Below are 54,307 nucleotides of genomic sequence, written 5' to 3'. Positions count from 1 at the left end.
TCAGGTCTGCACTGGTGGGCTACCTGGAATGGGGCTCCAGACTGGCGGTTATCAATTCCCAGCCAGGTGTCACCGTGGATGAAAACGCACCGATGCCCCAGTGGGGCTGGGGAGAAGTCAAGGGGCCGTACAAGGGCTGAGTTTTTGCGTAGCAGGGCCCGGCACTTCAGTCGTTCCTTGAATAAAGCACTGTATTCATATACAGTGCTTTATTCAATACGAAAGGCTAAAAATGCTACGAGGTAGTTGCTGCTGTGGAGCCATCCAGTTCACGTTGTCGAGTCCCCCCACCATGATGGGTACCTGCCACTGCACACGCTGCCGAAAAAGCGGTGCCAGTACATTTGTGTTCGTCAAGCGCGATGCATTCGAACTTCTTTCCGGTGCAGGCGCCATCACCACCTACCAACCAGACGCGCCCTACAAGTACCACCGTTGCTTCTGCTCACATTGCGGAACGTCACTGGGCGAAGTCACATCCAGCGCGGCATCTTTTCCGGTGGCGGCCAACTGTTTCGATGACGCCTTGGATATCAAAAATCAGTTTCATGAATTCGTCGCAGAGAAACCAGATTGGTATGGCATTTGTGATGAGGCCAAGCAGTTTGTAGGGCATCCCCACCAGTAATTGCATGGGCACGGGTGGCGTGGTCTTCAAGCCATCCGCCACCCCATCCACAAGGTCCACACCGCGGTCAGCACCAGCAACCCGCCCAGCCAATGGCTGAATGTGGTTTGGCTTTTCGAGCTTCCACGTAACCACACGCGCAACTGCGCAGCCGCCAGCGCCACGCCGCCATACACGGCAATTTGCGCCGCAGCGGTGATAGCGCCCAGGGCGGCGGACTGGGCTGCAACGTTGCCCAGCTGCGGTCGGATGAACTGCGGAAACACGGCCAACATGAAGATGTAGGCCTTGGGGTTCATGAGGCAGGTGAGGGTGGCGCGCAGGAAGGTGCTGTGCAAGGGCCGCGAGGGCTGGTCTTGCACGTCGGACAGTGCCTGTGTGTTGCGCAGCAGGCCGTAGCCCATCCACGCCACATACAGGCTGCCAGCCAGCAGCAGGGCATTAAACGCCATGGGGAAGTGCTGCAGCAGCAGGCCCACACCCAGCGCACCCATGGCCACATGCACCATGCCGCCCAGCACGATGCCCGCCACGGCCGCAGCGCCGGAGCGCCGGCCGTCCACCAGCGTGCTGGCCAGCACGAAGGCCATGTCCATGCCCGGCAGTACCACGATGCCTGCCACCAAAACTGCATAAAGCCAAAGGTGTTCCATCTCGATTCCTTGTTAATTGCTGAAGATGGGTGTGAGTGTGTGCGGCAATAGTTGCCACCGAATGTCAGCTTTTAGCGATACGATGCAGATATGCGTGCTAGTCGCCTTTTGACCATCCAGATGCTTTTGCAAACCCGTGGGCGCATGAGCGCGCAGGCGCTGGCCGAGGTGCTGGAGGTATCGGTGCGCACGCTGTACCGCGATGTGGACCAGCTCACGGCGGCGGGTGTGCCCATCTATGCGGAGCAGGGCCGCAACGGCGGCTTTCAGTTGGTGGAGGGGTGGAAGACCACGCTCACGGGCTTTACGGCGTCGGAGTCACAAGCCGTGTTCATGAGTGGGCTGGCCGGCCCCGCGGCCGAGCTGGGCCTGGGCCAGCAGGTGGTGGATGCGCAGCTCAAGCTCATGAGCGCGCTGCCCGCACACCAGCGCGACGATGCGCAGCGTGTGCAGTCCCGTTTTCACCTGGACCCGGCCGACTGGTACCGCGAGGCAGACCCCGTGCCGCATCTGGCCACGGTGGCCGCAGCCGTGTGGCAAGACCGGCAGCTAAGCCTGCGCTACGACAGCTGGAAGGCCGAGGTGCGGCGCACCGTGCACCCGCTGGGGCTGGTACTGAAGGCAGGCGTTTGGTACCTGGTGGCTACCAGTGACGCCAAGCCGCGCACCTACCGCATCTCCAATATCCTGGGCGCCGAGCTGCTGGACAAGGCCAGCACGTGGCCCAAGCGCTTTGATCTGCCAGCCTATTGGACCGAATCCATCCAGCGCTTTGAGGCCGAGCTGTACCAAGGCCACGCCGTGGTGCAGGCTACTGCCCAAGGCGTGAAGCAGTTGCGCCAGCTCAGCAGCGCGGTGGCCAAGGCCGTGGCGGCGCAGGCACCTTCCGCACAGTCCGGCAAGACGGTGCGCATCAAGATCCCGATAGAAACGATGGACAACGCCAGCTACCAACTGCTGCGCATGGCACCCGATGTGGAGGTAGTGTCGCCCGTGGCCCTGCGTCGGGCCATAGGGCTGCGCCTGAAAGCGATTCAAGCCTGCTATGCGGGCGATTGATAAGGAAATTGGCCTCTAGCCCCCGTAGATATTGCGCAAGCAGCTATCAGTTTGATAGTGAATAGGCGCAGCACAACCTCGCTTTGAGCGACTATGTTCGGTAACGCACTTACGTGCGGGGGAGGGAGGCGTAGGGTCGGTCCACTGTCTGTGCGCCAAACCACATACCCACGGGGCTTCCAACCGTGGGACCCGATCGGCGCAGCGAACGGACAACGCACCCCACCACGGAAGCATCCATGTCAGAACCATTCCCCCAGGCGCCCGACAGCGGTGCCTTGTCGGCTTTGAACCCGACCCACGAGTGGTTGCGGCAGGAGGCCTGGCTCAAGACCGGGGCCTTGCAGAGCGCCATCCTCACCAGCGCCAATTTCTCCATCATTGCGACCGACGAGAAGGGCATCATCCAGCTCTTCAACGTGGGGGCGGAGCGCAAGCTAGGCTACTTGGCGGCGGAGGTGGTCAACAAGATCAAGCCCAGCGATATCCAGGACCCGTTGGAGGTGATTGCCCGCGCGCAGGCGCTGAGCGCCGAACTGGGAACCACCATTGCCCCGGGCTTTGAGGCCCTGGCGTTCAAAGCCTCGCGTGGCATTGAGGATATCTACGAGCTGACCTTCATCTGCAAGGACCGCAGCAGCTTTCCGGCCATTGCGTCCATCACCGCGCTGCGCAATGAGTATGAAGACATCATTGGCTACCTGCTGATCGCCACCGACAACTCCGTCAGAAAGCAGGTGGAGGCGAACTTGAAGCTGGCGATGGCGGCCGCGGAGCAGGCCAATCTGGCCAAGTCGGATTTTTTGTCGGGCATGAGCCATGAGCTGCGCACCCCGCTGAGCGCGATTTTGGGGTTTGCGCAGCTCATCGAATCGGGGATGCCGCCGCCCACGGTGTCGCAGAAACGCAGCCTGGACCAGATCCTCAACGCGGGCTGGTACCTGCTCAAGCTGATCAACGAAATCCTGGACCTGGCGCTGATTGAGTCTGGGCGTTTGTCACTGTCACCCGAGCAGGTGGCCCTGCGCGAGGTGCTGCAGGAGTGCGAAACCATGTGCGAGCCGCAGGCGGCGAAGCGCAGCGTGCAGATGCACTTTCCGCTGGTCAGCACCCACTACTGTGTGCGCGCCGACCGCACCCGGGTCAAGCAGGTGGTGATCAACCTGTTGTCTAACGCTATCAAGTACAACCGCATCGGCGGCCGCGTGACGCTGACCTGTACTGCGCTGTCGACAGAGCGGATTCGCATCGCCATTGAGGACACCGGGGAGGGGCTGACGGGTGAGCAGCTGGCCAAGCTGTTCCAGCCCTTCAACCGCCTGGGCCAGGAGGCCAGCGCCGAGGAAGGGACCGGCATTGGCCTGGTGATGACCAAGCGCCTGGTGGAGTTGATGGGCGGCAGCATTGGCGTGGAAAGCACGGTGGGCCGGGGCAGGGTGTTCTGGTTCGAGCTGAACCTCACCAGTGAACGGTTGCTGGATGCCCACAGCCCCGAACTGGATAGCGTGGTGGTCCCGCCCCCGTCGGACCAGGTCAATGCCTATACCTTGCTGTATGTGGAGGACAACCCCGCCAACCTGCTGTTGGTGCAGGAGCTGATGGCACGGCGACCCGATATCCGCCTGCTCAGTGCCTCGGATGGTTTGCATGGCATTGCCATGGCGCGCGCGTCGCAGCCAGACCTCATCCTGATGGACATCAATCTGCCGGGCCTGAGCGGCATCAAGGCCATGAAGATTTTGGCGAACGACCCCGCCACGGCCCACATTCTGGTGATTGCGCTGAGCGCCAATGCCATCCCGCGCGACATTGAGCGCGGGTTGGAGGCCGGATTCTTCCGCTACCTCACCAAGCCGATCAAGGTCAATGAGTTCATGGACACTCTGGACATGTCGTTGAAAGTGGCAAAAACACGCATGGGAGCGAATAAGAACGAGAAACAGGAACAGACACCATGATCAGTACAGCAGAAATTTTGGCCGCACATATTTTGATAGTGGATGACCAGCAGCCCAATGTGGCACTGCTGGAGCAACTGTTGCAGAACGCGGGCTACACCCACGTGACCTCAACCTCCAACCCGCGCGAGGTGTGTGGCCTGCACCGCGACAACACGTACGACCTGATCCTGCTGGATTTGCAGATGCCAGGCATGGACGGCTTCCAGGTGATGGAGGGGCTCAAGGCCAACGTGGCCGACAGCTACCTGCCGGTGATTGTGCTGACCGCACAGCCGGGCCACAAACTGCGCGCGCTGCAGGCGGGGGCCAAGGACTTCATTAGCAAGCCCTTTGACCTGGTAGAGGTGAAGATACGCATCCACAACATGCTGGAAGTGCGGCTGCTCTACCAGCAACTGGGCGCGTTCAATACGGCGCTGGAATCCGCCGTCCAGCGCAGAACGCAGGAACTGCAGGAAAGCGAGGCGCGCTACCGCAGCCTGACGGAGCTGGCATCCGACTGGTACTGGGAGCAGGACGAGCATGGGGTGTTCACCAAAGTCTCTGGCCCAGTGCTGGACATGCTGGGCATCCAGGTGGACACCCTGCTGGGCGACTCGGTTGGTGCGCCCTCAGAGGGATGGGATGCGGGGGAGCGTGCCGCGCTGCAGGAGAAGATTGCCGCGCGCCAGCCTTTCTTGGACTTTCTGTTCCACCGTGTCCACCCCAATGGCCTGCGCCAGCAGTTCCGGGTGAGCGGGGAGCCGATGTTCGACCGCTCCTGCACGCTCATTGGGTACCGCGGTATCGGTGTTGAAGTGCGCTATGACGCCACAGCATGAGCCGCGCAACAACCAGCTTCTGGCCGCGTTGCCCGCGGCCGACTTTGCGCGCATTGCCGATGATTTGGAGCTGATTGCGCTGCGGCTGGGGGCCACGCTGTACGAGCCGGGCGGGCAGTTGCAGCACGCCTACTTCCCCACCACCGCCATCGCCTCCTTGCACTACGTGACCGAGTCGGGTGCCATGGCCGAAAGTGCCAGTGTGGGCAACGAGGGGGTGGTGGGGTTCTCGCTGTTCATGGGGGGCAACACCACCAACAGTTCTGCGGTGGTCATGACGCAGGGGCATGCCTACCGTCTCGCGGGTCATCTACTCAGGGCAGAGTTCCACCGCGCGGAGTCTTTGCAGCGCTTGCTGTTGCGCCACACCCAGGCGTTGATTACCCAGGTGGCACAAACCTCGGTGTGCAACCGCCACCACAGTGTGGAGCAGCAGCTGTGCCGCTGGCTTTTAATGACGCTGGACCGCCATCCCGGGCGTGAACTGGTCATGACGCAGGAGCTGGTCTCCAATATGCTGGGCGTGCGGCGGGAGAGCGTGACGGAGGCCGCGAGCCGCTTGCAGCAGGTGGGCTACATCCGCTACCGGCGTGGGCACATTGCGGTGCTGGACCGGCACGGGCTGGAGTCACGCGCGTGTGAATGCTATGCCGTGGTCAAAAACGAATTGACCCGCCTCTTGCCGGATATGCGCCGCAGTCCAAGCAACTAATAGCGTATTGGCTTAGCGCAGTCCACCACCTGCGGCCTGCTCCGCGCGTTGGATCAGCTCGATCTTGTAGCCATCGGGGTCGGTCACAAACGCAATCACCGTGGTGCCGCCCTTGACGGGGCCGGCTTCGCGCGTCACGTTGCCGCCAGCGGCCTTGATCTTCTCGCAGGCCGCATAGGCGTCAGGCACGCCCAATGCGATGTGGCCGTACGCGGTGCCCAGCTCGTAGCTTTCCACGCCCCAGTTGTAGGTCAGTTCGATCTCGGCCTGGCCGGGGTTGCCGCCCTCAAAGCCGAGGAAGGCGAGGCTGTATTTGTACTCGGGGTTTTCCGAGGTGCGCAGCACCTGCATGCCCAGCACGTGGGTGTAGAAATCGATGGAGCGTTGAAGGTTGCCAACGCGCAGCATGGTGTGGAGAAATCGCATGCCGGACATTGTGCCGCAGCCTGCGTTTACCCGGGGAGCTTGAGGTCAAACACCAGGCAGGTGGTGGTGGCATGGGCGTAGAGCGTGCCGTCGGGGCCATAGAGGCGAGCCTCGGCGGTGGCGAGCTGGCGGCCGCAGTGGATGACCTTACCTTCGGCGCGGATACGCTGCACCTTGGGGCCGATGGCCTTGACCAGGTTCACGCCCAGCTCGGCCGTGGTGTAGCCGCGCCCGGGCAACATCATGGTGTGCACGGCGCAGCCCAGCGCCGAATCCAGCAGCGTGGCGTACCAGCCACCGTGGATGCCGCCCATAGGGTTGAGGTGGGCCGGGCCGGGCGTGCCCTGGAACAACGCACGGCCTTCGGACACTTCCAGGATGGTGAAGTCCAGCGTCTTGGCAATGGCGGCGTAGGGCAGCTCGCCGCGCAGCATGGCCTGCATTTGCTGCAAGCCATTGAGCTGGGCAATCTGGTCCGGGCGGGCCACACCAGGGCCGGGGCCTGCGTTAAGGCGGACGACAACGGCTGCTTCTTCGGCCAGCCAGGCATCCAGGGCGGAGGGAGTGGTCATGGTGTTCATGGAAATCTCATCAATAGGGGGATTAACAATACATTGTTGCATATGCAACTGATGTAGATACAATAATTGACATGAAAACCCTTGTCAAGCCAACCGCTGTCGCAGATGTTCTCAAGCCGCAGGGCTGCACGAATCTGAAGCTGCGCCAGCTGATGCGCCGCGTGGCCCAGTACTACGACGTGGAGCTGGCCAAGACCGGCCTGAAGACCACGCAGTACTCCCTGCTCTCCCATGTGGTGAAGCTGGGGCCGATTCGCGCGGTGGACCTGGCAGGTGCCATGCGCATGAGCACCTCCACGCTGTCGCGCAACCTGCAGCCGCTCATTGCTGCCGGCTGGATTGAGGTGAACGCGGGCGACGACGCGCGCAGCCGCCTGATCACCGCTACTGATGCGGGGCAGACCAAACGCACCGAGGCGCAGCGCAAATGGCGCATTGCGCAAGAAGGCATCAACGCCACATTGGGCATAGCGCGCGTGCTGGCCATGCACACCCTGATTGACGAATCCCTGGAACTGTTATCCCCCTTGGAATCTGGAGACGACGATGTCTGATACCCCTACGACGACTTCCACGCCCCGCACGTTCGCCGTGTGGGTGGTACTGCTGGCTGCGGCCAGCGCCTTCGCCCTGACGATGGGCGTGCGCCAGACCATGGGCCTGTTCCTGAGTTCGCTCAACACGTCCACGGGTCTGGGCGTGGGCAGCATCAGCCTGGCGTTCGCGTTTGGCCAGCTGTGGTGGGGGCTGACGCAGCCGTTTGCCGGCGCCTTTGCCGACCGCGTGGGCGCGGGGCGCGTGCTGTTGCTGGGGGTGTCGCTGGTGGCGCTGGGCACGTTTATCACGCCCTTGATGACTACCACCGCTGGGTTGATCTTTGCCATTGGCGTGCTGGCCGCGGGCGGTGCCGGCATGGCGGGCCCCGCGGTGCTGATGGCCACCACCACGCGCCTGCTGCCCGCCAACAAGCGCGGCATGGCCACGGGCATTGTGAATGCGGGCGGATCCTTCGGCCAGTTCATCATGGCGCCCATTGCCGGTGCGCTCATGGTCAGCGTGGGCTGGGGCCATGCCATGCAGGTGATGGCGGGATTGGTGTTGATCGCGCTGCCCGCAGCCTTCTTCCTCAAGGGCAACAACGTGCAGGTGGCGGCACCTGGCGTCAAGTCCATGGGCACGGGTGACGCCGTGCGCCTGGCGCTGCGCACGCCCAGCTTTTTGCTGCTGGCTGCGGGCTTCTTTGTGTGTGGCTTCCACGTGGCGTTTCTGGCCACGCACTTGCCTGGCGTGGTGGCCGCGTGTGGACTCCCCACGCAGTGGGGCGCCTGGGCGCTGGGCATTCTGGGCTTGTTCAACATCGTGGGCAGCATCGCCATGGGCTGGGCCGTGGGCCGCTGGCGCATGAAGTCGTTGCTGTCGCTGGTCTACGGCGTGCGCGCCATCGCCGTGCTGGTGTTTTTGTTCGCCCCCAAGACAGGTCCTGTTGTGCTGGTGTTTGCCGCGGTCATGGGCGTGAGCTTTCTGTCCACCGTGCCACCCACGGCAGGCCTGGTGGCCAAGTTCTTTGGCACGGCCCACATGGCCACGTTGTTTGGCCTGGTGATGTTGACGCACCAGGTGGGCGGCTTCCTAGGCGCATTCCTGGGTGGCAAGATTTTTGATGCCACTGGCAGCTACAACTGGGTCTGGTACATCGACATCGTGCTGGCCGTGGGGGCTGCGCTGATCCACTTCCCGATCAAGGAAGCCAAGCTGGTGCGCCAGCCCGCGTAAACTCCGGCCGCATGAGCACCTTCACCAAAGTCATTCTGTTCACTGACACCGACGGTTTCGCCAAATTCCGCGAGGAGACGATCCCGCTGGACGGAGGCACGCCGCAGGCCATGTTGTCCGAAGTGTTTGCGTCCGGGGGCTACCAGTTACGCACCAGCCCGGTGGGCTTTCGCAGCCAGTTCCACTGCTCAGGCCACACGCAGTGGTGCTTCATCCTGCAGGGGCAGATGGAGATTGGTGTGCATGGCGAATCGCGCATCTTCAAACCTGGTGAACATTTCTACTCCGCCGACTTGCTGCCCGAAGGCGCCACATTCGATGCCGCCATCCACGGCCACTGGAGCCAGCAGGTGGGGCCGGATGCGCTGGTGACCTTGTTCGTGCGCGGCTAAACCCTGCTTGCAGCGCCTTGCAGTGCGCCTGACGGAATGCGTTGCACGCCGGGCCGTCCGGCCCGGACGGCCTGCACCAGCCCAGCCGCCACGTCGGTGACCAGGATGGAGCGGTAGTTGGCCGGAATCAGTTGTCCGAGCCAGCGCGACACCTTCAGCGCCAAGAGTTCACCGTTGCGAACGGGTTGGTTCAGCGAGGCCCGGTTGCCCGCCAGCATGGACGGCTGTGCGATGGAAACACTGGCGTAGCCGATGGAAGACACCGCAGCCTCCATCTCGCCCTTGGTCCGGTTGTAGAAAATGCCGGACTTGGGGTCGGAGCCCATGGCACTCACTACTCCTAATTTCGTAGCGCCTTGCGCATAGGCTGCGCGGGCTACAGCCACAACTGCCTCATAGTCGACGGCGCGGAAGGCCTGCTGGCTGCCCGCCACCTTGATGGTGGTGCCCAGACAAATAAAAACATCGTCGGTTCGCGGCAGCTCAGGGAGCGCCGCGAAGTCGACGATGTGTTGGGTCAGCTTGGGGTGTGTGAGGGGCAGCGTGCGCCGCCCCAGACTGTGTACCGCGCTAGTGTGCTTATCGGCTAGAAGAGCCGCCAGGACCTCGCGGCCCACGAGACCCGTTGCCCCCGCCACCAAAGCCACCCGAGCGGCCACCGCCGCCGAAGCCTCCGCCACCACCACCGTATCCGCCACCGCCATTGCCGCCTCCGTTGCGGTTGCCACCGCCGTAACTGCGGCGAGCGCCGCGCTCGGCCATCATATCCACGCTGGTGCGCATCGGGTCAGGTTGTCCTGCGGGTGCGCGGGGCGCACGGGGTTCGTTGGCAAAGCCAGCGGGCTGGCCCATGCCAGGACCGCGGCCGCGGCCTTGACCCTGGGGAGGGCGCGCGCCTTGCGGACGTGGGGGTTGGAATTCACCGCTGCGGTCGGCACCGCGGCCTTGGCCGCCGCCACCATTTCCACCACCGTTGCCACGTTGGCCCTGGCCGCCACGGCCGCCGCCGTTACCACCGTTACCACCGTTACCACCACCATTGCCACCGCCGCCGGCGCGTGCACCGCCCTGGCCGGCCTTGCTGTCACGCACGCGTTGCAGCATTTCGGTGCGGGCGGCTTTGGCAGCGGCCTGCATCACGTCACGGCTAGGTGGCTTGCCTGCGCCACCCCAGATGGTCTGGCGGCCCATGGCGATGGGTTCGCCCTTTTCGCCGGGCTCGGGGCCGAAGCCGTCGATGACCTTGACGTCAATCTTTTGCTTGGTGAAGCGTTCGATGTCCTGCATGAAGCCTTCTTCGTCCAGGCAGACCAGGTTCACCGCGGCGCCATCGGCACCGGCGCGGCCGGTACGGCCGATGCGGTGCACATAGTCTTCGCTGACGTTCGGGATTTCGTAGTTCACGACGTGTGGCAGGTCATCGATGTCAATGCCGCGGGCGGCAATGTCGGTGGCCACCAGGGCACGCACGTCGCCGCTCTTGAAGCCCGACAGCGCCTGGGTGCGGGCGGCCTGGCTCTTGTTGCCGTGCAGCGCCATGGCGCTGATGCCGTTTTTCTCCAGAAACTCGGCCACGTTGTTGGCGCCAAACTTGGTGCGGGTGAACACCAGCACCTGGCTCCAGTTTTGCTCGTTGATGATGTGGGCCAGCAGGGCCTTTTTCTTGCCACGGCCCACGGGGTGGATCACCTGGGTGATGCGCTGCACCGTGGTGTTGCGCGGGGTGACCTGCACGCTTTGCGGGTTCTTCAGCAGGCCATTGGCCAGCTCGCGGATTTCATCGCTGAAGGTGGCCGAGAACAGCAGGCTTTGCTTTTCCTTGGGTACCAGGGCCAGCACCTTCTTCACGTCGTGGATGAAGCCCATGTCCAGCATGCGGTCGGCTTCGTCCAGCACCAGCATTTGCACCTGGCCGAGGTCCAGCATGCCTTGTTGGGCCAGGTCCAGCAGACGGCCGGGGGTCGCCACCAAAATGTCCACGCCCTTTTTGACTTTGGAGATTTGCGGGTTCATGCCCACGCCGCCAAAGATGACGGTGGAGGACAGTTGCAGGTACTTGCCGTACTGGCGCACGGACTCTTCCACCTGGGCGGCGAGTTCCCGGGTGGGGGTCAGCACCAGGGCACGGATGCCAGTGCCGCCAAACTTGTTTTGCGCGCTGCGGCTCATGGAGAGGCGGTGCAGCAGGGGCAGGGTAAAGGCGGCGGTCTTGCCGGTACCGGTCTGGGCGCCGCCCAGCAGGTCATGGCCTTCCAGCACCAGCGGAATCGCCTGGGCCTGGATCGCGGTGGGGGTCTCGTAACCCTGCTCGCGCACGGCTTTGACAATGGCAGGGGCCAGTTTCAGATCTTCGAAGTTCATTGGATAGATGCGTCCGTCCGGGACGCTTGGGAATCGGCCGTTCTGCAGGCACCAGGGCCGGCAGTCAGTCAAAGGCAGATGGATTCAAAAGTGGGACGCCCTGTGTCGTGGGGTCCCCAGCAAGGTGCTGGTATTGCGGGCAACTGAAGCGCCGCAATGGGCCTATTGTCGCATGCTTGTGAGCAACTCCTCAAAATCTGGCCTTTCAGCACAATGGACACAGGCGTTACAGTGCCGTAACAACTTGTCACCAGGCTGGCGCGGCGGCCGGGGATGTGGAGAATGTCGGCACGATGAAAAAATACCTGTTGCGGCGGTTGGGGGTGGCCCAAGACCCGGGCCAAACCAAACCTTCGCTGCAAACTTGCATTGAAGCGGTGTTGGACCAAAGCGATGCCTTGATGGACGATGTGCTGTCCGGGTTGCAGTCAGCCATGTCGCCTGCCAACAACAAGAATCTGCACGCCGGGCGACACCCGGCACGCCGCGCCACGGTTGAGCTGCTCGTACTGCGCCAGGCCGAACTCAAGTCCATATTTTCCAAATCCCTGCGCGCTGCGGTGTATGGCGGAGATACGCAGCGACGCATCAGCCCGGCACGGGTCAAGTTCGACGATTTTCAGTTTCTCGAAGACGAGCAGATCGATGCCAACATCGAGCTGGCGCTGACCGAGCAAGAGGTCCTCTCCGCGGTGGAAGATGTGCTGCCCGCTCTGAATGCCTATGTCAGCAGCCTCTTGGGGTGGTCCAGCGTGCAGCCCCACCTGAACCCGATCAAGCCTGAAGCCTTTGTGTTTTCCCTGCGCGAGGCATTGGGCCAGTTGGTGCCCGAAGACGACGCCCGCGGCGCCGTGATGACCCCTGCGGCCGGCCTGCTGGGCGCGGCCCTGCACCAGCTGTACCGCGAGATGACGGATTGGCTGCGTTCCCAGGGAGTGGAACCGGTGGCTTCGGCCACCTCCAGCACCGGCCCGTTTGGCGGGCAGGTCAAAGTGGCCGAAAACTCGGTGACCCGCACCCTGCTGACGCTGGACAAATTGCGCCGCCTGCTATCGGGCGAGCTGGACCCCAGCGGCGCGGCCAGGGGTATCAAGGACTTCACCCATACCGTGCCCGCCTCCTTCCTGGCCCTGGAGGACATGAAGCTGGTGGAGCCCATGATGAAGCGCCTGGCGGAGCGCGCCAACCTGTCAGGCCGGGCGGCACCCAAAGCGAAGGCCCCTGGCAGGGAAGCGGTGAAAGAGGGCGTGCAAGGCCGGGCGCTGGGCCAGCAGTTGGGCGAAGAGGTGGTGCGCCTGATGCTGGAAAACCTGATGGAAGACCGCCGATTGCTAGCCCCGGTGCGCCAGGGGCTCAAAAGTATGGAGTCGGTACTTATTCGGCTTTCGCAATCTGACCCACGGTTCTTCAGTGAGAGAAAGCACCCAGCGCGCCTGTTTCTGGACAAGATCACCAACCGTAGCCTGGCCTTTACGTCCGTGGATGAGCCCGGCTTCAGTCGGTTCCAAAAGACCTTTGACAACGCGTTCAGCGTGTTGAGCGGGGGGGAGGGTGACGCCAACGCCTTTGCGCGCCTGTTGCGCAAACTCGAAGATGGCTGGACGCAGGATGAAAAAGTGCAACGCGCGCGCGCCGAAGAAGCAGCCCGTGGCCTGCTGCATGCCGAGCAGCGCAATTTGCTGGCAGAGCGCTTCAGCAAGGACTTTATCGAGCGCCTGAGCCGCAAGACCGTACCCGAGCTGGTGGTGAAGTTTTTGCAAGGCCCATGGGCCCAGGTGGTGGCAGAGTCGCAGCTGCGCTGTGCCGATGGCACGCAGGATGCGGATGGCTACCTGGCGCTGGTCGACGACCTAATCTGGAGCGTGCGTCTGCGCCTGGCGCGGCGCAACCGCTCGCGCCTGGTGGAGCTGGTGCCCCAAATGCTGGTGAAAATTCGCCAAGGCTTGCAGCTCATCGAATACCCGGAAGACCGCATTCCCGTCTTTTTCGATGGCCTGATTGCCGTGCACGAGCAGGTGTTTGAGAGTGCCAAGGCCGCTGCCGCAGTAGCTACCCCGGCAGATGCTATTCCCTCGGTGGTGTCCGATGCGCAGGAGGATGAAGACAGCGTGGCACCCGAGGCCGAGGGCTTCTGGATGGCCGAGAGTGAGGCCACCGATTCGGGCTTTTTGCGCGATGGCTTTGAGCCCCCACCCTCGCTGCCAGAGGTGGCTGAGGTGGCAGATCCAGCCCTTCAAACAGCCTGGGGCGCCGACACCTTGCAAACTGGGTCGTGGGTGGACCTGGCGCTGGGCGGTCAGTGGGTGCGTGCCCAGCTCACCTGGGCCAGCCCGCACCGCACGCTGTTCATGTTCATCTCCTCGGGCGGCCTGGCGCACTCCATGTCCCGCCGCACCATGGATCGGCTGCGCGGTCTGGGGCTGATCCACCTGGTGTCGGATGGCCACGTGATGGACAACGCGCTGGACGCGGTGGCCCAGGCGGCCCTGCGCAACGACCTCGGAAACGCTGCCGGCACCAGCTAATTCCGGGGCTGCCCGGCCCAAGCGGAGTGCGGCAGTCGATAATGTCGGTTTTCCCGCTGAAACAACCAGACTCGCAATGGCCCAATACGTTTTCTCCATGAACCGCGTCGGCAAGATCGTGCCGCCCAAGCGTCACATTCTTAAAGACATCTCTTTGAGCTTCTTCCCGGGCGCCAAAATTGGCGTTTTGGGGACCAATGGCTCCGGCAAGTCCACCTTGCTGAAGATCATGGCGGGCATCGACAAGGAAATCGAAGGCGAAGCCATTCCCATGGCAGGCCTGAACATCGGTTACTTGCCCCAAGAACCTCAGCTGGACCCTACCCAGACCGTGCGCGAAAGCGTAGAAGCGGGCATGGGCAAGGTGTTTGCCGCCAAGGCCCGCCTGGAAGAGGTGTACACCGCCTACGGCGCCGAAGATGCCGATTTTGACGCGCTGGCCGCTGAGCAGGCCGAACTCGAAGCCATCATCGCCACCGCCGGAACCGACTCCGAGCACCAATTGGAAATTGCCGCCGACGCCTTGCGCCTGCCACCGTGGGACGCCAATATTGGCGTGCTCTCCGGCGGTGAAAAGCGCCGTGTGGCGCTGTGTCGCCTGCTGTTGTCCAAGCCCGACATGCTGCTGCTCGACGAACCCACCAACCACTTGGACGCCGAATCGGTGGACTGGCTGGAGCAGTTCCTGCAGCGCTACCCAGGCACCGTGGTGGCCATCACCCACGATCGCTACTTCCTGGACAACGCGGCCGAATGGATTCTGGAACTGGACCGCGGCTCCGGTATCCCGTACAAGGGCAACTACTCCGATTGGTTGACCCAAAAGGGTGCCCGCCTGGAGGCCGAGCAAAAGGGTGAAGAAGCTCGCGCCAAGGCCCTGAAGAAGGAATTGGAATGGTCGCGACAGAACCCCAAGGCCCGCCAGGCCAAGAGCAAGGCCCGTCTGGCCCGCTTTGAAGAATTGAGCGACTTTGAATACCAGAAGCGCAACGAGACGAACGAAATCTTCATCCCCGTGGCGGACCGTCTGGGTAGCCAGGTGATCGAATTCAAGGGTGTGAGCAAGTCCTTTGGCGACCGCGTGCTGATTGACAACCTGAGCTTCAACATTCCCGCAGGCGCCATCGTCGGCATCATCGGCCCCAACGGTGCCGGTAAGTCCACGCTGTTCAAACTGATTGCGGGCAAGGAGAAACCAGATTCGGGTGAAGTCGTCATCGGCTCTACCGTCAAGATGGCCTTTGTCGACCAGCACCGTGATGACTTGTCCAACGACAAGACCGTCTGGGAAGACGTGTCCGGTGGACTCGATATCCTCAATGTCGGTAAATTCCAGATGGCCAGCCGCGCCTACTGCGGACGCTTCAACTTCAACGGCGCGGACCAGCAGAAGAAGGTTGGCATGCTGTCCGGTGGCGAGCGTGGGCGCCTGCATCTGGCCAAGACGCTGATTGCTGGTGGCAACGTGTTGATGCTCGATGAGCCGTCCAACGACTTGGACGTGGAAACCCTGCGCGCGCTGGAAGATGCGCTGTTGGAATTCGCCGGCACCATGCTGGTGATTTCCCACGATCGCTGGTTCCTGGACCGTATTGCCACGCACATTCTGGCCGCCGAAGGCGATAGCCAATGGACCTTCTTCGACGGCAACTACCAAGAGTACGAAGCCGACAAGAAGAAGCGGTTGGGCGAAGAGGGTGCCAAGCCCAAGCGCATGCGCTACAAGGCCCTGAAGTAATCCTGTTTATCCCGCCTGTGGAGTGCCCACGACATGACTGAGCCCACCCCCCAGTACGCTGCCCTGTACCAAGCCACGGTGAGGGAGGCGGCTGCGGGAGGCGGTGCCATCATGGGCAAGCTGATTGCGGCAGTGCGCAAATCGCTGCACGCCCGGGTTGCGGGTGCGCGCGACATGCGTGAGCGCGACGTGCATGAGGAGTCGCTCAAGCACCTGTTGGTGCAAGAGCCTGTGCTGCGCGCCCAGTATCCGCAGGTACTGGTGGAAGCCTTCAACAAGCCGGTGCCCTCCGCCAAGGCGCCCAGCCTATCCCTAGCCGAGGTGCACTTTGACCAGCTGGAGCTGATGGACGAAGTGCAGGTGCAGGAAAGCGTCAACATGGCGCGCGCCCAGCAAATGGCCATGCTGGCGGCGGAGGCCAGCCTGGCCGACCTCAATACCCTCATTTGTTCCACGCTGGGCCTGGCCACGGTGCGGCCTGAGCGCAACCCGTTGCGGCCCGAGATGTATCTGCAGGCTCTCAAGCACGTTGTGGAACGTCTGGCCGTGCCCGCGGCGGTGCGGCTGGACTGGCTGACCACCATGGGTGTGTCGCTGGGCGGCGAGCTGCGTGAGCTGTACACCAGCCTGTCACAGCACATGCGGTCTCAGGGCGTCGTCGCGGCAGGCTATGCCGTGGTGCCAACGCCTGGTGGTGGCACGTCCGGTAGCGGTTCTAAAGGTGTGACGGCACAGGCCATCAGCTCGGGCGCGCCGGGCAGTGCGGAGCGAGAAGCGCTGGTGGCCTCCGAGATGCGGGCTGCGCGGCGCGTGAGCGACCCGGCGTTGCTGACCCTGGACCGCTTGCGCCGCCTATTGGCGGGGGAGTTGGACCAACACGGCACACCGCACCGGGTGGCGGCCTTTGCCCAACAATTTGCCCGCGAGTTTGAAAGCGGTGGCATGCCCATGCCGGGATCGGACCAGGATTTCGACGCCACCATGCCGGCCGCTCTGGAAGCATTGACCGAAATGAAACAGGTGGACCGTGTGGTCCAGCGTCTGGAGCAGCGGCGCAGTGCGGGTACCCTGGTCGCCCCCAATGAAAAGGTGGCCCATGCGGCGCGGGAAGCCATACGCCGCAGTGCTGCGGGCATTGCGCAGGCCCTGAGCCTGGAGGTGATCAACCTGATGGTGGACAACATCGCCTGTGATCCACGCCTGGTGACACCGGTGCAGCAGGTGGTGTGGGGCCTGGAGCCCGCGTTGATGCGCCTGGCGCTGGTAGACCCGCGCATCTTTACCGACAAGCAGCACGCGGCCCGCGTCTTGGTGCAGGAGTTGACGCATCGCAGCCTGGCGTTTACTTCACCGCAGAGTCCGGGCTTCGCTGAGTTTTTCCAGCAGGTGCAAGACGCCCTGGCCCCCGTAGTCGACGCCGATATCACCAGTGCCGAGCCCTTTGAACATGCGTTGGCGGATTTGCGCCATCTGTGGGATGCCCAGGCCCGGCAACAGGAGGCCTCCCGTGCGCAGGCTGTGCGAGCCCTGCAGCAGGCCGAGCAGCGCAACCTGCTGGCTGAAAAGATTGCCCGCGAAATTGACTCCCACCCCGATGCGGCCAAGGTGCCTGAGGTGGTGATTGCCTTTCTCTGTGGTCCCTGGGCCCAGGTGGTGGCGCAGGCGCGCCTGCAGGGGGGAGCGGGTTCCAGCGTGGCGGACAAATACCAAGCGCTGATTTCGGCCACGTTGTGGAGTGCCCATCCGGACCTGGCCCGCATGAATGTGTCCAAGCTGACGCGTCTGGTGCCGCTATTGATCAGCACCCTGCGCGAAGGACTGGATACGATCCGCTACCCCGTTACCAAGACCAGCGTCTTTCTCGAAGCCCTGATGGGCTTGCACCAGCTGGCGTTTCGCGCAGGGGCCAAACCGGCGGAGCCGCAGGTCGCTCCTGTCGAGCCTGCAGCGGCCGTGGCGCGTACCCGACCGGTGGAAGATGGCGACCCCTGGGTGGCCCCCGAAGAGGCCCACGATTCCAATTTCATTGAACTGCCGGAGTCTGCGCAGAACGTTGAGTCTGCGACACCTGCCGGTGTCGCAGAAACCCCAGGCGCTGCATCGGCAGAGCCAGCCGCGGCAAGCACAGGTAGCTTGCCCCTGGGCTCATGGGTGGAACTGATGGTCGGTGAGCAGTGGGTGCGCACCCAGCTCACCTGGGCAAGTCCGCATGGCACGCTGTTCCTGTTTACCAGCAGTGCAGGTACGACCCAGTCCATGACGCGACGCACGCACGACAAGCTGGTGGCTGGTGGTCAGCTGCGCGTGATTTCGGGGCAGCCCGTGGTGGACGGTGCGCTCGACGCGGTGGCCCAGCAGGCTATGCGCAACAGCATGGACTCTACGCTCTAGGCCACTTTACGCAGCTTTGCCTGGGAGCTTGGCCTGCAGTTTTTGCCGCACCAGGCCAATGTGGTTGCGCAGGGTGTAGAGCTCGTCGGTGTACGACAGAGGCACGATCACCTTTTCTACCTTGGCTTCCAGGGCTTCCAGCTCTTCAAGGAGCGCGGGCGCCTGTTCGGTGTCCTTCTCCAGCCGCTCTTCAATCTCGCGCAGCTGGCCATACCAGCGGAACACGCGCGAACGCACCCGAAACGCATACAGCGGCGGCGCAATCTTGCCCAGCGGCAGCAGCACGGCGATGATGATGCCCATGGCCAGCCACATACGTTCGATCAGGTTGGACAGGGTGAACGGCAGGTAGCGCTGCAACGAGGGCGTGCCGTTGCGCAGCGTGCGCTCGGCTTCCGGAGCCAGCGGGTACTCGGCATTGGCTGCGTTGGGGTACTCGCGGGCGCGGTTGAACCAGCCGCCCTGGCCATGGACCTGCAACGCCGCCTGGGACAGCAGTTGGCGCAGGGCGGGGTGTACGCCGTCGCGCGCGAGCATGCTGGTGGTGGTAGCGATCAGGTGCACATCTTCTTTGGGCATGTTGCGCGCCAGATCCACAATGCCGTTGGGCAGCACGACCGGGCTGACAAAGGGCAGGCGCCGCGCGTAGGCCTCATTTTGCGAAAAATCCATGAGCCGGATGCCCGGCGTCTGCAGCAGCATTTGCACAATCGGCGCTTCTGGGGCGGAGGCAAACACCACGGCATCGAGCTGACCGTCCAGCAGTTTGACGGTGGCGGGGGTTTGCTCCAGTTGCGAGAGCTTGAGTGCGCGGGGTTCCACACGGTTCATGTCCAGCAAGGTTTGCATCAGAGTGGGCACGCCGCTGCCGGCGGCGCCCACATTGACGCGCATGTGGGTCAGCTGGGTGAGCGAGCTCAGGCGCCCGCTGTGGACCACGGACCGCGCGGATGCGGTGCGGTAGAACAGCCAGATGGGTTCGACAAAGAGGTTGCCCAGCGTCACCAGCTCTTCGGCTTCGTCATCGGGCACATTGCCATTGCCGGTGCCGCCTTGCACAAAGCCGGCGTCGGCCTGGCCGGTGCGCAGCAGGTTCAGATTGGCAGATGAGCCCTCACTGGGCAACAGCACCACTTCGATGCCGCTGGCGGCCAGGGCTTTTGCATAGCGTTTGCCCAGTTCGGCGTAGGCGCTTTGTTCGGGGCCGGTGGCCAGCGTCAGGCGTTTGGGCGGCATGGGGTCCAGCCACCAGTAGGCCAGCCACAGCAGACCCGCAGCCGCCAAAACCAAAGGGCTGGCCGAGGTCAGCAGGTCGCGCAGGGAGAGCAGGACGTGGCGTACGGAGCGGGGCAAAGATGGCATGGATGTGTGGTTAGAGGGGGTGTTCGGTGTAGAACCGCCCGCCGTGGAAGAGCAAGGGGGAGGCGCCTTGCCGGTGGCTGCAGCGTTCGACCTCGCCCACAAAAATCACATGGTCGCCTTCTTCGTAGCGGCTGCGGTTGAAGCACTCAAAGGTGGCGGCCGCCCCTTCCAGCAAGGGGGCTCCACCGGCGCCTGTGGTGAATGCCACACCAGCGTAGCGGTCGCCTTCGCGCGCGGCGAACTGGCGGGCCAATGCTTGCTGGTCGGCACCCAGGATGTTGATGGCGTAGTGCGAACCGGTGCTGAATGCGGCCATGGAGCCGGCCGTGCGTGCCAGGCTCCACAGCACCAGCGGCGGGGAGAGTGACACCGAGTTGAACGAGTTGGCGGTGAGGCCGACCAGGCTGCCATCGGGCGCGCGGGCCGTCACGATGGTCACACCGGTGGCGAACATGCCCAGGGCCAAGCGGAATTCAGCGGACGAGAAATTGGGGGGCACCGCGTGCTGCGGTGAGGGATGCGACGACATGCATGCAATTTAACTGGTTTTGACAGACTCCTGCGGTCGCCAATGGTTAAAACTCCAGTAACCAACGCCCCCTACAATCCGGCCTATGTACATTCGAACCTTGGTGGCGTGTATTTTTGCTATCGTTTCAATAGCTGCACGCGCAGATATGGCGAGGGCTTGCGCCGACTATTCTTCCAAAATCCCCAATGTGAGCCCCGGCATGTGCGAGGCGGCTGCATTGCACGACATGCAGGTGCGCTCGGTGCAGGGGCGCACGCTGTGGGGGCGTGACATCCAGCCGGCAGACGCCAACTTTCGCGTGCTGGTGGTCGGTGGCATCCACGGGGACGAGATGGCATCGAGTTCGCTGGTGTTCCACTGGATAGGCTTGGCCCAGACCCCGCCGTCGGACATGGCGCTCTCGGTGCACTGGCGCTTCATTCCGGCGCTGAACCCCGATGGCCTGTTTGCCCGGCCCTCACGCCGTACCAATGCGAATGGCGTGGACCTGAACCGCAACTTCCCCACGCCCAACTGGGCGCGTGACGCCCGCGAGTACTGGGAGACGCGCACCAAGCGCGACCCGCGCCGCTGGCCGGGCAACAAACCCTTGTCGGAGCCCGAGTCGCGCTTCCTGCTGGAGCAGATGGACAGTTTCAAACCCAATCTGATTGTCAGTGTGCATGCGCCGTATGGCGTGCTGGACTTTGATGGCCCCTCAGTGCCCCCCAGCAAGCTGGGCCGTCTGTACCTGGACCAGGTCGGCATCTTCCCAGGGTCACTGGGCAATTACGGGGGCATCCACAAGCGTGTGCCGGTGGTCACCATTGAGCTGCCCAGCGCTTCCCGCATGCCGCAAGAGGCGGAAACGCGGCAAATGTGGATGGACCTGCTGCGCTGGACCACCGACCGGCTGGGGCCCGCTCACGTGGCCGCTACGCAGTAAGGTTTAACGGTCCGGCGGGGTTGCACCCAGTTGGGCGCTGGCTTTTTCCAGCCAGATTTGCAGGTTGTCCAGCAGACCCTGCTGGCTGAACGAGCAACTCTCCTCCGAAAACAAGGCGCTGGATTCGAGCCGGTCCATGAGCTGCAGCAGCACCTCGCGGTAGCGGGGCCCCAGCGCGTCCAGCAGGGCGTGCTGGCTGCGTGCCAGGTCTGACAGACCATGCGCGCTCAGGGCGCCACTTCGCAGCTGGGCCAGCCCGGTGTTCAGGGCTTCCCATTGCAAACGTTCCGGTGCGTTCATCGCGTTTCAGTGGCCCAGGATCTTGGACAGGAAGTCCTTGCTGCGGTCGCTTTGCGGGTTGTTGAAGAACTCATGCGGCGTGTTTTGCTCCACGATCTGGCCTTGGTCCATGAATATCACGCGGTCGGCCACGGCCTTGGCAAAGCCCATTTCGTGGGTCACGCAAATCATGGTGATGCCCTGGCCGGCCATCTCGATCATCACATCCAGTACTTCCTTGATCATCTCGGGATCCAGCGCGCTGGTGGGCTCATCGAACAGCATGATCTTGGGGGTCAGGCATAGCGCGCGGGCAATCGCCACGCGTTGCTGCTGGCCACCGGAGAGCTGCAGCGGGTACTTGCTGGCCTGCTCGGCAATGCGCACGCGCTTGAGCTGTTCCATGGCCTTTTCTTCAGCATCTTTCTTGGGCATCTTGCCCACCCACATGGGCGACAGCGTCAGATTCTCCAGCACCGTCAGATGGGGGAACAGGTTGAACTGCTGGAACACCATGCCGACTTTCTTGCGCACGTCGTCGATGGCTTTCACGTCGTCGGTCAGTTCCACACCGTCCACGGTCAGGTGGCCCTGCTGGTGTTCTTCGAGACGGTTGATGCAGCGGATCAGGGTGGACTTGCCGGAGCCGGAGGGGCCACAGACCACGATGCGCTCGCCCTTGGTCACGGTCAGATCAATGTCGCGCAGCACGTGGAAATTGTTGCCGTACCACTTGTTGACTTTGTTGAAGGTAATGATGGGTTCAGACATATTCGTTCCTTAGCGGAGTTTGCTTTTGTTGACTTGCTTTTCAATCCACAGGCTGTAGCGCGACATGGAGAAGCAAAAGCCGAAATAGATCAGGGCGATGAACAGGTAGCCTTCGATCTTGAAAGGGCGCCAGTCTGCGTCCGAGTTCAGGGCCAGGCTCATGGAACCCGTGAGCTCGTACAGGCTCACGATGGTCACGAGCGAGGTGTCCTTGAAGGTGGAGATGAAGTTGTTCATGATGCCGGGCACCACCATGGCCAGGGCCTGGGGCAGCACGATCTTGCGCTGGGTTTGCCAGTACGACAGGCCCAGCGTGGCGGCGGCTTCGATCTGCCCCTTGGGCAGGGACTGCAGGCCACCGCGGATCACCTCGGCCATGTAGGCCGCGGCAAACAGCGTGATACCGGCCAGCACACGGATCAGCACGTCGATGTTGAAGCCCTGGGGCATCAGCAGCGGGAACATGAACGAGGCCATGAACAACACCGAGATCAGCGGCACGCCGCGGATCAGCTCCACGTAGATGGTGCAAAAGCTGCGGATGGCAGGCAGTGTGGAGCGGCGCCCCAGCGCGATCAGCAAGGCAATGGGGAAGGCCATGGCCATGGACAGGGAGGACAGCAGCAAGGTCAGCGGCAGGCCGCCCCAACGGTCGGTGTCCACACGGCTCAGGCCCAGCACGCCGCCGTACATCACCACAAAGAAGAAGCCCAGTACCGCGATCCAGGCCAGGCCCAGCCAGGTTTTCCAAAATATGCGCATGCAGCTCAGCACCAGCAGGCCCAGCAGCACCAGCGTGGCGACCAGCGGGCGCCACTGTTCCTCAAACGGGTAGCGGCCAAAGATGATGATGCGGAATTTCTCTACCACCACGCCCCAGCAGGCGCCAGCGCCCTCGGCGTGGCAGGCATCGAAGTTGGGCACCCACACCGCATGCACTAGGGCCCAGCTCAGGAGGCGTGGCAGCACGGCCAGCAGCACCGCGCCAATGATCACGGTGCCCAGCGTGGTCTTCCAGTCGCCAAACAGGTTGGTGCGGATCCACGCCACCAACCCTTCCGTTTTCACGGGGGCGGGACGCGCGGCAATGGGTTGAAAAGTCGTTGCGCTCATGTACGTCCCCTAGCGTTCTTTGATGGCGGAGCGGGTGTTGTACCAATTCATGCTGATCGACGTGAACAGCGAGGTGCTCAGGTACACCAGCATGATGATGGCAATGCACTCCACGGCGCGCCCGGTCTGGTTGATGGCCGTGTTGGCGATGGACACCACGTCGGGGTAACCAATGGCCACGGCCAGCGATGAGTTCTTGGTCAGGTTCAGAAACTGGTTGGTGACGGGCGGAATGATCACGCGCAGAGCTTGCGGCAGCATCACCAAGCGCATGGTCTGGCCACGGCTCAGGCCCAAAGCCGCAGCAGCCTCCGACTGACCCAGCGCCACGGACTGGATACCGCCCCGCACCACCTCGGATACAAAGGCCGCGGTGTAAATCGTCAGGCCCAGCAGCACTGAGAGGTACTCGGGTGTCAGCGCGCCGCCGTTTTCAATGGCAAAGTCGCCCTGCACGGGCATGTTCAGTGCGGTGGGGGCGCCGCCTAGCAGCCAACCCACAATTCCGGTGGCCACGATGATGGCAACCGGCACCCAGAACATGCTCTTGGGCTTGCCGGTTTTTTCGAACATGCGGTAGGCGTAGCGGCGATAGGCCCACGCCAGGCCCACACCGGCCAGCAGGCCCCAGGCGCCCAAGACATGGCCTGCAGCCCATTCGGGAATCGGGAAGTTCAGGCCGCCCTTGCTCAGGAAGAAAGGCCCGAGCACCAGCGGTTCGTTGGAGGCAGGCAGTACCTCGGTGAACATGAGGTACCACATCAACAGCTGCAACAGCACCGGTATGTTGCGGAAGAACTCCACATACACCGTGCACAGGCCGCGTATCAACGCGTTGCGCGAGAACCGGCCCACGCCAATCAGCGTGCCCAGAATGGTGGTGAGGATGATGCCCACCACGGCCACGCGCAGGGTGTTCACAAAGCCGACCAGGTAGGCGCGCCAGTAGGACTCGCCCGAGTCAAACGCAAACAGGCTTTCGCCGATGTCGAAGCCGGCGGGGCTGGACAGGAAATCAAAGCCGCTCTGGATGCCCCGCAACTTCATGTTGGTGGTGGTGTTGTGGGCCAGGTAAATCACGGTGACCAGCACCGCCACGACGGCGATGATCTGGTACACCAAACCACGGAACGCCTGGCTGCGCCAGGACCATGATTTTTTAGGAGGGGAGGAGGGTGTGGACATGTCGGCCCTTGTTGTCACGGAGAATTCGACCAACCAGTTGAAAAGGGCAGCGCATGGTGTCTGCGGCTGCCCTTTTGCGGTGCGAAACGCCGGGTCACAGCGTCTCGCATGGCCTGTTTAACGGACGGGAGGTGCGTATTGCACGCCGCCCTTGTTCCACAGGTTGTTCAAACCGCGTGGCAATTGCAGGGGCGACTTGGGACCCACGTTGCGTTCGAAGATTTCGCCGTAGTTGCCGGTGGTCTTGACGGCGCGTGCCAGCCATTCCTTGTCCAGACCCAGCAGCTTGCCGGTGTCTTCGGTGGAGCCCAGCAGGCGGCCCACGACGGGGTCTTTGCTGGTGGTCTTGAGGTCGTCCACGTTGGCGGCGGTCACACCGTACTCTTCGGCTTCCAGCAGACCGTAGATCACCCATTTCACAATGGTGGTCCACTCGTCATCGCCACGGCGCACCATAGGGCCCAGGGGCTCTTTGGAGATCAGTTCGGGCAAGATGATGTGGTCGGCGGGGTTTTTGGCGACCTTGTTGCGGGTGGAGGCCAGACCGGACGCATCGGTGGTGTACGCCACGCAACGGCCTGCGAAGTACGCGCCTTCAGCGGCTTCCAGCTTTTCAAACACGATGGGCTTGATGCCCAGGCCGTTGGCCTTGGAGTAATCGGTCAGGTTCTTTTCGGTGGTGGTGCCGGATTGCACGCACACGGTCTGGCCCTTGAGCTGCTTGGCGCTCTTGAGCTTGCTCTTCACGGGGACCATGAAGCCTTGGCCGTCGTAGTAGGTTACGGCAGTCTGGGTCAGGCCCAGAGAGGCATCACGGGTCAGCGTGAAGGTGGTGTTGCGCGACAGGATGTCGATTTCACCGGACTGCAGAGCGGTGAAGCGGGCCTGTGCGTTCAGCGGAACGTATTTCACTTTTTCGCCATCACCCAAAGTGGCGGCGGCTACTGCACGGCACACGTCCACATCCAGTCCGGTCCATTTGCCATTGGAATCCGCAGCACCGAAACCGGCCAGGCCCGTGTTCACGCCGCAGACCACTTGGCCACGCGCCTTGATGGCGTCCAGGGTTTTGCCGGCGTGGGCGGGGGCTGCGATGACAGCACCCAGCGCAGCCACGACGGTTGCCAGGGTCTTCAGTTTTTTGATGCTCATAAGTCAATACTCCAAATAAATGAATCAGCAGGGTGCACCAGAGCGGTGTCTGCGCCCCGATTCTGACGCTGAACTTTAGCGTCGCCCCCAAGCAGGGATCATCGGGGTTTACCATCGAGCCGCATGCAAAAAAGTAATAAGCTAATTCGTGCGCATGCCGCTCTGCGGTGAGTGCGTCAAGCAGAAAGCATGCCACTACCTCTCAGTCTTGCAAGCGGATACCGGGCTTTGGCTCTTCCGTACAGACAGATGCCGGCTGCACGTTTGGACCAAGTTGGTCGCTGCGGTGACAGGCGCGGTTTTCAAGCTGCGCGGCTTCACGTATCGTGCGCGCACAACAATACGGAGACACGGCACCATGAATCCCAGCGCGCACCATGCGGTGTGGCCCACGCGGCTACCCAAGCAGATCACCGTTCCTGCCACCTCCCTGTGGGACAACCTGGCCATCAATGCCCGCCGCTATCCGGACAAGGCCGCATTGATCTTCTTTGGCCGTGTCCTTACCTATGCCGCGCTGGCCGCCCAGGCTGAGCAAGTCGCCGCTTGGTTGCACGCCCAGGGCGTTGCCAAGGGCGACCGGGTGCTCCTCAATATGCAAAACTGCCCGCAGCTGGTCATCGCGCACTTTGGGATCCTGCGGGCCAACGCGGTGGTGGTTCCGGTCAACCCCATGAACCGGGCTGAGGAGCTCAAGCACTACATCACCGACCCCGACGTGCGCGTGGCCATCACCACCGCAGACCTGGCCCCTGAACTGGCCCGCGCCAGCGATGCCTTGCCCGAGGCCCAACGGCTGCAGCATTTGCTGGTCACCCATTTCACCGACGCCTTTGACCCCAGCGCAGGGGATGACGCGCCGCCAGTGGCCTGGACCGACTGGTTGCTCACCCGCCATGCATTGCCTGCATTGGCTGGTGGCCAGGTGCATGCCTGGCACGATATTCCCCAAGACGCCACGCCGCCCGCACTGCAGACGGGGTCTACCGATTTGGCCTTGTTGCCCTACACCAGCGGCACCACCGGCTTGCCCAAGGGTTGCATGCACACGCACGCCAGCATCATGCACAACGCCGTGTCCAGCGGGCTGTGGGGCAATGCCAGCATGGAGACCGTCACGCTCATGGTGGTGCCCATGTTCCACATCACCGGCATGGTGAGCCTGATGCACGCCAACATTTACATCGGCGCCACCATGGTGCTGATGCCGCGCTGGGACCGCGAACTGGCCGGCCAGCTGATCTCGCGTTGGCAGGTCAGCAGCTGGACCAACATCCCCACCATGGTCATCGACCTGATGGGCAGCCCCAACTTTGCGCAGTTCAACCTCTCCAGCCTGCTCTACATCGGCGGCGGCGGTGCGGCCATGCCGCAGGCCGTGGCCCAGCGCCTGCAAGAGCAGTTTGGCCTGCGCTATGCCGAAGGCTATGGCTTGACCGAAACCGCTGCGCCCAGTCACAGCAACCCGCCAGACCACCCCAAGCAGCAGTGCCTGGGCATCCCCTTCATGGGGGTGGATGCGCGCGTGGTGGACCCCGAAACCTTGCAAGACCTGGAAGGGGGTGAGCAGGGCGAAATCGTGGTGCATGGGCCGCAGGTGTTCCAGGGCTACTGGAAGAACCCGGACGCAACCCGCGCCGTGTTTTTTGAACGCGAGGGCAAGCGCTTCTTCCGCACCGGTGACCTGGGCCATGTGGATGCGGACGGCTACTACTTCATCACCGACCGGCTCAAACGCATGATCAATGCCTCGGGCTTCAAGGTCTGGCCCGCCGAGGTGGAGGCGCTGATGTACCGCCACCCGGCCGTGCAAGAGGCCTGCATCATCTCCATGCAGGACAGTTACCGCGGCGAATCGGTCAAGGCCGTGGTGGTGCGGCGTGCCAGCCACGCCAGCACCACCGAGGAGGACATCATTGCCTGGTGCCGCGACACCATGGCGGTGTACAAGGTGCCGCGCATGGTGCAGTTTGTCGACGCCCTGCCCAAGAGCGGCGCAGGCAAGGTCATGTGGCGCCTGCTGCAGGACAATGAACGCCGCTCTTCCACCTGAACACGCAAGGAGTTCCCATGTTTGAAACCGCCATTGCCGGTAGCCTGCCCAAACCCTCCTGGTTGTCGGAAACCGAAAAACTCTGGCCGCAGTGGAAGCTGGCCGGCCCCGAACTGCAGCAGGCCAAGGCCGATGCCACGCTCTTGTGGATCAAGGAACAGGAGGACGCGGGGCTGGACGTGGTGGGCGACGGTGAGCAAAGCCGCCAGCACTTTGTGCACGGCTTTCTGGAGCAGGTGGACGGCATCGACTTTGAGAACAAGGTCACCATGGGCATCCGCAACAACCGCTACGACGCGCAGGTGCCGCAGGTGATTGCTGCACTGCGCCTCAAGGGCCGCGTGCATGCGTTTGAAGCGCAGCTGGCCCGCGCCCACACCAAGAAGAAGCTGAAGTTCACCTTGCCCGGCCCACTGACGATTGTGGACACCGTGGCCGACCGTTTCTACGGCGACCGCAAGACCATGGCGTTTGCCTTTGCCGAGTTGCTGAACCAGGAAGCGCTGGCGCTGCAGGCCGATGGCGTGGACATCATCCAGTTCGACGAGCCCGGCTTCAACGTCTACATGCAGGACGCGGTGGACTGGGGCGTGCAGGCGCTGGAAATTGCCGCGCGTGGCCTGACCTGTACCACCGCCGTGCACATCTGCTACGGCTACGGTATCAAGGCCAACAACGACTGGAAAGAAACGCTGGGCCAGGAATGGCGCCAGTACGCGCAGGTGTTTCCCGCGCTGGCGGCCAGCAGCATTCAACAGGTGAGCCTGGAGTGCTACCACTCCCATGTGCCGCCGGACCTGATGGCGCTGCTCAAAGACAAAGACGTGATGGTGGGCGTGATCGACGTGGCCAGCGAGGTGATCGAAACGCCCGAGCAAGTGGCCGACACCATTGGCATCGCGCTGCAGCATGTGCCCAAAAACCGCATCTTCCCCTGTACCAACTGTGGCCTGGCGCCCATGAGCCGCGAGGTGGCGGTGAAGAAGCTCGAAGCGCTGGCGAAGGGCGCGGCGCTGGCGCGGCAGCGCTATGGGGCGGCTTGATAGCCAAATGGGCCTCTGGCCCACGTGGAATATGCGCGAGCAGCTACTAAATTGGTAGCGTTTTAGCTGGTTTTCTGCGTAAAGCAGCGCTTAGGCTATCCTCTGCGCTGCCTTACACACCCTAGTTAGACATGCTCACCGGCGACCTCAAAAGCAAAATCGACCAGATCTGGAACGCCTTCTGGTCCGGCGGCATCGCCAATGGGCCGTGCGCTGTGCTCAGCGTTGTTGCCCTGTTTGCGCACCACGTCCATCTTGGCGTGCAGCGCTGGGCTCACCAGCACCTTGAAACTGGGCTCAAACAAAAAGTCCGACAGGTCGGACTTGTAGAGCATTTGCAGCCGGCCAGAGCGCCCGCCCTCGGCCTGGAACAGCCACACCACCGCCAGCTCCAGCGTGCGCCGGGCGTAAAAGCAGGCGGTGCGCGGGTCGGTCAGCACGGCTTGCTCTGCCTTGGTTGCCTCGTTAAAGAGCGCGGGCCATTCGGCCTGCAGGAACGAGAAATTGGAGGCCATTGTTTTTGACCTCATAGGGGCAAAAACAGGTGGTTTGCCTGAAAAAACGGCAGAAGTGACCTCATGGGGTCAAATTTTTTCATTGAGTACTCCCCGGTCTTGGCTTTTTTTATGAGCCCTGCGCTTTACAGCGCATTCATTGCCACTTCACTTTGCCACAAGTTTCTGGATAGCTTTTATCAACTCATCCACATCCGTTGCCGGGTTGATGCTGCCTGTCGCCAACCCATGCTTGCGAAGGCGGGCAGCATGGGTCAGCGCATCGATCAACTTGTCTTTCAACTGGGCATAAACACCCTTTTGACCTTTGCCGTACTTTGTAAATCCCGACTTGGTTTTCAAAGCAGAAACGACTTGATCACCCACTGACTTCTTGCCGGCTGCATGAAACGGCTGGGCGGTATAGCCAAAATGCAATAGCAACCAAAATTCAAAGCATGGCGTGGAGGTAATCGCTTCAAACGGCTTCCCCTCCACATTCAAATCTTTGGTGCGCTGCACGGCAGCGTCAAAGGTTGTGTGTCTGTCTCGGTCAAACACGCAGTACACCGTGTCATACGCATCACCTGCCAAGGCGTCTTCTTCATAAAGCGCCGAGGCATGCGCCACTACCCGATCCGGTGATACACCGTCATTGGGCGCAATGCGAACCATCTGTGGACGAATACCCAAGTCATCCAACAAATCACGGAAATAATGGGGCTCAGTTTTCGTCCCTTCACAAACGATCAGATAACGCTTATTGCGCGCACGTTCGCGCTTTTGCCGTTGCAGCTCTGCGCCTGCGCGTGCCTTGCGTTTGTGAAATAGATCCTCAGACCCCATAAAAGTCCAAGTCCTTCAAGAACGGAATGCCACCGTAGCGACCGTTGAGATACCCGCGCTCAATGGCTTCGTTATCGCGCGGACTGAAGTCAGATAGGGGGTACAAGCGGGTGGCGCTTTTCTCGTCTTTTTCCATGAACCACACTTGGTCACGGCGCAATAGCTTTTGGCTGAGCAGCGTGGTGTCATGCGTCGTAAAAATGAGCTGCGCCTTGGTGCCCTCGTGGTGCAACCGCTTCACCAGGTGGTGCACCAACAAAGGGTGCAGGCTGGTGTCCAACTCATCCACAACCAAAACACGCTCGTTCTCGATAACGTCCAGCCAATGCCCGGCAAAAGCAAACAACGCACGTGTGCCGTCGGACTCATCATCTTCATCAAACTCAATAGCCTCTTGCGTGTTCACGTCTTTGTGGAAGAACAAGGGTTCGACAAACTTTCGGCCCTCCATATCTTTCAAAAATTCATCCTTGATAGCGGCAGGCATACCTTTGGGCAAGATGTCTGCGGAAAAAACTGTTTCTTTCAGCTGAATATCTGCAATTGAAAGGTCTGCGGAGTTCATGAATGCAACTACCTGCTTGCGATCTTCGTCTTTGCCGCAACGTTGCACGGTGTAGCCCGGACCAAAGCCGCGCTTGGAATCAAACACCCGCAAGCGCAACTTGAACCAATCAAATGCCGGTTTTAACTGTTCGTTGTTCAGCTGAATTGCAGTCGAAAAGAACAAGGCATTCGGGCGTGTCTGTGCTGCCCAAGTCTGGCGCTGCCGTCCGCCAAGAAACGATGTGCTGAATTTGTAAGCATCTTTGCCCGCTTCGGCATCAAACACCCGGTGAAACCACTTTTGTGCCCGGCCCAATGGGTAAGCAATAAGCCACTCTTCAGTGAAGCGCTCACGGTTGCAGCGAAAGCCGTATTCGTAGCGAACGCCCTGCTCCACAAAGGTCACTTCAAACTCACTGTCCGCCGCTCGGGATGCTGCCGTCAATTTGAAAGGAACCACATCAATGGCATCGCCCGCCTGACTTTCCTTTTGGGAATTGAGCACCTGCCCCTCCATAAATTGCAACGCTTGAATCAGCGTGCTTTTGCCGGATGCGTTGGGGCCATACAGCACCGTCGAGCGAAGCAGACGGGGCACACCATCATCTTGATCAGGGACGAACGTATTGAGCGATTCCAGCTCGCTGTAGGCGGAGGCGGCCATATTGAGCGTCTGACGCTCCAGGATGGACCGGTAGTTGGTGACTGAAAACTCGATGAGCATGGTGCAATTCTACACCTTCATGCCATTTTTTGCAGAAAAAACGCAAAAAACCTTGCTTGTTTTAATTTGTGGCTCTCCTGCAAACGCTCGCTGCTGCAGTGTAGCGAACAGGGCGTCTAGTTGGGCCAGGGCGGTGCGGTGGGTGGTTTTGAGGGCTTCGATGGCTTGGATGCGAGTGGCGAAGGTTTGTTGGAGGGGGAGTGGGGGAAGCGCCACCGGGGTTTCTCGAACATTCGACACGCTGATGGTGTTCAAGCCCGAGGTCGACTTGCTCGCACGCAGCAAATGCCTACGGCCACCCGGTGAATTTGCATACTCACATGCAAACACCGGCACCACTTTGCTCTGGTCGAAGCGTGCGCGTATGAGATGGTTCTGATGTAAGCAACCCGAAACCTCTCCAGTCCACAACGCAGCGCGGCCAATCTCATTCGGATTGCCATGCCCTTCAACAACCAAGAGATCGTCTTTCTCCAGCGTCGTGCGAGCAACTTCTGCTGGCGTCCCGCGAATGGACTTGATTTCTGCGAGATCAAGAAAGCCTCGACAGACATTTGCGACTCGAAGGTACCTACCAAACCGAATACGCGCAAAGCCTGATTGACGATTTCTCGGTCAAGGAGAAAGCGCCGCACATTGCCATCTCCGTGGACATGCTGGATACAGGCATTGACGTGCCCGAGGTGGTGACCTGCCAAGCGCCGTGCGTGACGACGATGAAGAAGCCAAGCGTTTCGACCTGCTCATGTTGCGCACCCAGTTGGGTAGCGCGCGCGGCGATGTGGGCTTTACCCACCTGCGTGAGCAGGTGCGTGCGCTGGCCGATGGGCTAAGTGAGCTGGGCAGCATTCCCGACGTGAAGAAGCACATGGTGCTGATTGGGCCGTGGCAGGCGAAGAGTGGTGGCAGGACGTGACCGCGAGGCGGCCACGCAGGCACTCAACGGCTTTGTGGCCGGCAAAACGCTGAGTGCCAACCAGCTGGAGTTTGTGAACCTGATCGTCACCCACCTGACCGAGCGCGGCGTGATGGAGCCGGGCCTGCTGTACGAGCCGCCGTTCACCAGCTATGCACCACAGGGGCCGGACGCGTTGTTCACGTCCGCCCAGGTGGACGAGCTGTTTGGCGTGCTGGATCGAATAAAAGCCACAGCACGGGCAGCTTGATACTGTTTTTGGTTGCTAGCCCCCGTGGAATATGCGCGAGCAGCTATCTATTCTGTAGCAACCTGCAGCACCAGCTTGCCAAAGTTTTCACCGTTGAACAGCTTGAGCAGCGTGTCGGGGAAGGTGTTCAGGCCCACGACCACATCTTCCTTGCTCTTCATGCGGCCGTCCTTCAGGTAGCCGGCCATTTCGGCCACGGCCAGGTGGTAGCGGTCGGCGTAGTCGAATACGACGATGCCTTCCATGCGCGCACGGTTTACCAGCAGGCTGAGGTAGTTCTTCGGGCCTTGCACGGCGGTCGTGTTGTTGTATTGGCTGATGGCGCCACAGATGATGATGCGGGCCTTGCGGTTGATCTTGGCCAGCACGTCGTCGAGGATCTCGCCGCCCACATTGTCGAAGTAAATGTCCACGCCCTGGGGGCAATGCTCTTTCAGGCCCGCACGCACGGCGCCGGGGCCGGCCTTGTAGTCAATGCAGGCGTCAAAGCCAAGCTCTTTCACCACCCAGTCGCATTTGGCAGTGCCACCGGCAATGCCGACCACGCGGCAGCCCTTGATCTTGGCGATCTGCCCCACGGTCTGGCCCACGGCACCGGCCGCACCGGACACCACCACGGTCTCGCCCGCCTTGGGCAGACCCACGTCCATCAAGCCGAAGTAGCCGGTCATGCCGGGCATGCCCAGCACGTTGAGCCACTGCGTGGGCGTGCCCACGCGCAGGTCGATCTTGAACAGGCCATTGCGCTTCATGTCTTCCTGTGCAATGGTGATGTATTCCTGCACGCCGAAGGTGGCGCTCACATGGTCGCCCACGGCGTACTTGTCGTTCTTGCTGGCCACCACCACGCCCACGCCACCGGCGCGCATGACTTCGCCAATGCCCACGGGCGGGATGTAGCTCTTGCCTTCATTCATCCAGCCGCGCATGGCCGGGTCCAGGCTCAGCGCCAGGGTCTTGAGGGTGACGCCGCCTTCAGCGGGCTCGGCCACGGCCTCCGTGGTGTGGCTCCAGTTGGCGGCAGTGGGCAGGCCGTTGGGTCGGGCGGCCAGGCGGATCTGGTGGTTGACGAGGTTGGCGAGGGACATAGGGTGCTCCGTAAAAATGGCCGAGCTGCGCATGGTAGCCCCGGCCGCCGCAGGGGTGGGTAGCCAACGTGACAAACCGGCCGCGCCCTTTGCTTAGTGCGCGCGGGCGCTCAAAGCCTGCACCTGGGCTGTCAGGTCCCGCACGGCCTGGGTCAGCGCCAGTAGCTCCTGGTCCTTCAGCAGGTCCATTTTTTCGTGCAGCAGCTCGATTTCCAGCTCCGCCTTCACGTTGATTTCGTAGTCCGTCTCGGCATGGCGGCGGTCCAGCTCGCTCTGACGGTTCTGGCTCATCATGATGGCGGGCGCGGTGTAGGCCGCCTGGAAGGACAGCAGCAGGTTCAGCAGGATGAAGGGGTAGGGGTCCCATGCTCCCTGGCCGACCAGCACGTTGCCTGTCATCCAGATCACGATGGCCGTGCTCTGGATCATGATGAAGCGCCAGGAGCCAATGGTGGATGCCACGCCGTCGGCTAGCCGCTGACCCCGGGTGGGGGCGGGCGCCTCGAAATGCTCGGCGGCCGGACTCAGGGGCGCGGTCTGTTTGTGCCGGTGGGCCCGGCGGTGCGCACGCAGGGCGTGCAGCTGGCGTTGCTCTTCCAGGGCGAGGACGTGTGCCGGCGGAATATCGGGGGGTGAAGAGGGGGCGGTCATGCAGGGCTTCCAAAAGCGTGGGAAGGCTGCAGTGTGCACCTATGCGCAGATGGCGCCTGTGGTCAGGTCATAGCCAGCAGAACGCAGGTGCAGCGCCAACGAGGCGTCCATGCTTTGCGCATGCTGGGGAAACCACAGGCCCAGCTCGCGGGCCATCTGGCGCACCACATCCAGATCGCCCGCATGGCCGCAGGCCTCGCCCTCGCGCATTGCCTGCAAGACGACCTTGTGCTGTGTGGCGTGGCAGTTGTTGGTGGCAAAGCCGGTGTCCTGCATCCACTGGTCTTCGCGGTCAAAGTGGTCCTGCGTGTGTGCAATCAGCGCTACCCAACGGGGCAGTAACAGCGCGTCGGGCGCCTGTACGACCTCGGCCAGCAGCGCCACAAACTCCTGGTGGGTGGCGTCCATCAGTGGCATGTCCAGAGACAGGGCGTCGCTCCATTGCAAGGGTGCGGGGGTAAATTGGGTTGGGGTCTCGGTGGCGGTCATGGGGCACTCTCAAAAGGGGTGTGCCAGAGTAGCCCGCCAGGGCCGGTGCAGCCTTGACCCACATCAGGCAGCATGCACTCTTCTGGGTTGATAATGCCTCGCAGCCAAACCCCGCAGCGTGCGCTGCGCTTGTTGCCACCATGACTATTTCCTTTTTGCCCCCCGCCATTCCTGATCCCCACGCGCTGGATGCCACCCTGCAAAGCCAAGGCTACGCAGTGCTGGCCGCGGAGCAGGTGGGTACGTTGGCCGGACTGGCCCTGCCGACCCTGCTGGACTGGCGCCCCCTGTGGGCCGATCTGCCCCCCGACGCCTACTTGCGCGACGGTGGCCGATACCGGCGCCGGCGCCATGCCTGCTTTGTGGTGGACGGTGCCACCGTCACCCTGGCCCCCCACCGCCCGCACTGGCAACCGGTGGAATACAACGCTCTGCACGGCGGCATGCAGCGCCACTTTGAACCCATGCAGCCAGCCCTGGTGGGCCAGCCCGACTGGCAACAGCTGCTGGCCTGGTTGGGCCAGGTGGCCTCGTCGCTCAAGGGCGCGCGCACCTGGTATGTAGAAGCGCACCAGTTCCGTATCGATACCACTGACGGCATTGGCCGCCCCACGCCCGAGGGCGCGCACCGCGACGGTGTGGACCTGGTGGCTGTGTTTTTGGTGGACCGCGAAGGCATCAAGGGCGGCGAGACCCGCGTATTCGACGCGGCAGGCCCCAACGGGCAGCGCTTCACGCTGACCCAACCCTGGTCCTTGTTGTTGCTGGACGACGCGCGGGTCATCCACGAATCCACGCCCATCCAGCCCGAGGCCGCGGGTGGCCACCGCGACACGCTGGTGGTGACCTTGCGCAGCGATGGTTTCCAGGGCGACGCGGAGCGCTAAGCCCATGATGTCCTGTTCGCCCGAAGAGCTGCAGAAGAAAAGCCAGGAGCTGTTGGCCAAGTGGCAAGCCTGCCAGGCCCAGCCGGGGTTTGACGGGTTGGTGGAGTTTGCCGTCACCGTCTCCAGCCTCACCGAGTTTTTGGAGGCCCGCGGCCTCTCGGGTTTGCACCAGAGTGCCCATGCACTGGAGCAAAAGGTGCTATCGCAGTTCGACCAGACTTTTGGCACCGCCCTGGGCGCCGAGGCCATGCAGGCGCTGAGCCAGCAGGTACAGGAGTTTTTGGACCGGGCCCAAGCCTTTGCGCGCGGTCAGACCGCGCCCGCCGAAGAACGGCGCAACCAACCCGAGGCGCCGCAGACTGTGACCCTGGTGCCTGTGCACAAGGTGGCGTTTGTCACCACCCAGCCTGTCCCCTGGAAAGACCTGGTCGCCCAGGTGGGCTACTTCAATGTGCAGGTGGAGGTGTTTGCCACGGTACAGGCCTTGCCCGCGGCGCCCGAGCCTTCCATCGTGTTGGTGGACGCGGTGGGGCTGGCACTGTCGGACTTTGTGGCCAGGGTGCAGACTCTGCGTGGCCAGTTTTCGGCCAGCACCATCATGGGATTGAACCTGGGCGGTGATTTTGAAAGTCTGCAGTACGCGCTGGGTGCGGGCTGCGATGCCTGCTTTGCTGTTGGCACGCAGCATTCGGCCATCATCGCGCGCATCATCAAGCTGTGCAGCAATGAGCAAGAGCCCCCCTACCGAGTGCTGGTGGTGGAAGATTCCAAAACCGCGGGTGCCCTGATTCGACGCACCCTGTCGGAGAGCGGCATGGAGTCGATGGCCATTACCCGCCCACAAGAGGTGCTAACTGCGCTGGCACAGTTCCAGCCCGACCTGGTGCTGATGGACATGTACATGCCCGGGTGCACCGGCGTGGAGGTGACGCGCGTGATCCGCCAGCACGCCGAGTTTTTATCCACGCCGGTGGTCTACCTTTCGGGCGACAGCAATGTGGCGCTGCAGGTGGATGCGCTGCGCCTGGGCGGTGACCACTTTCTGACCAAACCCTTCAACCCCGTGATCCTGAACGCGGTAGTGAAAAGCAAGATCGACCGCTACCGCACGCTGCGCCGCACCATGCTGCACGACAGCCTGACCGGCCTGTTCAACCACACCACCTCCAAGCAGCATCTGCAAACCGCCATCAATGCGGCTCGCCAGCAGGGTGGCCAGCTCTGTGTCGCGATGATCGACATCGACCACTTCAAGGCGGTGAACGACACCTATGGCCACCCCATGGGCGACCAGGTGATTCGCAATGTGGCCTGGCTGCTCAAGCAGCGGGTGCGCAAGACCGATTCGGTGGGGCGCTACGGGGGCGAAGAATTTGTGGTGCTGTTGCCGGGCTCGAACGCCGAGCAGGCGCATGCGGTGCTGGACCGCATCCGCGTGGACTTCTCCCACATCCGCCAACCGGTGGAAGACGGCTGGTTTTCCTGCACCTTCTCGGGCGGCATCGCGCAGTGGAATGCCGACCTGGACTCCGAGGTGCTGCTCAAGCGTGCCGACGAGGCCCTGTACCTGGCCAAGCGCGCCGGCCGCAACCAGGTGTCCATGGGCGCCTAGCAGGCGGGCGCCAGGGCTACGCCAGGGGTCAGCAGGCGCTGCATCAACTCGCGCACGGTCTTGATCTGGCTTCCAAAGGGCAACTCACCCGCACCGCGGAAGAATAGGCCTTTTTTGGTGTCACCGCGCAACGCCGCGGCCAGTTGGTTGTCGATGCAAAACTGGCCCCAGCCCGGTAGCCCATCGCGCAGGCCGCACTGGGCCAGGCAGTCGAAGCTCTTGGTACATCGGCTTTTGGGGTGGGCCACCGCCTGCAGCTTGGGTTCGATCTTCAGGTAGGCGCGTAGCCAGGGTGTGGCCACGGCCCGCGCAGGCAGGCCGGCCACGCTGGTGAATTCCACCATGTCTTCCTCACGGGCTTCGGCTAGCACGCGCTTGAACTCTGCGTGTGCATCACTTTCCTCGGTCACGGCAAATGCGGTGCCCAGTTGCACCGCGTCCGCCCCCAGTGCCTGCAGGCGCGCAATGTCCTCAAAGCTGCGAATGCCGCCGGCCACGATGAGCGGGATGTGCTGCTCATAGCCAGCATCCTTGAAGAACTGGCGCACCTGAGGCACCACGTTCTCAAAGTTAAAGCGCGGGTCCTGCAGATCGGCAATCTTGGCCGCACCCAGGTGGCCACCGGCCAGGCGCGGGTGTTCGATGACGATGGCATCCGGCAGGCGTTTTTTTCGCTCCCATTTCTTCACCAGCAGTTGCACGCCGCGCGCGTCGGACAAGATGGGGATGAGCGCCGCTTTGGGGTGGTCCTGGGCCAGGTCCGGCAGGTCCAGCGGCAGGCCCGCGCCCACCACCACGGCGTCAATGCCGCACTCCAGCGCCCGCCGCACGTTGGCGGCGTATTCACTCACCGCCCGCATCACGTTGATGGCCAGCAGTCCCCGTCCGCCAGTGCGTGCCCGCGCCGCCGCGATTTCGCGGCCAATGGCCTCCAGGTTGGCCTGGTTGATACCCGCCTTGGCGGCATCCCCCGGCGGAAGCTCGCGGGTCTGGTCCATCAGGTCCGCATGGTGGCGGCGCAGGTCCACGCTGGAGAGCGTGCCCACTCCACCCAGCGCCGCTACGCTGCCTGCCAGTCGGTTGCCCGAGATCCCAATGCCCATGCCGCCCTGCACGATGGGTAGCAGCGTGCGCCCCGCCAGACGCAGCGATTGCAGGCCGCTTTGGCGCAGCCAATCGCAGGAATCAGAGGGTAAATACGGGGATTCGTTACTTGCGTGGATCATGGGCTGCTCTAAGATGTGGGTGTTGTTCGCGGGTCACACAGCTTAGGACGCGACCGCACACAGTGCTTTGAGATGCGTCAAATTGACCAACAATCGAGGGTTGGACTCCGTTTAATACAAAAATAGAAATAGGTAGACACCAAGAATGAACGCACTTGTGCAAAGTTTGGCGAAGATGAGCGGTCTGCGTGACCGTGATGCGCTCGACTTCGCCTTGGTGCAGCTGGTGCTGGAATGCAGCGAGGGCGCGGTGCAGTCGGCCTGCATGGTCCGCGTGGTGGGTGAGGGCGATGACCGCCGCTGCCTGACCCTGGCGCGGCTGGAGATCGGCCAGCAAGAGCCCGTGCGCGATGTGGTCTGGACCGACTGGACCCTGCTCCCCCATGTGACGGACTACCCCATGCGCCAACAGGCGCTGGAGCGTGTGCGAGCGGTGCACTCCAAGGGCGCACCGTTTACCGGTGTGTTGCCACTGCCTGGCGTGCCTGGCGCTGCAGCGCTGCTGGAGATCACCTCTGCCGAACCCCTGAGCGTCCGCACGCTGGATTTGGTGCAGGGTGTGTTGCAAACCTACAACAATCTCTTGGGCCTGTTGGACTACGGCGAAAAAGACGCCCTGACCGAGCTGCTGAACCGCAAGACCTTTGATGGCGCCTTTTTCAAGGCTACGGCCGATCACCGCACCGAGGACAACAACCAGGGCCCGGATCGCCGCGTGTCGTCGCCCGACGAAGGCGTATGGCTGGCGGTGCTGGACATTGACCACTTCAAGCGGGTGAACGACAACTTCGGCCACCTGATTGGTGACGAAGTGTTACTGCTGCTGGCGCGGCTCATGCGGGCCAGTTTCCGCTTCCACGACCAGCTGTACCGCTTTGGTGGCGAAGAGTTCGTGATCCTCATGCGCTGCGATAGCGTGGAGCATGCCCATGCCGCGCTGGAGCGCCTGCGCCTGCGCGTGCAGGAATATGCGTTCCCGCAAGTGGGCACCATCACGGTCAGCATTGGTTGCTCGGTGCTACTGCCCAACGACACGCCCAGTGGTGCGTTTGGCCGCGCCGACAAGGCGGTCTACCACGCCAAGGAGCATGGCCGTAACCAGGTCTGCAACTACCAAGCCCTGGTGGCGTCGGGCCTGATCGTGGAGCAGGCCGCCGAGAACATGGACGTGGACCTGTTCTAGTCCCGCGCGTGCCTCCTGCCCGCCGCGGTCAGGTTGTCATCCCTTTTTCACACAGCTGACACACGATTTGCCTAGTCTTGGAGGGTAAACACCCGCCCATTCAGGAGTAGTCCGTGAGTTCCAGTGAAGACGAATTGATCCGCCGTATCCAGAGCGACATGCTGGACAGCTACGACGAAGAGCTGGAGATGGAGCTGGACGACGGTTCTCCGCGCGACCTAAGTGCCGACGCCCGCGTGGCGCGCCGTACCTACTTCAAAGAGCTGTTCCGCATGCAGGGTGAGCTCGTCAAGCTGCAGGACTGGGTGGTGAAGACCGGCCACAAAGTGGTGGTGATTTTTGAAGGGCGCGACGCTGCCGGCAAGGGCGGCGCCATCAAGCGCATCACCCAGCGGCTGAACCCACGCGTCTGCCGCGTGGCGGCACTGCCCGCGCCCAACGACCGCGAGCGCACCCAGTGGTACTTCCAGCGCTATGTGTCACACCTGCCGGCGGCAGGCGAGATCGTGCTGTTCGACCGCAGCTGGTACAACCGTGCTGGTGTCGAGCGCGTCATGGGTTTTTGCAATGACGAGCAGTACGAAGAGTTCTTCCGTACGGTGCCAGAGTTCGAGAAAATGCTGGTGCGCTCTGGCATCCAGGTCATCAAATACTGGTTCTCGATTTCGGATGAAGAGCAGCACACGCGCTTTTTGGGCCGCATCCACGATCCGCTGAAGCAGTGGAAGCTCAGTCCCATGGATTTGGAGTCTCGTGCCCGTTGGGAAGACTACACGCGCGCCAAGGAAGTGATGCTGGCGCGCACCCACATTCCTGAAGCGCCCTGGTGGGTGGTGCAAGCGGTGGACAAAAAGAAGGCACGCCTGAACTGCATCCACCACCTGCTGCAGCAAATGCCTTACGAAGAAACCGAACACCCGCCGGTCGTGTTGCCCCCGCGTGTGCGCCACGACGACTATGAGCGCCAGCCGGTGCCGCAGAACATCATCGTTCCCGAGATTTACTGAGCCCCGGCCTAGCCACGCACATCCGCCACTGGTTGGCTGCCAAAGTCACTGCGCGCCAAGTAGGCCAGCACGCGTTGCGCTGCCTCGGTGGGGCTGGTCAGTTGCCCCTGGCTGTGCAGGTCGTCAAAGCTGCTGTGGTCAGGAAACTGCGTGGCGTCAGCGCTGCGCAATTGCAGTTGCATGTCGGTGTCGATGACACCGGGCGCCAGTGCGCACACCTTGGCGCCGTTGGCTTGCAGGGCTTCGTCCAGCGCCAGGCAGCGCGTGAAGTGGTCCATGCCGGCCTTGGCCGCGCAGTAAGCGGCCTGGGAGGCCATGGCACGGCGGCCCAACCCCGACGAAATATTCAGTACCTTGCGTGGTAACCGCCAATCGCGCGTGGCGCCCAGAAAGGCGGCGGTGAGCTGCATGGGCGCCTCCAGCCCCACTCGCAGCGCTTGGGCCAGGCCTGCCGCATCGGCGTCGCGCAGCGGCACTAGCGCGGGGATGACGCCTGCGTTGTTGATCAACGTGGCGCTGGCCAGTGCCGCGGCGTCTTGCTGCGCTAGCCAATTGCGCAGCTGCGTGGCCACTGCGGCACCGTCGTTCAGGTCTGCAGGCCACTGCAGCAGCATGGCACCCACGTGTTGGGCCCGCTCGGCCAATGCGGTGTTGGTTTGGCGGGAGAGGCAGAGCAGCAAGGCATCAGGTGCCAGCAGCAGCTGGGCCATGGCCAGACCCATGCCGCGGGAGGCCCCGGTCAGGATGGTGAGGTGGTGTTGCATCGGCGGCTTTATTCGCGTTGCTTGCGCAATGCGAACCATCCCGCCACTGCGGTAAACGTGACAATGATGGCCACCACAATCCAGAAACCGTGTGGATGGTCTGCCCAGGGAATGCCTCCCACATTCATCCCCAGCAAGCCCGCAATGATGTTGATGGGCAAAGCCAGCACGGTCACGATGGTCAGCACAAACAGGCTGCGGTTATTCGCCTCCGCAACCTGGGCCGCCACCTCTTCCTGCAGGGACTTGATGCGCTCCTGCAACGCGGCCATATCGCTGAGCGCCACGGTGAATTCCTCGGTGGATTGGCGCAGGTCCTGCAAGTCGTCCTCGCTGATCCAAGTGGGCGGTTTGTGCAGCAGCCGAAACAGCGCAGCGGGTTCGGGTGCCAACAGGCGCTGCAGGCGCACCAGCAGGCGGCGCAGGCTGCCCAGGCCGGCGCGCTTGGTATTCAGCCGTCCCGCCAGCAGCTGGTCTTCAATGGTGTCCACGCGGGTCGTGGTGTTGCGCACGATGGACACCAGCACATCGCCCTGGTCATGCATCAGGTGCACCAGCAGGGCCACCGAAGATGCGAGCCGGGTGCCACGCCGCACGGCATCGCGCAGCCGGTCGATGGAGCGCAGGGGTTGCAACCGCGCGCTGACCACCAGTCTGGGGCCTACCGACAGCCAGAGGGTAGAGATGTCGGCAGGCTCGAAGGCAAAGTCGTAGTGCACATCGTTCACCACGGCGACCAGCATCTCGTCGTCCAGCTCCACGCGGGTGGAGCGCGACCCGTCTTTGAGCGATTCGTAAAACAGGTCGGACAGCTGCAGATGGGTTTGCATCCACTGCGCGGTGGCCGCCTGCGACAGATTGAAGTGCAGCCAGACAAAACCCTCCTGCGGGCCCGTGCCTTCGTGGGCATTCAGCCACTGCAGGGCTTGTTCGGTATCCACCGGAATGCCCTGGCCCTGGGCGCCAAACTGGAAACCGTAAATCAGCCCGGAAGAGTCTGCGCCATAGGGGGTGGAGGGAGTCGTGCTCATGAACGGTTCTGTGGTTGGGTGGATAAAAGCCCCAGGCCCTGCGCGAGCGAGGCGACGGCATCCAGTGTGAATTCACCCTGTTGTACCCGATGCACCACCTCGCCGGGGGCCAGGCACATGAATTCCTGCACCTCGCCATCCTGGTTGTGCGGCACCACTTTGGGCGCCAGCGTGAGGTTGAAAACCAGCAGGGTTTCGTCGTGCCAGCCTTCTTTCTCGGGGCGTGCGGTGCGGCGCGCGCCCGCGTCCACTAGTGCGGTGGCGCCCATCTGCAGGCCGGCTTCCTCCTGCAATTCCCGCAGGGCGCAGTCCAGCACTGTTTCGCCCGCAGGCAGGCCACCTGCGGTCACGTTGTCCAGCAGGCCCGGGTCGGTGGCCTTGTTGGTGGCGCGGCGGCCGCACCACAGTCGCCCATCGGGGGTAAATCCGTTGATATGTACCGCATGGCTCATGAGGCCCAGGTAGCGAAAGCCGGCGCGTTCTACGGTCAGAAAAGGCTGCTGCCCCAGCAAGGGCATGGAACAGCCGGTGTGCCAGAACGCAAATGCCTCGTCGCGCCAGCCCGGCAACAGGCCTTGGGCACGGTCGCGCTCCAACAGGCCCTGCAGCACGGTGCTGCGTTGGACGCCGCTCCAAGACTCACTGTGCCAGACGAGGTGGTCGTGCTCCCAATGGCAATCGGCCAGTTGAGCCAGTAGTTGCTGTGCCCGGGTTGCGGGCAACCAGCCCAGGTGTTGGGATGGCGTACACCATGCGACCCAACCGGCGGGCGGTGTGTGTTCACAGGGCTTCTGCGTCAAAGCGTTGCGTTCCGCCGCGCTGAGCTTCTTCAGAAAGGCATGGGCTCCCGAGGGCCGGGGAGAGGAGGTAGTCAGGGTCGTGCGCCGTGGTGGAGATGAACGCCCATGGTACCCAAGGCCTGTGACAGCCGGTTTAAATCTCCGCTCCCTCGACCAGAAAGCGCACGCGCCGCACGCCGTTCCATTCGTCCGCATCCAGCCGGAAAGCCAGCGTCACCTTGGGTGGCAGCGGGTCCGTGTGGCCGAACCAGATGCCGTCCACGGGCTGTCCCTGGTGCTTGAGCTTCAGGGCCAGGTGCTTCTCTCCCACCAGTCGCTGTGACACGACTTCCACCTCTTCGCTGAAGGTGGGCGCCGCAAAGCCTTGGCCCCAGACTTCCTTGTGCAAGGTGTCCACCAGGTCGACCCGCCGGTATTCGGGGTTGAGCGGGCCATCGGTTTCCAGGCGGCGCGTCAGCGTGGCGGCGTCCAGCCACTCTTGGGCGACTTCATTCAGGCCGTTCTCGAAGTCGTTAAAAAACTCTTCGGCCACCGTGCAGCCCGCGGCCATGGCGTGGCCGCCAAAGCGCAGGATGACGCCGGGGTAGCGCTTGGCCACCAGGTCCAGCGCGTCGCGCAGGTGGAAGCCGGGGATGCTGCGGCCCGAGCCTTTGAGTTCGTGCTCCTTGCCCTCGGCGGCGCTTGCGGCAAACACAAAGGTGGGGCGGTGCAGCTTGTCTTTGATGCGGCTGGCCACAATGCCCACCACGCCTTCGTGGAAGTCAGGGTCGAACACGCAGATGGCGGGTGGCGGCTCATCGCCTTCGTCAAACAGGCTCTCGGCAATCATCATGGCCTGCTCGCGCATGTCGCCTTCAATTTCTCGGCGTTCGCGGTTGATTCCATCCAGCGTCTTGGCCAGCTCGTCGGCGCGGCCGGGGTCGTCGGTCAGCAGGCACTCGATGCCTAGCGTCATATCGCTCAGGCGGCCTGCTGCGTTGATGCGTGGGCCCAGGGCAAAGCCAAAGTCGAAGGTGGTGGCCACCTCGGCCTTGCGTCCGGATGCTATAAAAAGGCTAGCTAGTCCCGCAGGCATGGCGAGGGCCCGCACACGTTTTAACCCTTGGGCAACAAGGCGGCGGTTGTTCGCGTCCAGCTTCACTACATCGGCCACGGTGCCTAGCGCCACCAGGGGCAGCAGAGCGTCCAGCTTGGGTTGGGTGGTGGCGTCAAACACGCCGCGTTTGCGCAGCTCGCCGCGCAGGGCCAGCAGCGTGTAGAACATCACGCCCACACCAGCGATCGACTTGCTCTCAAACGTGCAGCCGGGCTGGTTGGGGTTGACGATCACATCCGCATTGGGCAGTTCGGCGGCGGGCAAATGGTGGTCCGTCACCAACACCTGCAGGCCCAGGGCCTTGGCGCGCGCCACGCCGTCCACGCTGGCAATGCCGTTGTCTACGGTGATCAGCACGTCGGCGCCGGACTGCTTCACGCGCTCGCTGATGGGCGCGGTCAGACCGTAGCCGTCCACCACGCGGTCGGGCACCAGGTAATCCACGTGTTGCCCGCCCAAGAGGCGCAGGCCGCGCACGGCCACGGCGCAGGCGGTGGCACCGTCGCAGTCGTAGTCGGCCACGATGCAGAGCTTCAGGTTTTGCGCGATGGCATCGGCCAGCAGCACGGCAGCGCGGTCCACGCCCAGCAGGGTGCTGGGGGGCAGCAGCTTGGCCAGCGCGTCGTCCAGCTCATCGGGGCTGTGCACGCCGCGGGCTGCGTACAGGCGGGCCAGCAGCGGGTGCACGCCAGCTTGTTCCAGCGCCCAGACCGAGCGGGGAGGGATGTCGCGGGGGACGATGTTCATAGGGTCAACAGCAATTCTTGCGGTGGGGGTGCGGTGAAGCGGCGCTGCAGGCGGTTCCACCAGGCCGTGTTTTTGAGTTCGAACGTCGGTGCCAGTCGCTCGCCACACAGCGTGAGCTGCAGGGGCTGGCCAGCCTTGGCGCGTTGCAGCAGCGTGGCAATCAGCGTGCTGTCTAGCGTGTGCCAGGCCTTGAGCCATTGGTAGGCGTCGTCGCGCAGCGCTGCAGCTTCCAGGGCCAGCACCATATCTATGCGCTCCTCGGGAGCCAGCGGCGTGTGGGCGGGCAGGCGGCCCGTGCCGCTGATCCAGAAGGAGTTGACCGTGGGCTGGCCCTGGGCGCTGCGGGCGTCGTTCACCGGGTGGGTGTAGAGCAGCATCTGCATTTCGTTTTGCAGGCGGCGCAGGCCCTGGGCCTCGGGCTGGCGTGGCATCCAGTTGTCCACCTGGGTGCCGCAGGCGCGCGCCAGCGACGCGGTGGGCAGGTCGGTGAACACCGCGCCATGGGCCAGCCAGGTGCTGTTGGACAGCGCATGCAGGCTGATACCGTCTTCGGCAAAGTAGGGCTGCATGGTGGCGCGCAGCGCGTCTGACGCATGGGCGCCCAGAGCCAGCGTGTCGGGGTGGTCCATCGCCACATGGTCGGCGTTGATCTGCCAGTGGCAGGGCGTGATCCAGGCCCAGCCCGTGGTGCCATGCGCCTTGGTCAGGCCCAGGTGCTCAGCATCCAGGGCAGCCCAAGGCACCAGACCATCAGCGCCCTGCAGGCCCAGGCTCTTGGCGCGCACCCGCTCGTGCAGCGGCGTGAGCGACTCTACCGAGCCCAGCAGGGGCGGTGTCGGGTCCAGCAGGCTAACCAGTTCACCCAGGTTGGGAAGGCTCAGCTGCGCAATGGCCGCCTGGCACTGGGGGCCGGCCGGGGCCGCATGGGGAATAACGGTGTGCATGGCAGGATTGTCCCGCATGGATGCCACAATCCGGCCACCCCAGCACTTTGTCACCTATTAATGCAACTGCCCTACGAGCTCACCATTGGCTGGCGCTACACCCGCGCAGGCCGTGCCACCCGGCGCAATGGCTTTATTTCCTTCATCTCGGGCGTGTCCATGCTGGGCATTGCGCTGGGCGTGGCCGCCCTCATCATCGTGCTGAGCGTGATGAACGGTTTCCAGAAGGAAGTGCGCGACCGCATGCTGGGCGTGGTGTCACACATCGAGGTCTATGCCGCAGGCGGCGTGGCCCTGCCCAATGTGAACCAGACCCTGGCCCAGGCCAAGGCCAACCCGCAGGTGATTGGCGCTGCGCCCTTTATTGCCGCGCAAGCCCTGGTGGCCCGTGGTGAAGAAATGAAGGGGGCTTTGGTGCGCGGCATCGACCCCGCGCTGGAGCCCCAGGTCTCTGACGTGGCCACCGGCGCGCAGGGCGCCGTTCTGGCCCAGTTAGTGCCGGGCGAGTTTGGTGTGGTGCTGGGTGGCGAGCTTGCGCGCAGCATGGGCGTGATCAAGGGCGACAAGATCACGCTGGTGGCACCCAGCGGCCAGGTCACCCCGGCCGGCGTGGTGCCGCGCCTGAAGCAGATGACGGTAATGGGCACGTTTGATTCAGGCCACTACGAATACGACTCGGCCCTGGTGTTTGTGCACTGGGAAGACGCCGCCAAGATCTTCCGCCTGGAAGGCCCCACCGGCGTGCGGCTCAAGCTCAAGGACCTGCACCAAGCACGTGAGGTGGCCGAGGAACTCAGTCACACCATGACCGGCGACCTGCTGCTGCGCGACTGGACGCGCCAGAACCGCACCTGGTTTGCCGCGGTGCAGGTGGAAAAACGCATGATGTTCATCATCCTTACGCTGATCGTGGCGGTGGCTGCGTTCAACCTGGTCAGCACGCTGGTGATGACGGTGACCGACAAGCGCGCCGACATCGCCATCCTGCGCACGCTAGGTGCCAGCCCACGCAGCATCATGGGCATCTTCGTGGTGCAGGGCGCCATGGTGGGTGTCATCGGCACGCTGGCCGGCCTGTTGCTGGGGTTGGGTGTGGCGTTCAATATTGATGTCATCGTGCCCGCGCTGGAACACGCGCTGGGTGCCAGCTTTTTGCCCAAAGACATTTACCTGATCAGCCGCATGCCCAGCGAGCCGCAGCAAAGCGACATCGTGCCGATTGCGGTGATCGCACTCATCATGGCCTTTGTCGCCACCCTGTACCCGAGCTGGCGTGCCAGCCAGGTGAACCCTGCCGAGGCCCTGCGTTATGAGTGATGTGTTGTTACAAGCCACGGGCCTGACGAAGCGGTTTCACGAAGGTCGCCTCGATGTCACCGTGCTGCACGGAGTAGACCTCGAAGTACGTCGCGGCGAGACGCTGGCGATTGTGGGGGCCTCGGGCTCCGGTAAAAGCACCTTGCTGCATCTGTTGGGTGGGTTGGATGCGCCCAGCGCCGGCAGCGTGACGCTGTGCGGTCAGGCGTTGGCCGGGTTGGACGCAGCGGCGCAGGGGCGCCTGCGCAACAAGCACCTGGGCTTTGTCTACCAGTTTCACCACCTGCTGCCTGAGTTCAGTGCGCTCGACAACGTCGCCATGCCATTGACTATTCGGCGTGTAGCCCCCGTAGATGCTGCGCTAGCAGCTACAAAAATGCTAGCGCTGGTGGGACTGGAGCACCGCGTACACCACCGCCCGGCCGAGCTGTCGGGGGGCGAACGCCAGCGCGTGGCCATTGCCCGCGCGTTGGTGACCAACCCCGACTGCGTGCTGGCCGACGAACCTACCGGCAACCTGGATCGCAGCACGGCTGACGGCGTGTTCGATCTGATGCTGACGCTGGCGCGCGACCAGGGCACCACCTTTGTCATGGTGACGCACGATCCCACGCTGGCCGCGCGCTGCAGCCGTCAGCTGCAGCTGGTGTCGGGGCGCTTCGCGTCCTAGGTTTCCGGGGGGGGGCAGGCAGGGCGACTGGCTTGCGGTTTGCTGACGGCATCGGTTCCACGCCGGCGGTTCAAGGGTTCCCGCGGATGGTGCAGGGGCAGGGTGGGTCCTAAGCTGGGCGCATCCAGTTTTCAGAGAAGTACTATGAACCGTCGTTGGTCTTTCGCCGTGGGTTGGTTGGTGGGCCTGGGCCTGTCTTGGGGTGTGGCCGCCCAAGAGGTCAAACCGCTGCGCATCGGGCTCATTGGCCCGTTCACGGGCCCCTCGGCCGACTTTGGTCTGCCCATGCTCAATGGCGCCAAATTGGCCGTAGACGAAATCAACGCGGCGGGTGGCTATCTGGGGCGACCGCTGGAGCTGGTGATCAAGGACGACACCGCCAATGCTGACGTGGGCTTGCAGCAATCCCAAGAGGTACTGAAAGAAGGCGTGGTCGGCACCATCGGGTTTTGCAACACCGGGGTTGCCATGAAATCGCTGGAAACCTTCCAGACCGCCAAGGCACCGCTGATCGTCCCCTGCGCCACCGGCACCCCCATTACCGCCAAGTACCCGGCGCCTGAGAGCTATATCTTTCGCACCTCGGCGCGCGATGGCATCCAGGCGCCGTTTGTGGTGGATGACATCGTGAGCCGTGGCTGGACCAAGGTCGCCATCTTTGCCGACAAGACACCATATGGCGAAGGCGGCATGAACGACGTGGTGAAGGCGTTGGCTGCCAAAAACTTGCAGCCCGTGTTTGTCGCGCGCTTTGATCTGGGTGTGAAGGACCTGCAGGCCGAACTGAAGGCCGCGCAAGCTGCAGGTGCCAATGTGGTGTTCAGCTACACAGTGGGGCCGGAGAACGCGGTGATTGCCAAGGGCCGCCAGGCCCTGAAGTGGGCCGTGCCCCAGGTGGGCGCCTGGCCGCTGTCGTTTCCGTTTTTCATTGACGGTGCCAAGGAAGCGGCCGAGGGGGCGCTGATGGCGCAAACCTTCATCGCCGAGCCCAGCAACGAGCGGCGCATCTCCTTCTTGACGGCCTACGCACGCAAGTTCAATACCAAAAAAATCACCGTGCCCATGGCCGCGGCGCAGGCCTACGACACGGTGTACCTGTTGACCTACGCCATCCTGTCCATCCGGGACGGCAATTTGTCCGGCCCTTCGGTCAAGGCGGCGCTGGAGGCCATGCCCCGCGTCTACTACGGGGTCACCGCCACGCATGAGCGCCCCTTCAGCAAGGACGACAAGGACGCCATCACCAGCAATATGTTGGTGATGGGCCTGGTGAAAAATGGTGCGGTGACTTTCGCCTACCCCGAGGACCGCACGCGCAACCTGTTTGTGCAGCGCAAACGCTAGACCTCCGCGGAGCCCCGACAATGGCGGCATGCGCTGGATAGATACCCACTGTCACCTCGATGCCTTTGTGGCAGGCCAAGAGCTGGACGCCGTGCAGCAGCGCGCGCGGCAAGCCGACGTGGTGCACTGCGTGATTCCGGCGGTGGAAGTGGCCAACCTGGACACGGTGCGCCAACTGGCCCATGCGGGTGGCCACAGCTATGGGCTGGGCATCCACCCGCTGTACGTGCCCACGGCGCAAGACGACGCGCTGGCCGCGCTGGCGCAGCAGTTGCAGGCCCACCATGCCGACCCGCGCCTGGTGGCCGTGGGCGAGATCGGCCTAGACTACTTTGTGCCCCAGCTCACCCAAAGCCCTTGGCGCGAGAAGCAAGAGACGGTTTACCGCGCCCAGCTCAAGCTGGCCCGCCAGTTTGAGCTGCCTGTGGTGCTACACGTGCGGCGTTCGGCCGACCGTCTGCTCAAGCATCTGCGCGAGGTGGCGGGCCCTGGCGGGCGCTGGCAGGGCATTGCTCATGCCTTCAATGGCAGCGACGTGCAGGCGCAGGAATTCATCAAACTGGGCTTCAAGCTGGGCTTTGGCGGAGCGGTGACTTTCGAGCGTGCCCACCAGCTGCGCCACCTGGCGCAGACCCTGCCACTGGACGCACTGGTGCTGGAAACCGATGCGCCCGATATTCCACCGCACTGGCTGTACACCACGGCCGCCGAGCGCGAGGCGGGCGTGCCCCAGGGCCGCAACACCCCAGCCGAGCTGCCGCGCATCGCCCAGAGCATGGCCGAACTGCGCGGCATGCCCTTGGCCGAGCTGGCCGACGCCACCACGCACAACGCCTGTAAAGCCCTGCCGAAGCTGGCCGCGCTGCTGGTATAAATCCCCATGGCACGAAAAGCATCTCTCTCACTCCCCGAAGTCAATTTCTCCGAAGAAGGCGATATCCGCCATCTGCACCTGGGCAGCCAGTGGATCCAGGGCTCTATGCAGGTGGACGCCCCCACGGCGCTGGTGCATGAGTACATCCAGCGCATGATGGCCTGGCTGCTGTTTGTCGATCCCATCACCGTGCCCAAGCGCCAGGCGCTGCAACTGGGGTTAGGGGCGGGATCGCTCACCAAGTTCTGCCATAAAGAACTGCGGATGAAAACCACCGCCATCGAACTCAACCCCCAGGTGCTGCACGCTTGCCGCGGCTGGTTCAAGCTGCCGGCGGACAACAGCCGCATGCAGGTGGTGCTGGCCGATGCCTCGCAGGAAATCAAACAAACCCATTGGCTGGGCGCCGTGGATGCGCTGCAGGTAGACCTGTATGACGAAGAGGCTGCGGCACCCGTGCTCGACAGCGCAGAGTTTTATGCCGATTGCCGCGCCACGCTGACCGACGAGGGCTGCATGACGGTCAACCTGTTTGGCCGTAGCTCCAGCTTCCAAAAGAGTGTGGACAAAATTGCCGAGGCTTTTGGTGACGATGCCATCTGGGCCTTCAAGGCCACGCGCGAAGGCAATACCGTGGTGCTGGCCCAGCGCACGCCCGCCCGCCCCAAGCGTTCCGTGCTGGTGGAGCGTGCCGACTTCATCCAATCGCAGTGGGGCCTGCCTGCCGACAAATGGGTGCGCGTTTTCAAACCGGTGCAGGCATGAGCACAACCTCTAAGAAACCCTCGCACGCGGTCGCACCACACATGGGCCCGGTGGATTGGCGCCGCCTGGTGGAATGGCTGCAGCACGACAAGGTGATTGCCGAAGACGAAGCCCAGCGCACCATCAGTCGCTGTGCGCAGGCAGAAAGCTCCCAGCACCCGCTGGTGCGCCTTGCCAGTGTGTCCATGCGCCGCGCGTCGGACCAGAAGCCGCTGGACATGGAAATGCTGACCCAGTGGCTGGCGCAGCGCGCCGGGCTGGAGTATTTGCGTATTGACCCGCTCAAGGTGGACGTGGGCAAAGTGGCCGACGCCATGGGCGCGGCCTATGCCGAGCGTCACAAGATACTGCCCGTGGTGGTTACGCCCAGCGAAATCACTGTGGCCACGGCTGAGCCTTTCATCACTGACTGGGTGGCAGAGGTGGAACGCCAGAGCCGCCGCAGCGTCAAGCGTGTGGTGGCCAGCCCGCAGGAGATCACCCGCTACACGGCAGAGTTTTATGCACTGGCCAAGTCCGTGCGCGCGGCCAGCAAATCGGGTGTGAACAACGGTGCGAGCTTTGAGCAGCTCGTAGAGCTGGGCAAGAGCAACAAGCAGCTGGACGCCAACGACCAAGGCGTGGTGCAGGTGGTGGACTGGTTGTGGCAGTACGCCTTCGACCAGCGCGCCAGCGATATCCACCTGGAACCGCGCCGCGAGCAAGGCGTGATCCGCTTTCGCATCGACGGTGTGCTGCACCCGGTCTACCAGATGCCCATGGGCGTGCTCAATGCCATGACCGCGCGCATCAAGTTGCTGGGCCGCATGGACGTGATCGAGAAGCGCCGTCCGCAGGATGGCCGCATCAAGACGCGCAATCCACGTGGCGACGAAATCGAAATGCGTATCTCCACCTTGCCCACCGCCTTTGGCGAGAAGATGGTAATGCGGATCTTTGACCCCGACAACGCGGTCAAAGACCTGGACGCGCTGGGTTTTTCTGCCCACGATGCCACGCGCTGGGAGCAGCTGGTCAAGCGGCCGCACGGCATTATTTTGGTGACCGGCCCGACGGGCTCCGGCAAGACCACTACGTTGTATTCCACCTTGAAGCGCGTTGCCACCGAAGAGGTGAACGTGAGCACGGTGGAAGACCCGATCGAAATGATCGAGCCGTCTTTCAACCAGACCCAGGTGCAGCCACAGCTGGACTTCGGCTTCCCGCAGGGCCTGCGCGCCCTGATGCGGCAGGACCCCGACATCATCATGGTGGGCGAAATCCGCGATCTGGAGACCGCCGAGATGGCGGTGCAGGCCGCGCTGACCGGCCACTTGGTGTTCTCCACGCTGCACACCAATGACGCACCCTCAGCTGTCACCCGGCTGATGGAGCTGGGCATTCCCGCCTACCTGATCAATGCCACGCTGCTGGGCGTGCTGGCGCAGCGCCTGGTGCGCACGCTGTGCAAGCAGTGCAAGGTGCGCGATGAAGAAGCCAGCCGGGATGCGCTGAGCGAGATGGTCAAGCCCTGGCAGATCAACGGTGGGTACAAACCCTACAAGGCTGTGGGCTGCGTGGACTGCCGCATGACGGGCTTCATGGGGCGCATGGGCTTGTATGAGTTGCTGGTGGTGTCTGAAGGCTTCAAGGCCCGGGTCAGCGGGGAGCCAGGCATTGACGCCTTGCGCCGCCAGGCCGTGACCGATGGCATGCGGCCTTTGCGGCTGGCGGGTGCCCTGCGATGTGCGTTGGCGTGGCCTTTGCCTGGGGCGCCAGCGGTTACACCATCGGCAACGGGGCACGCATGGGCCCAGGCTACTTCCCTTTGGTGCTGGGCATTCTGCTCGGTGTTTTGGGGGGTGTCATCACCTTCAAATCACTGGTGGTGGAAACCCAGGACGGCGACAAGATAGGCAAACTCGCCTGGAAACCCCTGGTCTTCATCATCCTGGCCAACCTGGTGTTTGGCGCCTCCATCGGTGGCCTGCCCAGCATTGGCCTGCCGCCCCTGGGGCTCATTGTGGGGATCTACCTGCTGACCTTCATTGCCAGCAATGCCGGTGACGAGTTCAATTTCAAGGAGGTCATCGTGCTGGCCACCATCCTGGCGCTCTTGAGCTACCTGGCTTTCATCGTCCTGCTCAAGTTGCAGTTCCCCGTATGGCCCGCTTTCCTGGCCGCCTGAACCCCCACCGAGGAACTTGACCATGGAACTCTTTAACAACCTCGCGCTCGGTTTTGGTGTCGCCTTCACCGTTCAAAACCTGATTTATGCCTTCGTCGGTTGTCTGCTGGGCACGCTGATCGGCGTGCTCCCCGGCATTGGCCCTCTGGCCACCATCGCCATGCTGCTGCCTGCCACCTACGCCTTGCCCCCTGTGGCGGCGCTGATCATGCTGGCCGGTATCTACTACGGCGCCCAGTACGGTGGCTCCACCACCGCCATTTTGGTGAACCTGCCGGGTGAGTCGTCCTCGGTGGTGACGGTCATTGATGGCTACCAGATGGCGCGCAATGGCAGGGCAGGCCCCGCGTTGGCGGCAGCTGGTCTGGGCTCCTTCTTTGCGGGCTGCGTGGGCACGCTGATCCTGGCGGCGTTCGCCGGCCCCCTGACCGAGCTGGCCTTCAAGTTTGGACCTGCAGAGTACTTCTCGCTCATGATCCTGGGTCTGGTGGGTGCGGTGGTGCTGGCGTCTGGCTCCATCCTCAAGGCGATTGCCATGATCGTGCTGGGCTTGCTGCTGGGCATGGTGGGCACCGATGTGAACTCCGGTGTGGCCCGTTTCAGCTTCGACATTCCTGAGCTTACCGACGGCATCGGCTTCATCGTCATCGCCATGGGTGTGTTTGGCTACGGTGAAATCATCAGCAACCTCTCCAAACACGAGAGTGAGCGTGAGGTGTTTGTGGCCAACGTCACCGGCTTGTGGCCCACCAAGGAAGACTTCCGCAACATGGTTCCGGCAGTCCTGCGTGGTACAGCGCTGGGCGCTATCTTGGGTATCTTGCCCGGTGGCGGCGCGGTGATGGCGTCGTTTGCGGCCTACACCCTGGAGAAGAAAACCAAGCTGCGTCCTGGGGAAGTGCCGTTTGGCAAGGGCAATATCCGTGGTGTGGCAGCGCCTGAGTCGGCCAACAACGCCGGTTCCCAGACGTCTTTCATCCCCTTGTTGACCCTGGGCATTCCACCCAACGCCGTGATGGCGCTGATGGTCGGGGCCATGACCATCCACAACATCCAGCCCGGCCCGCAGGTCATGACCAGCAACCCCGAGCTGTTCTGGGGCTTGATTGCCTCCATGTGGATTGGCAACCTGATGTTGATCATCCTGAATCTGCCGCTCATCGGTATCTGGATCAAGCTCTTGACCGTACCTTACCGCTGGCTGTTCCCGTCCATCGTGCTGTTCTGYGCGATTGGCGTGTACTCCACCAACAACAACACKTTYGACATCTGGATGGTGGGCCTGTTTGGCGTGATTGGTTACCTGTTCATCAAGCTGGGCACAGAACCTGCTCCGCTGCTGCTGGGCTTTATCCTGGGGCCGATGATGGAAGAGTACTTGCGCCGTGCACTGCTGCTCAGCCGTGGGGACTGGAGTGTGTTCCTCACCTCAC

The 54,307-nt window shown here is 62.9% G+C and carries 52 protein-coding genes and 2 pseudogenes (1 of these 54 cut by a window edge); 29 read left to right on the top strand and 25 right to left on the bottom strand.

From position 1 onward, the window contains the following. Together AC1DZ5_RS00270 and AC1DZ5_RS00265 are read left to right on the top strand one after the other, a co-directional pair. Window positions 1–140 carry the end of a group II truncated hemoglobin gene (locus tag AC1DZ5_RS00270; RefSeq protein ID WP_477884874.1) on the top strand. The gene continues 373 nt to the left of window position 1, outside the view, so only the last 140 of its 513 coding nucleotides appear in the window; its start codon lies beyond the left edge, outside the window; the stop codon is at window positions 138–140. A 92-nt stretch (window positions 141–232) separates the two neighbouring features. Next, entirely contained in the window at window positions 233–628 is a 396-nt protein-coding gene (locus AC1DZ5_RS00265) for a GFA family protein (protein WP_477884872.1), read from the top strand. Window positions 629–654: 26 nt separating this feature from the next. Here AC1DZ5_RS00265 and AC1DZ5_RS00260 read toward each other — a convergent pair whose 3' ends face one another. Further along, window positions 655–1,281 carry a LysE family translocator gene (locus tag AC1DZ5_RS00260; protein WP_477884870.1) on the bottom strand — a complete coding sequence of 209 codons (627 nt, stop codon included), beginning with the start codon at window positions 1,279–1,281 and terminating at the stop codon, window positions 655–657. Window positions 1,282–1,371: 90 nt separating this feature from the next. Here AC1DZ5_RS00260 and AC1DZ5_RS00255 point away from each other — a divergent pair, with 90 nt between their 5' ends. The 4 genes from AC1DZ5_RS00255 to AC1DZ5_RS00240 all read left to right on the top strand — a co-directional run bounded on the left by AC1DZ5_RS00255 (window position 1,372) and on the right by AC1DZ5_RS00240 (window position 5,834). Then, on the top strand, window positions 1,372–2,340 hold the full coding sequence (locus AC1DZ5_RS00255; RefSeq protein ID WP_477884868.1) for a helix-turn-helix transcriptional regulator: 969 nt from the start codon (window positions 1,372–1,374) through the stop codon (window positions 2,338–2,340). Between the two features lie 239 nt (window positions 2,341–2,579). Beyond that, window positions 2,580–4,298 (top strand): hybrid sensor histidine kinase/response regulator, encoded by a 1,719-nt coding sequence (locus tag AC1DZ5_RS00250; RefSeq protein WP_477884866.1) that lies wholly within the window; start codon window positions 2,580–2,582, stop codon window positions 4,296–4,298. Beyond that, a complete protein-coding gene (locus AC1DZ5_RS00245) occupies window positions 4,295–5,122 on the top strand; it encodes a response regulator (protein WP_477884864.1) in 828 nt (275 codons plus the stop codon). Before AC1DZ5_RS00250 ends, AC1DZ5_RS00245 begins: the two co-directional genes overlap by 4 nt. After that, window positions 5,106–5,834 (top strand): Crp/Fnr family transcriptional regulator, encoded by a 729-nt coding sequence (locus tag AC1DZ5_RS00240; protein ID WP_477884862.1) that lies wholly within the window; start codon window positions 5,106–5,108, stop codon window positions 5,832–5,834. The genes AC1DZ5_RS00245 and AC1DZ5_RS00240 overlap by 17 nt, the downstream gene beginning before the upstream one ends. A gap of 12 nt (window positions 5,835–5,846) precedes the next feature. Here the strand turns inward: AC1DZ5_RS00240 and gloA are convergent, their stop codons facing one another. Further along, window positions 5,847–6,260, bottom strand: a complete 414-nt coding sequence (gene gloA, locus AC1DZ5_RS00235) for a lactoylglutathione lyase (protein WP_477884860.1) — start codon at window positions 6,258–6,260, stop codon at window positions 5,847–5,849. A gap of 26 nt (window positions 6,261–6,286) precedes the next feature. After that, window positions 6,287–6,832 (bottom strand): PaaI family thioesterase, encoded by a 546-nt coding sequence (locus tag AC1DZ5_RS00230; protein ID WP_477884858.1) that lies wholly within the window; start codon window positions 6,830–6,832, stop codon window positions 6,287–6,289. An 80-nt stretch (window positions 6,833–6,912) separates the two neighbouring features. On the opposite strand from AC1DZ5_RS00230, the gene AC1DZ5_RS00225 reads away from it, so the two are divergent. From AC1DZ5_RS00225 to AC1DZ5_RS00215, 3 genes are read left to right on the top strand one after another with little or no spacing between them, the layout of a single operon-like run. Further along, on the top strand, window positions 6,913–7,395 hold the full coding sequence (locus AC1DZ5_RS00225) for a MarR family winged helix-turn-helix transcriptional regulator (protein ID WP_477884856.1): 483 nt from the start codon (window positions 6,913–6,915) through the stop codon (window positions 7,393–7,395). Next, window positions 7,388–8,614: an MFS transporter gene (locus AC1DZ5_RS00220; RefSeq protein WP_477884854.1), complete on the top strand. Its 1,227-nt coding sequence runs from the start codon at window positions 7,388–7,390 to the stop codon at window positions 8,612–8,614. Before AC1DZ5_RS00225 ends, AC1DZ5_RS00220 begins: the two co-directional genes overlap by 8 nt. An 11-nt stretch (window positions 8,615–8,625) precedes the next feature. Further along, window positions 8,626–9,006, top strand: coding sequence for a cupin domain-containing protein (locus AC1DZ5_RS00215; RefSeq protein WP_477884852.1), 381 nt, complete (start codon window positions 8,626–8,628; stop codon window positions 9,004–9,006). Here the strand turns inward: AC1DZ5_RS00215 and AC1DZ5_RS00210 are convergent. Together AC1DZ5_RS00210 and AC1DZ5_RS00205 are read right to left on the bottom strand one after the other, a co-directional pair. Further along, window positions 9,003–9,623 (bottom strand): Rossmann-fold NAD(P)-binding domain-containing protein, encoded by a 621-nt coding sequence (locus tag AC1DZ5_RS00210; protein WP_477884850.1) that lies wholly within the window; start codon window positions 9,621–9,623, stop codon window positions 9,003–9,005. The two genes, AC1DZ5_RS00215 and AC1DZ5_RS00210, sit on opposite strands and share 4 nt — an antisense overlap. Further along, the gene (locus AC1DZ5_RS00205) at window positions 9,586–11,367 is read right to left on the bottom strand and encodes a DEAD/DEAH box helicase (RefSeq protein ID WP_477884848.1); all 1,782 of its coding nucleotides are present in this window, start codon (window positions 11,365–11,367) and stop codon (window positions 9,586–9,588) included. Before AC1DZ5_RS00205 ends, AC1DZ5_RS00210 begins: the two co-directional genes overlap by 38 nt. Window positions 11,368–11,660: 293 nt before the next feature. Here AC1DZ5_RS00205 and AC1DZ5_RS00200 point away from each other — a divergent pair, with 293 nt between their 5' ends. From AC1DZ5_RS00200 to AC1DZ5_RS00190, 3 genes are all read left to right on the top strand, one after another. Further along, complete coding sequence (locus tag AC1DZ5_RS00200) at window positions 11,661–13,892, top strand: DUF1631 family protein (RefSeq protein ID WP_477884846.1); 2,232 nt, start codon at window positions 11,661–11,663, stop codon at window positions 13,890–13,892. Between the two features lie 76 nt (window positions 13,893–13,968). Further along, on the top strand, window positions 13,969–15,630 hold the full coding sequence (ettA, locus tag AC1DZ5_RS00195; protein ID WP_310344753.1) for an energy-dependent translational throttle protein EttA: 1,662 nt from the start codon (window positions 13,969–13,971) through the stop codon (window positions 15,628–15,630). 33 nt (window positions 15,631–15,663) lie between these two features. Next, the gene (locus AC1DZ5_RS00190) at window positions 15,664–18,021 is read left to right on the top strand and encodes a DUF1631 family protein (protein ID WP_477884844.1); all 2,358 of its coding nucleotides are present in this window, start codon (window positions 15,664–15,666) and stop codon (window positions 18,019–18,021) included. 6 nt (window positions 18,022–18,027) lie between these two features. Here the strand turns inward: AC1DZ5_RS00190 and AC1DZ5_RS00185 are convergent, their stop codons facing one another. Next, window positions 18,028–19,383 carry a TAXI family TRAP transporter solute-binding subunit gene (locus tag AC1DZ5_RS00185; RefSeq protein WP_477884842.1) on the bottom strand — a complete coding sequence of 452 codons (1,356 nt, stop codon included), beginning with the start codon at window positions 19,381–19,383 and terminating at the stop codon, window positions 18,028–18,030. Window positions 19,384–19,393: 10 nt separating this feature from the next. After that, window positions 19,394–19,912 carry a flavin reductase family protein gene (locus AC1DZ5_RS00180; RefSeq protein WP_477884840.1) on the bottom strand — a complete coding sequence of 173 codons (519 nt, stop codon included), beginning with the start codon at window positions 19,910–19,912 and terminating at the stop codon, window positions 19,394–19,396. An 85-nt stretch (window positions 19,913–19,997) separates the two neighbouring features. Here AC1DZ5_RS00180 and AC1DZ5_RS00175 point away from each other — a divergent pair, with 85 nt between their 5' ends. Beyond that, window positions 19,998–20,840, top strand: a complete 843-nt coding sequence (locus AC1DZ5_RS00175; protein WP_477884838.1) for a M14 family murein peptide amidase A — start codon at window positions 19,998–20,000, stop codon at window positions 20,838–20,840. Between the two features lie 3 nt (window positions 20,841–20,843). Here the strand turns inward: AC1DZ5_RS00175 and AC1DZ5_RS00170 are convergent, their stop codons facing one another. From AC1DZ5_RS00170 to AC1DZ5_RS00150, 5 genes are all read right to left on the bottom strand, one after another. Beyond that, the gene (locus tag AC1DZ5_RS00170) at window positions 20,844–21,140 is read right to left on the bottom strand and encodes a hypothetical protein (protein ID WP_477884836.1); all 297 of its coding nucleotides are present in this window, start codon (window positions 21,138–21,140) and stop codon (window positions 20,844–20,846) included. A gap of 6 nt (window positions 21,141–21,146) precedes the next feature. Continuing rightward, entirely contained in the window at window positions 21,147–21,890 is a 744-nt protein-coding gene (locus tag AC1DZ5_RS00165) for an amino acid ABC transporter ATP-binding protein (protein ID WP_477884834.1), read from the bottom strand. 9 nt (window positions 21,891–21,899) lie between these two features. Further along, window positions 21,900–23,003 (bottom strand): amino acid ABC transporter permease, encoded by a 1,104-nt coding sequence (locus AC1DZ5_RS00160; protein ID WP_477884832.1) that lies wholly within the window; start codon window positions 23,001–23,003, stop codon window positions 21,900–21,902. 9 nt (window positions 23,004–23,012) lie between these two features. Beyond that, a complete protein-coding gene (locus AC1DZ5_RS00155) occupies window positions 23,013–24,188 on the bottom strand; it encodes an amino acid ABC transporter permease (protein WP_477884830.1) in 1,176 nt (391 codons plus the stop codon). A 117-nt stretch (window positions 24,189–24,305) separates the two neighbouring features. Further along, a complete protein-coding gene (locus AC1DZ5_RS00150) occupies window positions 24,306–25,340 on the bottom strand; it encodes an amino acid ABC transporter substrate-binding protein (protein WP_310344773.1) in 1,035 nt (344 codons plus the stop codon). Window positions 25,341–25,698: 358 nt separating this feature from the next. Here AC1DZ5_RS00150 and AC1DZ5_RS00145 point away from each other — a divergent pair, with 358 nt between their 5' ends. Together AC1DZ5_RS00145 and AC1DZ5_RS00140 are read left to right on the top strand one after the other, a co-directional pair. Continuing rightward, on the top strand, window positions 25,699–27,393 hold the full coding sequence (locus tag AC1DZ5_RS00145) for a long-chain fatty acid--CoA ligase (RefSeq protein ID WP_477884828.1): 1,695 nt from the start codon (window positions 25,699–25,701) through the stop codon (window positions 27,391–27,393). 17 nt (window positions 27,394–27,410) lie between these two features. Further along, entirely contained in the window at window positions 27,411–28,436 is a 1,026-nt protein-coding gene (locus tag AC1DZ5_RS00140; RefSeq protein WP_477884826.1) for a methionine synthase, read from the top strand. Window positions 28,437–28,561: 125 nt separating this feature from the next. Here the strand turns inward: AC1DZ5_RS00140 and AC1DZ5_RS00135 are convergent, their stop codons facing one another. The 4 genes from AC1DZ5_RS00135 to AC1DZ5_RS00120 form a co-directional block, all read right to left on the bottom strand. Then, a complete protein-coding gene (locus tag AC1DZ5_RS00135; protein WP_477884824.1) occupies window positions 28,562–28,951 on the bottom strand; it encodes a DUF4145 domain-containing protein in 390 nt (129 codons plus the stop codon). Between the two features lie 147 nt (window positions 28,952–29,098). Further along, entirely contained in the window at window positions 29,099–29,776 is a 678-nt protein-coding gene (locus AC1DZ5_RS00130; RefSeq protein WP_477884822.1) for an RloB family protein, read from the bottom strand. Next, window positions 29,766–31,046: an AAA family ATPase gene (locus tag AC1DZ5_RS00125; protein WP_477884820.1), complete on the bottom strand. Its 1,281-nt coding sequence runs from the start codon at window positions 31,044–31,046 to the stop codon at window positions 29,766–29,768. The genes AC1DZ5_RS00130 and AC1DZ5_RS00125 overlap by 11 nt, the downstream gene beginning before the upstream one ends. Window positions 31,047–31,055: 9 nt before the next feature. Continuing rightward, window positions 31,056–31,301, bottom strand: a complete 246-nt coding sequence (locus tag AC1DZ5_RS00120) for a hypothetical protein (RefSeq protein WP_477884818.1) — start codon at window positions 31,299–31,301, stop codon at window positions 31,056–31,058. Window positions 31,302–31,749: 448 nt separating this feature from the next. Between AC1DZ5_RS00120 and AC1DZ5_RS00115 the strand changes: the two genes are divergently transcribed. Together AC1DZ5_RS00115 and AC1DZ5_RS00110 are read left to right on the top strand one after the other, a co-directional pair. Beyond that, on the top strand, window positions 31,750–31,962 hold the full coding sequence (locus tag AC1DZ5_RS00115) for a hypothetical protein (protein ID WP_477885798.1): 213 nt from the start codon (window positions 31,750–31,752) through the stop codon (window positions 31,960–31,962). After that, entirely contained in the window at window positions 31,949–32,212 is a 264-nt protein-coding gene (locus tag AC1DZ5_RS00110; protein WP_477884816.1) for a type I restriction-modification enzyme R subunit C-terminal domain-containing protein, read from the top strand. The genes AC1DZ5_RS00115 and AC1DZ5_RS00110 overlap by 14 nt, the downstream gene beginning before the upstream one ends. Window positions 32,213–32,259: 47 nt before the next feature. Here AC1DZ5_RS00110 and AC1DZ5_RS00105 read toward each other — a convergent pair whose 3' ends face one another. The 3 genes and pseudogenes from AC1DZ5_RS00105 to AC1DZ5_RS00095 form a co-directional block, all read right to left on the bottom strand. Continuing rightward, window positions 32,260–33,300 carry an NADP-dependent oxidoreductase gene (locus AC1DZ5_RS00105; RefSeq protein WP_477884814.1) on the bottom strand — a complete coding sequence of 347 codons (1,041 nt, stop codon included), beginning with the start codon at window positions 33,298–33,300 and terminating at the stop codon, window positions 32,260–32,262. A 93-nt stretch (window positions 33,301–33,393) separates the two neighbouring features. After that, window positions 33,394–33,951: a DUF1003 domain-containing protein gene (locus AC1DZ5_RS00100; protein ID WP_477884812.1), complete on the bottom strand. Its 558-nt coding sequence runs from the start codon at window positions 33,949–33,951 to the stop codon at window positions 33,394–33,396. A 48-nt stretch (window positions 33,952–33,999) separates the two neighbouring features. Next, window positions 34,000–34,440 (bottom strand): annotated as a pseudogene (locus AC1DZ5_RS00095) (hemerythrin domain-containing protein); the annotation flags it as partial. 140 nt (window positions 34,441–34,580) lie between these two features. On the opposite strand from AC1DZ5_RS00095, the gene AC1DZ5_RS00090 reads away from it, so the two are divergent. Together AC1DZ5_RS00090 and AC1DZ5_RS00085 are read left to right on the top strand one after the other, a co-directional pair. After that, window positions 34,581–35,327 (top strand): 2OG-Fe dioxygenase family protein, encoded by a 747-nt coding sequence (locus AC1DZ5_RS00090; protein ID WP_477884810.1) that lies wholly within the window; start codon window positions 34,581–34,583, stop codon window positions 35,325–35,327. Window positions 35,328–35,331: 4 nt separating this feature from the next. Further along, the gene (locus AC1DZ5_RS00085) at window positions 35,332–36,939 is read left to right on the top strand and encodes a GGDEF domain-containing response regulator (RefSeq protein WP_477884808.1); all 1,608 of its coding nucleotides are present in this window, start codon (window positions 35,332–35,334) and stop codon (window positions 36,937–36,939) included. On the opposite strand, the gene AC1DZ5_RS00080 is transcribed toward AC1DZ5_RS00085, so the two are convergent. Continuing rightward, complete coding sequence (locus AC1DZ5_RS00080; RefSeq protein ID WP_477884806.1) at window positions 36,936–38,165, bottom strand: NAD(P)H-dependent flavin oxidoreductase; 1,230 nt, start codon at window positions 38,163–38,165, stop codon at window positions 36,936–36,938. The two genes, AC1DZ5_RS00085 and AC1DZ5_RS00080, sit on opposite strands and share 4 nt — an antisense overlap. Window positions 38,166–38,310: 145 nt before the next feature. Between AC1DZ5_RS00080 and AC1DZ5_RS00075 the strand changes: the two genes are divergently transcribed. Together AC1DZ5_RS00075 and ppk2 are read left to right on the top strand one after the other, a co-directional pair. Continuing rightward, a complete protein-coding gene (locus AC1DZ5_RS00075; RefSeq protein ID WP_477884804.1) occupies window positions 38,311–39,348 on the top strand; it encodes a GGDEF domain-containing protein in 1,038 nt (345 codons plus the stop codon). Window positions 39,349–39,506: 158 nt separating this feature from the next. Beyond that, on the top strand, window positions 39,507–40,355 hold the full coding sequence (gene ppk2 / locus AC1DZ5_RS00070) for a polyphosphate kinase 2 (RefSeq protein WP_477885762.1): 849 nt from the start codon (window positions 39,507–39,509) through the stop codon (window positions 40,353–40,355). An 8-nt stretch (window positions 40,356–40,363) separates the two neighbouring features. Here the strand turns inward: ppk2 and AC1DZ5_RS00065 are convergent, their stop codons facing one another. The 5 genes from AC1DZ5_RS00065 to AC1DZ5_RS00045 all read right to left on the bottom strand — a co-directional run bounded on the left by AC1DZ5_RS00065 (window position 40,364) and on the right by AC1DZ5_RS00045 (window position 45,737). Continuing rightward, window positions 40,364–41,119: an SDR family NAD(P)-dependent oxidoreductase gene (locus AC1DZ5_RS00065; RefSeq protein ID WP_477884802.1), complete on the bottom strand. Its 756-nt coding sequence runs from the start codon at window positions 41,117–41,119 to the stop codon at window positions 40,364–40,366. Window positions 41,120–41,127: 8 nt separating this feature from the next. Then, window positions 41,128–42,150, bottom strand: coding sequence for a transporter (locus tag AC1DZ5_RS00060; RefSeq protein ID WP_477884800.1), 1,023 nt, complete (start codon window positions 42,148–42,150; stop codon window positions 41,128–41,130). Beyond that, window positions 42,147–42,872: an NUDIX hydrolase gene (locus AC1DZ5_RS00055; RefSeq protein ID WP_477884798.1), complete on the bottom strand. Its 726-nt coding sequence runs from the start codon at window positions 42,870–42,872 to the stop codon at window positions 42,147–42,149. The genes AC1DZ5_RS00060 and AC1DZ5_RS00055 overlap by 4 nt, the downstream gene beginning before the upstream one ends. Before the next feature lie 211 nt (window positions 42,873–43,083). Further along, window positions 43,084–44,793, bottom strand: coding sequence for a single-stranded-DNA-specific exonuclease RecJ (recJ, locus tag AC1DZ5_RS00050; protein WP_477884796.1), 1,710 nt, complete (start codon window positions 44,791–44,793; stop codon window positions 43,084–43,086). Continuing rightward, the gene (locus AC1DZ5_RS00045) at window positions 44,790–45,737 is read right to left on the bottom strand and encodes a phosphoglycerate mutase (RefSeq protein WP_477884794.1); all 948 of its coding nucleotides are present in this window, start codon (window positions 45,735–45,737) and stop codon (window positions 44,790–44,792) included. Before AC1DZ5_RS00045 ends, recJ begins: the two co-directional genes overlap by 4 nt. A 60-nt stretch (window positions 45,738–45,797) precedes the next feature. Here AC1DZ5_RS00045 and AC1DZ5_RS00040 point away from each other — a divergent pair, with 60 nt between their 5' ends. The 8 genes and pseudogenes from AC1DZ5_RS00040 to AC1DZ5_RS00005 form a co-directional block, all read left to right on the top strand. Next, on the top strand, window positions 45,798–47,054 hold the full coding sequence (locus AC1DZ5_RS00040; protein ID WP_477884792.1) for a lipoprotein-releasing ABC transporter permease subunit: 1,257 nt from the start codon (window positions 45,798–45,800) through the stop codon (window positions 47,052–47,054). Then, window positions 47,047–47,724: a lipoprotein-releasing ABC transporter ATP-binding protein LolD gene (gene lolD, locus AC1DZ5_RS00035; protein WP_477884790.1), complete on the top strand. Its 678-nt coding sequence runs from the start codon at window positions 47,047–47,049 to the stop codon at window positions 47,722–47,724. Before AC1DZ5_RS00040 ends, lolD begins: the two co-directional genes overlap by 8 nt. 144 nt (window positions 47,725–47,868) lie before the next feature. Beyond that, window positions 47,869–49,068, top strand: coding sequence for an ABC transporter substrate-binding protein (locus AC1DZ5_RS00030; protein WP_477884788.1), 1,200 nt, complete (start codon window positions 47,869–47,871; stop codon window positions 49,066–49,068). Between the two features lie 28 nt (window positions 49,069–49,096). Next, window positions 49,097–49,942 carry a TatD family hydrolase gene (locus AC1DZ5_RS00025; RefSeq protein ID WP_477884786.1) on the top strand — a complete coding sequence of 282 codons (846 nt, stop codon included), beginning with the start codon at window positions 49,097–49,099 and terminating at the stop codon, window positions 49,940–49,942. Window positions 49,943–49,948: 6 nt separating this feature from the next. Then, the gene (locus tag AC1DZ5_RS00020) at window positions 49,949–50,707 is read left to right on the top strand and encodes a class I SAM-dependent methyltransferase (RefSeq protein ID WP_477884784.1); all 759 of its coding nucleotides are present in this window, start codon (window positions 49,949–49,951) and stop codon (window positions 50,705–50,707) included. Further along, window positions 50,704–52,602, top strand: a complete 1,899-nt coding sequence (gene tfpB, locus AC1DZ5_RS00015) for a type IV pilus assembly ATPase TfpB (protein WP_477884782.1) — start codon at window positions 50,704–50,706, stop codon at window positions 52,600–52,602. The genes AC1DZ5_RS00020 and tfpB overlap by 4 nt, the downstream gene beginning before the upstream one ends. Next, window positions 52,491–52,874, top strand: a pseudogene (locus AC1DZ5_RS00010) (tripartite tricarboxylate transporter TctB family protein); the annotation flags it as partial. The gene tfpB and the pseudogene AC1DZ5_RS00010, both read left to right, overlap by 112 nt. A gap of 22 nt (window positions 52,875–52,896) precedes the next feature. Beyond that, a partial coding sequence (locus AC1DZ5_RS00005; protein ID WP_477884780.1) for a tripartite tricarboxylate transporter permease occupies window positions 52,897–54,307 on the top strand: 1,411 nt, incomplete at its 3' end.

It is taken from the genome of Rhodoferax sp. P1_F3 (genome assembly GCF_056405715.1).
The sequence above is the reverse complement of the archived record's forward strand: the minus strand, read 5'-3'. Positions and strand labels throughout refer to the sequence as shown.

What these genes read in the sequence shown, in the direction of transcription:
- tfpB (WP_477884782.1), top strand. Translation starts at nt 50,704, where the DNA reads ATGAGCACAACCTCTAAGAAACCCTCGCACGCGGTCGCACCACACATG.
- AC1DZ5_RS00175 (WP_477884838.1), top strand. Translation starts at nt 19,998, where the DNA reads ATGTACATTCGAACCTTGGTGGCGTGTATTTTTGCTATCGTTTCAATA.
- AC1DZ5_RS00040 (WP_477884792.1), top strand. Translation starts at nt 45,798, where the DNA reads ATGCAACTGCCCTACGAGCTCACCATTGGCTGGCGCTACACCCGCGCA.
- ppk2 (WP_477885762.1), top strand. Translation starts at nt 39,507, where the DNA reads ATGCTGGACAGCTACGACGAAGAGCTGGAGATGGAGCTGGACGACGGT.
- ettA (WP_310344753.1), top strand. Translation starts at nt 13,969, where the DNA reads ATGGCCCAATACGTTTTCTCCATGAACCGCGTCGGCAAGATCGTGCCG.
- AC1DZ5_RS00155 (WP_477884830.1), bottom strand. Translation starts at nt 24,188, where the DNA reads ATGTCCACACCCTCCTCCCCTCCTAAAAAATCATGGTCCTGGCGCAGC.
- AC1DZ5_RS00200 (WP_477884846.1), top strand. Translation starts at nt 11,661, where the DNA reads ATGAAAAAATACCTGTTGCGGCGGTTGGGGGTGGCCCAAGACCCGGGC.
- AC1DZ5_RS00240 (WP_477884862.1), top strand. Translation starts at nt 5,106, where the DNA reads ATGACGCCACAGCATGAGCCGCGCAACAACCAGCTTCTGGCCGCGTTG.
- AC1DZ5_RS00265 (WP_477884872.1), top strand. Translation starts at nt 233, where the DNA reads ATGCTACGAGGTAGTTGCTGCTGTGGAGCCATCCAGTTCACGTTGTCG.
- AC1DZ5_RS00150 (WP_310344773.1), bottom strand. Translation starts at nt 25,340, where the DNA reads ATGAGCATCAAAAAACTGAAGACCCTGGCAACCGTCGTGGCTGCGCTG.
- AC1DZ5_RS00205 (WP_477884848.1), bottom strand. Translation starts at nt 11,367, where the DNA reads ATGAACTTCGAAGATCTGAAACTGGCCCCTGCCATTGTCAAAGCCGTG.
- AC1DZ5_RS00160 (WP_477884832.1), bottom strand. Translation starts at nt 23,003, where the DNA reads ATGAGCGCAACGACTTTTCAACCCATTGCCGCGCGTCCCGCCCCCGTG.
- AC1DZ5_RS00075 (WP_477884804.1), top strand. Translation starts at nt 38,311, where the DNA reads ATGAACGCACTTGTGCAAAGTTTGGCGAAGATGAGCGGTCTGCGTGAC.
- AC1DZ5_RS00060 (WP_477884800.1), bottom strand. Translation starts at nt 42,150, where the DNA reads ATGAGCACGACTCCCTCCACCCCCTATGGCGCAGACTCTTCCGGGCTG.
- AC1DZ5_RS00230 (WP_477884858.1), bottom strand. Translation starts at nt 6,832, where the DNA reads ATGACCACTCCCTCCGCCCTGGATGCCTGGCTGGCCGAAGAAGCAGCC.
- AC1DZ5_RS00185 (WP_477884842.1), bottom strand. Translation starts at nt 19,383, where the DNA reads ATGCCATCTTTGCCCCGCTCCGTACGCCACGTCCTGCTCTCCCTGCGC.
- AC1DZ5_RS00135 (WP_477884824.1), bottom strand. Translation starts at nt 28,951, where the DNA reads ATGGCCTCCAATTTCTCGTTCCTGCAGGCCGAATGGCCCGCGCTCTTT.
- AC1DZ5_RS00250 (WP_477884866.1), top strand. Translation starts at nt 2,580, where the DNA reads ATGTCAGAACCATTCCCCCAGGCGCCCGACAGCGGTGCCTTGTCGGCT.
- AC1DZ5_RS00085 (WP_477884808.1), top strand. Translation starts at nt 35,332, where the DNA reads ATGATGTCCTGTTCGCCCGAAGAGCTGCAGAAGAAAAGCCAGGAGCTG.
- AC1DZ5_RS00080 (WP_477884806.1), bottom strand. Translation starts at nt 38,165, where the DNA reads ATGATCCACGCAAGTAACGAATCCCCGTATTTACCCTCTGATTCCTGC.
- AC1DZ5_RS00255 (WP_477884868.1), top strand. Translation starts at nt 1,372, where the DNA reads ATGCGTGCTAGTCGCCTTTTGACCATCCAGATGCTTTTGCAAACCCGT.
- AC1DZ5_RS00140 (WP_477884826.1), top strand. Translation starts at nt 27,411, where the DNA reads ATGTTTGAAACCGCCATTGCCGGTAGCCTGCCCAAACCCTCCTGGTTG.
- gloA (WP_477884860.1), bottom strand. Translation starts at nt 6,260, where the DNA reads ATGCGATTTCTCCACACCATGCTGCGCGTTGGCAACCTTCAACGCTCC.
- AC1DZ5_RS00165 (WP_477884834.1), bottom strand. Translation starts at nt 21,890, where the DNA reads ATGTCTGAACCCATCATTACCTTCAACAAAGTCAACAAGTGGTACGGC.
- AC1DZ5_RS00180 (WP_477884840.1), bottom strand. Translation starts at nt 19,912, where the DNA reads ATGTCGTCGCATCCCTCACCGCAGCACGCGGTGCCCCCCAATTTCTCG.
- AC1DZ5_RS00130 (WP_477884822.1), bottom strand. Translation starts at nt 29,776, where the DNA reads ATGGGGTCTGAGGATCTATTTCACAAACGCAAGGCACGCGCAGGCGCA.
- AC1DZ5_RS00225 (WP_477884856.1), top strand. Translation starts at nt 6,913, where the DNA reads ATGAAAACCCTTGTCAAGCCAACCGCTGTCGCAGATGTTCTCAAGCCG.
- AC1DZ5_RS00245 (WP_477884864.1), top strand. Translation starts at nt 4,295, where the DNA reads ATGATCAGTACAGCAGAAATTTTGGCCGCACATATTTTGATAGTGGAT.
- AC1DZ5_RS00215 (WP_477884852.1), top strand. Translation starts at nt 8,626, where the DNA reads ATGAGCACCTTCACCAAAGTCATTCTGTTCACTGACACCGACGGTTTC.
- lolD (WP_477884790.1), top strand. Translation starts at nt 47,047, where the DNA reads ATGAGTGATGTGTTGTTACAAGCCACGGGCCTGACGAAGCGGTTTCAC.
- AC1DZ5_RS00105 (WP_477884814.1), bottom strand. Translation starts at nt 33,300, where the DNA reads ATGTCCCTCGCCAACCTCGTCAACCACCAGATCCGCCTGGCCGCCCGA.
- AC1DZ5_RS00145 (WP_477884828.1), top strand. Translation starts at nt 25,699, where the DNA reads ATGAATCCCAGCGCGCACCATGCGGTGTGGCCCACGCGGCTACCCAAG.
- AC1DZ5_RS00090 (WP_477884810.1), top strand. Translation starts at nt 34,581, where the DNA reads ATGACTATTTCCTTTTTGCCCCCCGCCATTCCTGATCCCCACGCGCTG.
- AC1DZ5_RS00100 (WP_477884812.1), bottom strand. Translation starts at nt 33,951, where the DNA reads ATGACCGCCCCCTCTTCACCCCCCGATATTCCGCCGGCACACGTCCTC.
- AC1DZ5_RS00045 (WP_477884794.1), bottom strand. Translation starts at nt 45,737, where the DNA reads ATGCACACCGTTATTCCCCATGCGGCCCCGGCCGGCCCCCAGTGCCAG.
- AC1DZ5_RS00220 (WP_477884854.1), top strand. Translation starts at nt 7,388, where the DNA reads ATGTCTGATACCCCTACGACGACTTCCACGCCCCGCACGTTCGCCGTG.
- AC1DZ5_RS00190 (WP_477884844.1), top strand. Translation starts at nt 15,664, where the DNA reads ATGACTGAGCCCACCCCCCAGTACGCTGCCCTGTACCAAGCCACGGTG.
- AC1DZ5_RS00170 (WP_477884836.1), bottom strand. Translation starts at nt 21,140, where the DNA reads ATGAACGCACCGGAACGTTTGCAATGGGAAGCCCTGAACACCGGGCTG.
- AC1DZ5_RS00025 (WP_477884786.1), top strand. Translation starts at nt 49,097, where the DNA reads ATGCGCTGGATAGATACCCACTGTCACCTCGATGCCTTTGTGGCAGGC.
- AC1DZ5_RS00125 (WP_477884820.1), bottom strand. Translation starts at nt 31,046, where the DNA reads ATGCTCATCGAGTTTTCAGTCACCAACTACCGGTCCATCCTGGAGCGT.
- AC1DZ5_RS00030 (WP_477884788.1), top strand. Translation starts at nt 47,869, where the DNA reads ATGAACCGTCGTTGGTCTTTCGCCGTGGGTTGGTTGGTGGGCCTGGGC.
- AC1DZ5_RS00065 (WP_477884802.1), bottom strand. Translation starts at nt 41,119, where the DNA reads ATGCAACACCACCTCACCATCCTGACCGGGGCCTCCCGCGGCATGGGT.
- recJ (WP_477884796.1), bottom strand. Translation starts at nt 44,793, where the DNA reads ATGAACATCGTCCCCCGCGACATCCCTCCCCGCTCGGTCTGGGCGCTG.
- AC1DZ5_RS00020 (WP_477884784.1), top strand. Translation starts at nt 49,949, where the DNA reads ATGGCACGAAAAGCATCTCTCTCACTCCCCGAAGTCAATTTCTCCGAA.
- AC1DZ5_RS00260 (WP_477884870.1), bottom strand. Translation starts at nt 1,281, where the DNA reads ATGGAACACCTTTGGCTTTATGCAGTTTTGGTGGCAGGCATCGTGGTA.